This is a genomic window from Alphaproteobacteria bacterium, assembly GCA_019635875.1.
Taxonomy (GTDB): domain Bacteria; phylum Pseudomonadota; class Alphaproteobacteria; order Reyranellales; family Reyranellaceae; genus JAFAZJ01.
This window is the reverse complement of the sequence record JAHBYP010000002.1, coordinates 1,008,105-1,058,753: the sequence shown is the minus strand read 5'-3', so window position 1 is coordinate 1,058,753 and position 50,649 is coordinate 1,008,105. Positions and strand designations below refer to the sequence as shown.

Annotated in this window: 43 protein-coding genes (1 of these 43 cut by a window edge); 15 read left to right on the top strand and 28 right to left on the bottom strand. The window is 68.9% G+C overall.

What is annotated here, in order from left to right:
* Positions 1-124 precede the first annotated feature (124 nt).
* Together KF889_11325 and ribA are read right to left on the bottom strand one after the other, a co-directional pair.
* Complete coding sequence (locus tag KF889_11325) at positions 125-1,462, bottom strand: amidase (protein MBX3500028.1); 1,338 nt, start codon at positions 1,460-1,462, stop codon at positions 125-127.
* Positions 1,463-1,564: 102 nt separating this feature from the next.
* The gene (gene ribA, locus KF889_11320; protein ID MBX3500027.1) at positions 1,565-2,737 is read right to left on the bottom strand and encodes a GTP cyclohydrolase II; all 1,173 of its coding nucleotides are present in this window, start codon (positions 2,735-2,737) and stop codon (positions 1,565-1,567) included.
* Between the two features lie 112 nt (positions 2,738-2,849).
* Between ribA and KF889_11315 the strand changes: the two genes are divergently transcribed.
* From KF889_11315 to KF889_11305, 3 genes are all read left to right on the top strand, one after another.
* Positions 2,850-3,722 carry an alpha/beta hydrolase gene (locus KF889_11315; protein ID MBX3500026.1) on the top strand — a complete coding sequence of 291 codons (873 nt, stop codon included), beginning with the start codon at positions 2,850-2,852 and terminating at the stop codon, positions 3,720-3,722.
* Positions 3,723-3,860: 138 nt separating this feature from the next.
* Complete coding sequence (locus KF889_11310) at positions 3,861-4,550, top strand: response regulator transcription factor (protein ID MBX3500025.1); 690 nt, start codon at positions 3,861-3,863, stop codon at positions 4,548-4,550.
* Between the two features lie 87 nt (positions 4,551-4,637).
* Positions 4,638-4,949 carry a DUF1272 domain-containing protein gene (locus tag KF889_11305; protein MBX3500024.1) on the top strand — a complete coding sequence of 104 codons (312 nt, stop codon included), beginning with the start codon at positions 4,638-4,640 and terminating at the stop codon, positions 4,947-4,949.
* On the opposite strand, the gene KF889_11300 is transcribed toward KF889_11305, so the two are convergent.
* The 5 genes from KF889_11300 to KF889_11280 all read right to left on the bottom strand — a co-directional run bounded on the left by KF889_11300 (position 4,921) and on the right by KF889_11280 (position 9,222).
* Positions 4,921-5,106 (bottom strand): hypothetical protein, encoded by a 186-nt coding sequence (locus KF889_11300; protein ID MBX3500023.1) that lies wholly within the window; start codon positions 5,104-5,106, stop codon positions 4,921-4,923. The genes KF889_11305 and KF889_11300 overlap by 29 nt on opposite strands.
* Before the next feature lie 64 nt (positions 5,107-5,170).
* On the bottom strand, positions 5,171-6,541 hold the full coding sequence (locus tag KF889_11295; GenBank protein MBX3500022.1) for an MATE family efflux transporter: 1,371 nt from the start codon (positions 6,539-6,541) through the stop codon (positions 5,171-5,173).
* A 95-nt stretch (positions 6,542-6,636) separates the two neighbouring features.
* Positions 6,637-7,506 (bottom strand): methyltransferase domain-containing protein, encoded by an 870-nt coding sequence (locus KF889_11290; protein ID MBX3500021.1) that lies wholly within the window; start codon positions 7,504-7,506, stop codon positions 6,637-6,639.
* 9 nt (positions 7,507-7,515) lie between these two features.
* A complete protein-coding gene (locus KF889_11285) occupies positions 7,516-8,016 on the bottom strand; it encodes a hypothetical protein (protein ID MBX3500020.1) in 501 nt (166 codons plus the stop codon).
* Between the two features lie 195 nt (positions 8,017-8,211).
* Complete coding sequence (locus KF889_11280; protein ID MBX3500019.1) at positions 8,212-9,222, bottom strand: CPBP family intramembrane metalloprotease; 1,011 nt, start codon at positions 9,220-9,222, stop codon at positions 8,212-8,214.
* Positions 9,223-9,350: 128 nt separating this feature from the next.
* On the opposite strand from KF889_11280, the gene KF889_11275 reads away from it, so the two are divergent.
* The gene (locus tag KF889_11275; GenBank protein ID MBX3500018.1) at positions 9,351-10,562 is read left to right on the top strand and encodes a YcaQ family DNA glycosylase; all 1,212 of its coding nucleotides are present in this window, start codon (positions 9,351-9,353) and stop codon (positions 10,560-10,562) included.
* 69 nt (positions 10,563-10,631) lie between these two features.
* On the opposite strand, the gene acs is transcribed toward KF889_11275, so the two are convergent.
* The 3 genes from acs to KF889_11260 all read right to left on the bottom strand — a co-directional run bounded on the left by acs (position 10,632) and on the right by KF889_11260 (position 13,948).
* Complete coding sequence (gene acs, locus KF889_11270) at positions 10,632-12,569, bottom strand: acetate--CoA ligase (protein ID MBX3500017.1); 1,938 nt, start codon at positions 12,567-12,569, stop codon at positions 10,632-10,634.
* Positions 12,570-12,668: 99 nt separating this feature from the next.
* Complete coding sequence (locus tag KF889_11265) at positions 12,669-13,511, bottom strand: NAD(P)-dependent oxidoreductase (GenBank protein ID MBX3500016.1); 843 nt, start codon at positions 13,509-13,511, stop codon at positions 12,669-12,671.
* A complete protein-coding gene (locus tag KF889_11260; protein MBX3500015.1) occupies positions 13,508-13,948 on the bottom strand; it encodes a nuclear transport factor 2 family protein in 441 nt (146 codons plus the stop codon). Before KF889_11260 ends, KF889_11265 begins: the two co-directional genes overlap by 4 nt.
* 81 nt (positions 13,949-14,029) lie before the next feature.
* On the opposite strand from KF889_11260, the gene KF889_11255 reads away from it, so the two are divergent.
* Positions 14,030-15,445, top strand: coding sequence for a PLP-dependent aminotransferase family protein (locus KF889_11255; protein MBX3500014.1), 1,416 nt, complete (start codon positions 14,030-14,032; stop codon positions 15,443-15,445).
* 31 nt (positions 15,446-15,476) lie between these two features.
* Here KF889_11255 and KF889_11250 read toward each other — a convergent pair whose 3' ends face one another.
* The 3 genes from KF889_11250 to KF889_11240 form a co-directional block, all read right to left on the bottom strand.
* Complete coding sequence (locus KF889_11250) at positions 15,477-16,184, bottom strand: response regulator (GenBank protein MBX3500013.1); 708 nt, start codon at positions 16,182-16,184, stop codon at positions 15,477-15,479.
* A 163-nt stretch (positions 16,185-16,347) separates the two neighbouring features.
* Positions 16,348-16,605: a hypothetical protein gene (locus KF889_11245; protein ID MBX3500012.1), complete on the bottom strand. Its 258-nt coding sequence runs from the start codon at positions 16,603-16,605 to the stop codon at positions 16,348-16,350.
* A gap of 62 nt (positions 16,606-16,667) precedes the next feature.
* Positions 16,668-17,033, bottom strand: a complete 366-nt coding sequence (locus KF889_11240; GenBank protein MBX3500011.1) for a hypothetical protein — start codon at positions 17,031-17,033, stop codon at positions 16,668-16,670.
* 201 nt (positions 17,034-17,234) lie between these two features.
* Between KF889_11240 and KF889_11235 the strand changes: the two genes are divergently transcribed.
* Positions 17,235-20,651: a PAS-domain containing protein gene (locus KF889_11235; GenBank protein MBX3500010.1), complete on the top strand. Its 3,417-nt coding sequence runs from the start codon at positions 17,235-17,237 to the stop codon at positions 20,649-20,651.
* 70 nt (positions 20,652-20,721) lie between these two features.
* Positions 20,722-22,830, top strand: coding sequence for a mechanosensitive ion channel family protein (locus tag KF889_11230; protein ID MBX3500009.1), 2,109 nt, complete (start codon positions 20,722-20,724; stop codon positions 22,828-22,830).
* Positions 22,831-22,861: 31 nt separating this feature from the next.
* Here the strand turns inward: KF889_11230 and KF889_11225 are convergent, their stop codons facing one another.
* Both KF889_11225 and KF889_11220 read right to left on the bottom strand, forming a co-directional pair.
* Entirely contained in the window at positions 22,862-23,743 is an 882-nt protein-coding gene (locus KF889_11225; protein MBX3500008.1) for a TauD/TfdA family dioxygenase, read from the bottom strand.
* Between the two features lie 19 nt (positions 23,744-23,762).
* Complete coding sequence (locus tag KF889_11220; protein ID MBX3500007.1) at positions 23,763-25,139, bottom strand: hydrolase; 1,377 nt, start codon at positions 25,137-25,139, stop codon at positions 23,763-23,765.
* A 69-nt stretch (positions 25,140-25,208) separates the two neighbouring features.
* On the opposite strand from KF889_11220, the gene KF889_11215 reads away from it, so the two are divergent.
* Together KF889_11215 and KF889_11210 are read left to right on the top strand one after the other, a co-directional pair.
* Positions 25,209-25,688 (top strand): methylated-DNA--[protein]-cysteine S-methyltransferase, encoded by a 480-nt coding sequence (locus KF889_11215; GenBank protein MBX3500006.1) that lies wholly within the window; start codon positions 25,209-25,211, stop codon positions 25,686-25,688.
* 17 nt (positions 25,689-25,705) lie between these two features.
* Positions 25,706-26,227, top strand: coding sequence for a damage-inducible protein DinB (locus KF889_11210; protein MBX3500005.1), 522 nt, complete (start codon positions 25,706-25,708; stop codon positions 26,225-26,227).
* 2 nt (positions 26,228-26,229) lie between these two features.
* Here the strand turns inward: KF889_11210 and murA are convergent, their stop codons facing one another.
* Positions 26,230-27,540, bottom strand: coding sequence for a UDP-N-acetylglucosamine 1-carboxyvinyltransferase (gene murA / locus KF889_11205; protein ID MBX3500004.1), 1,311 nt, complete (start codon positions 27,538-27,540; stop codon positions 26,230-26,232).
* A gap of 260 nt (positions 27,541-27,800) precedes the next feature.
* Between murA and KF889_11200 the strand changes: the two genes are divergently transcribed.
* Entirely contained in the window at positions 27,801-29,243 is a 1,443-nt protein-coding gene (locus KF889_11200; GenBank protein ID MBX3500003.1) for a DEAD/DEAH box helicase, read from the top strand.
* Here the strand turns inward: KF889_11200 and KF889_11195 are convergent.
* From KF889_11195 to KF889_11170, 6 genes are all read right to left on the bottom strand, one after another.
* Positions 29,216-30,340: an alpha/beta hydrolase gene (locus KF889_11195; GenBank protein ID MBX3500002.1), complete on the bottom strand. Its 1,125-nt coding sequence runs from the start codon at positions 30,338-30,340 to the stop codon at positions 29,216-29,218. The genes KF889_11200 and KF889_11195 overlap by 28 nt on opposite strands.
* Positions 30,341-30,344: 4 nt before the next feature.
* On the bottom strand, positions 30,345-32,963 hold the full coding sequence (locus KF889_11190) for a hypothetical protein (GenBank protein MBX3500001.1): 2,619 nt from the start codon (positions 32,961-32,963) through the stop codon (positions 30,345-30,347).
* Between the two features lie 125 nt (positions 32,964-33,088).
* On the bottom strand, positions 33,089-33,820 hold the full coding sequence (locus tag KF889_11185) for a protein-L-isoaspartate O-methyltransferase (protein ID MBX3500000.1): 732 nt from the start codon (positions 33,818-33,820) through the stop codon (positions 33,089-33,091).
* A 613-nt stretch (positions 33,821-34,433) separates the two neighbouring features.
* On the bottom strand, positions 34,434-35,228 hold the full coding sequence (locus KF889_11180; protein ID MBX3499999.1) for an SDR family oxidoreductase: 795 nt from the start codon (positions 35,226-35,228) through the stop codon (positions 34,434-34,436).
* Between the two features lie 8 nt (positions 35,229-35,236).
* The gene (locus KF889_11175; GenBank protein MBX3499998.1) at positions 35,237-36,475 is read right to left on the bottom strand and encodes an AMP-binding protein; all 1,239 of its coding nucleotides are present in this window, start codon (positions 36,473-36,475) and stop codon (positions 35,237-35,239) included.
* Positions 36,476-36,517: 42 nt separating this feature from the next.
* Positions 36,518-37,198, bottom strand: a complete 681-nt coding sequence (locus tag KF889_11170) for a zinc metallopeptidase (protein MBX3499997.1) — start codon at positions 37,196-37,198, stop codon at positions 36,518-36,520.
* 260 nt (positions 37,199-37,458) lie between these two features.
* On the opposite strand from KF889_11170, the gene KF889_11165 reads away from it, so the two are divergent.
* Genes KF889_11165 through KF889_11155 form a run of 3 tightly spaced genes read left to right on the top strand, consistent with a single transcriptional unit; the run spans position 37,459 to position 38,317 of the window.
* Positions 37,459-37,824 (top strand): DUF883 family protein, encoded by a 366-nt coding sequence (locus KF889_11165; GenBank protein MBX3499996.1) that lies wholly within the window; start codon positions 37,459-37,461, stop codon positions 37,822-37,824.
* 16 nt (positions 37,825-37,840) lie between these two features.
* Positions 37,841-38,137, top strand: a complete 297-nt coding sequence (locus tag KF889_11160) for a hypothetical protein (protein ID MBX3499995.1) — start codon at positions 37,841-37,843, stop codon at positions 38,135-38,137.
* A gap of 15 nt (positions 38,138-38,152) precedes the next feature.
* Positions 38,153-38,317 (top strand): DUF1328 domain-containing protein, encoded by a 165-nt coding sequence (locus KF889_11155; protein ID MBX3499994.1) that lies wholly within the window; start codon positions 38,153-38,155, stop codon positions 38,315-38,317.
* Between the two features lie 82 nt (positions 38,318-38,399).
* Here KF889_11155 and KF889_11150 read toward each other — a convergent pair whose 3' ends face one another.
* The 6 genes from KF889_11150 to KF889_11125 form a co-directional block, all read right to left on the bottom strand.
* Entirely contained in the window at positions 38,400-39,230 is an 831-nt protein-coding gene (locus KF889_11150) for an ABC transporter ATP-binding protein (GenBank protein MBX3499993.1), read from the bottom strand.
* A gap of 157 nt (positions 39,231-39,387) precedes the next feature.
* Positions 39,388-40,713 (bottom strand): ABC transporter substrate-binding protein, encoded by a 1,326-nt coding sequence (locus KF889_11145; GenBank protein MBX3499992.1) that lies wholly within the window; start codon positions 40,711-40,713, stop codon positions 39,388-39,390.
* 63 nt (positions 40,714-40,776) lie between these two features.
* Entirely contained in the window at positions 40,777-41,886 is a 1,110-nt protein-coding gene (locus tag KF889_11140) for a branched-chain amino acid ABC transporter permease (GenBank protein MBX3499991.1), read from the bottom strand.
* 13 nt (positions 41,887-41,899) lie between these two features.
* On the bottom strand, positions 41,900-42,823 hold the full coding sequence (locus KF889_11135; GenBank protein MBX3499990.1) for a branched-chain amino acid ABC transporter permease: 924 nt from the start codon (positions 42,821-42,823) through the stop codon (positions 41,900-41,902).
* A gap of 147 nt (positions 42,824-42,970) precedes the next feature.
* A complete protein-coding gene (locus KF889_11130) occupies positions 42,971-43,756 on the bottom strand; it encodes an ABC transporter ATP-binding protein (GenBank protein ID MBX3499989.1) in 786 nt (261 codons plus the stop codon).
* A 5-nt stretch (positions 43,757-43,761) separates the two neighbouring features.
* On the bottom strand, positions 43,762-45,711 hold the full coding sequence (locus tag KF889_11125; GenBank protein MBX3499988.1) for an AMP-binding protein: 1,950 nt from the start codon (positions 45,709-45,711) through the stop codon (positions 43,762-43,764).
* Positions 45,712-45,886: 175 nt separating this feature from the next.
* Between KF889_11125 and KF889_11120 the strand changes: the two genes are divergently transcribed.
* Together KF889_11120 and KF889_11115 are read left to right on the top strand one after the other, a co-directional pair.
* Positions 45,887-46,759 (top strand): TauD/TfdA family dioxygenase, encoded by an 873-nt coding sequence (locus KF889_11120; protein MBX3499987.1) that lies wholly within the window; start codon positions 45,887-45,889, stop codon positions 46,757-46,759.
* 96 nt (positions 46,760-46,855) lie between these two features.
* A protein-coding gene (locus KF889_11115) for a DUF3320 domain-containing protein (GenBank protein MBX3499986.1) crosses the window boundary here: on the top strand, positions 46,856-50,649 show its 5' portion. Its footprint extends 979 nt past the window's final position; the window shows 3,794 of its 4,773 coding nt (coding positions 1-3,794); its start codon is at positions 46,856-46,858; its stop codon lies beyond the right edge, outside the window.

The window sequence follows — 50,649 nt, the reverse complement described above, 5'->3', positions numbered from 1 at the left end:
AAACCTCTACGGTTGTCGGCGACGGGGCTTTCGTCCTACGGAGAGAGGCATTATTTCCACCCCTACGCGTGTCGATTCTCGCCGTCCTGCGCCGGTGTTTCCGGGGGCGTGGTCCGGGATTCGGCTAGCGCAGCACCGGCTCGACCGCGCGGCTGATCGCCAGCGTGCGGCGGTCGCTCATGGTCTCGCCCATCACCATGAAGCCGACCGGCAGCTCGCCGGCCTGGTGGCAGGGGATCGAGGTGCCGCAGCGGTCGAGGAAATTGCCGACGGTGCAGTTGCGCAGCACCAGCAGGTTCTTGGTGGTGAAGCCCTCGGGCGTGGCGATCTCGTTGAGCGTCGGCGCGACGATCGGGCAGGTCGGCATCACGACGGCGTCGAAGTCGCGGGTGATCGCCGAGACGCGGCGCTGCAGATCGGCGCGCCTGGCCAGCAGCTCGATGTAGTCGGCCGCGCTCATCTGCGCGCCGCGCTGGATGCGGGGCGCGATCAGCGGGTCGTAGACATCGCCGCGCCGCGCGATCAGGTCGCGATGCCAGGCATAGGCCTCGGACGCGGCGAAGCCGCCCTTGGCGTTGATCGTCGGCAGCTCCTCGAGCATCGGCAGGTCGATCTCGACGATGCGCACGCCCTTGGCCGACAGCGCCTTCAGCGCGCGGTCGAAGGCCTTCGACACCGTGGCGTCCATGTCGTTGAGCACGTAGTGCTTTGGAACAGCGAAGCTCAGTGCATCGAGACGCGCGGGTGGCGGCACGTCGAGCGGCTCATCGGCGAAGACGGCATCGACGATGGCGCAGCACTCGACTGACGCGGCGAGCGGCCCGATCGAGTCGAGCGAGGTCGACAGCGGCACGACGCCGTCGATCGGCACCCGCCGCGCCGTGGGCTTGAAGCCGGTGATGCCGCAGAGCGCCGAGGGGATGCGCACCGAGCCGCCGGTATCGGTGCCGAGCGCCGCCACCGCCATGCCGTCGGCCACCGAGACCGCCGCGCCGGAGGACGAGCCGCCGGGCACGCGCTCGCGGTCGGCGGGATTGCCCGGCGTTCCGTAATGCGGGTTGAAGCCGATGCCGGAGAAGGCGAACTCGCTCATGTTGGTGCTGCCGACGATCACCGCGCCGGCGCGGCGCAGGCGCTGCAGCACCGGCGCATCGGCCCTTGCCGGCGGCGCGCCCTCGAGCGCCTTCGAGCCGGCGAGCGTGGTCTCGCCGGCGACGTCGCAGAGGTTCTTGATCGACATCGGAATGCCGGCAAGCGGCCCCTGCGCCACGCCGGCCTTGCGCAAGCTATCGCTGGCCTCGGCGGCAGCCAGCGCCTGCGCGCGCCAGACCTTGATGAAGGCGCGCGCGCCCTCGCCTTTGGGATCCTCGATGCGCGCCAGCGCCGCTTCGGTCAGCGCGCGGCTGCTCGTGCGGCCAGCCGCGAGGTCGGCCGTGAGCGCGGCGATGGTGGGCAAAGTCATGGCGTGATCTCCCCTCGTCATGCCGAGCGTAGCGAGGAATCTTTCCGAAGCGGAGTCCCGCTCAAGGAAGATTCCTCGCTACGCTCGGAATGACGGGGGTGGTCAGAGCAGATGTCCGCTCTTCTCGGCCTTGGTGCGCAGGTATTTCTCGTTGTGGCCGTTGGCCGGGAAGATGTGCGGCACGCGCTCGGCGACCTCGATGCCGTACTGCTCCAGCTGGCCGATCTTCGCCGGATTGTTGGTCATCAGCCGCACGCGCCTGATGCCCATGCGCGCCAGCATGGTGGCGGCCGGCCGGTAGACGCGCTCGTCGGCGTCGAAGCCGAGCTGCTCGTTGGCGTCGACGGTGTCGAAGCCGGCGTCCTGCAGCTGGTAGGCGCGCAGCTTGTTGACCAGGCCGATGCCGCGGCCTTCCTGCGCGAGATAGAGCAGCACACCCGAGCCGTGGCGCGCGATCTCGGCGATGGCGCCGCGCAGCTGCTCCCCGCAATCGCAGCGCAGGCTGCCCAGCAGGTCGCCGGTGTAGCACTCCGAATGCAGGCGTATCAGCACCGGCTCCATCGCGTCGATCTCGCCGATGACGATGGCGAGATGCTCCTTGCCGCCGTCGCTCGGACGCCAGGCGAGGATGCGCGTGTTCTCGGCGTTCTCCAGCGGCACGCGGGCCTCGGCCACGGCGCGCAGCTCGCGCGCCGAATGCTCCTCGTAGTCGATGACATCGCGCGCGGCGACGTAGATCAGGTCCTGCTCGGCCGCCCAGGCGCGGCGCTTGCCGGCCGGATCGCGCGGCATCGGCCCGATCACCACCGCCGGCAGCAGCCGCGCCAGCTTGGCCAGCTCGATCGCCGCGCGCGCGATCTTGGGCGCGTGGCTGGCCACCGGCCGCGACAGGTGCCGGCGCGCGGCGTGGCCGCCATTGTCCGGCTCGTTGGGCTTGAGGATGATGTCGGGCGGCACGCCACCGGGCAGCTCCAGGGTGATCGGCCCGTTGCCCTCGCCCAGGCCGCCGGCGATATGCGGCGGGATGTCGATGCCCACCGCCTCGGCGCGGCGGCGCGTGGTGACCAGCACCGGTGCCTCGCGGCCCAGCGCCTGCAACCGCTCGAAGGTGGCGCCGCTGATCGCCTCGGCGGCGGCGACCAGCGCGACATGACCCTGGGTGTCTCGCAGCACGACGATGCCGCCGCGCCGCAGCTCGGCCATCGCGCGCTCCACCGCGGCGATCGCGGCGGCGACGGTGGACGCATCGGGCGTGGCAAGCGGTGCTACGGACATGCGTGATATGTAGGCGATGGAGGCGCGCAAGTCACGCGGCCGGCAGGACGCATCGCTCGCCCAGCGAGATCGCCGGCCGAGCCGAATGGGCCTTCGGTATCAAGGGGTTATCATGACCGCGATTTACCGTTCCTTCGACCGCGCCGGGCTCGACGCCGCCTACAACAACCGCAACCACACGCCGGACTTCCAGCGCTACGTCGATCGCTGGCAGGCCGACAGCGTGGCGGCCCGACGGTCGGTGCCCTGCCGGCTCGACGTCGCCTATGGCGCCTCGCCGCGCCAGCGCCTCGATGTGTTCCGCCCCGCCGGGCCGGCGCCGGCCGGCGGGTGGCCGGCGCTGCTCTATTTCCACGGCGGCTACTGGCAGGGCAATCACAAGGACGCCTACAGCTTTCCCGCGCCGCAGGTGTGCGAGGCCGGCGCGCTCTACATCGCGGCGACCTACGATCTGTGTCCCTTCGTCACCATGAGCGAGCTGGTCGAGCAGGTGCGCCAGGTGGTGATCTGGCTGCATGGCAATGCCGCATCGATCGGGCTGGATCCGCGCCGCATCACCGTCAGCGGCCATTCCGCCGGCGGGCACATCGCCGCCACCCTGGCGCACACCGACTGGACCGCCTACGGACTGCCCGCCGCGGCGATCGCCGGCGCCCTGCCGCTGTCGGGCCTCTACGATCTCGAGCCGATCCGGCTGTGCTACCTCAACGACGCCTGCCGCATGGACGCCGAGGAGGCGCGCCGGCTGAGCCCGATCCACCATATCGCGCGGCTCGCGCCGCCGACGGTGCTGGTGGTGGGCGCCGCCGAGCTGCCCGAGCTGGTGCGCCAGACCCGCGACTACGCCCGGGCGCTTGCCGATGCCGGGGTGGCGCCGGTCGCGGTGATCGAGACGCCCGGCGACAACCATTTCTCGGTGCTCGACCGCCTGTTCGAGCCGCACGGACCCGCCTGGCCGGCGCTGCACGAGTTGATGCTGCCCTGACCGATCCGTGAAACAACGTGAGGCGTATCGGGACGATACACGGCGCACCATGGCCGTGCCGTGTCACAGGATGGTATAAGCATGTCGTTCCATCGCCTTGCATCCGTCTCGCCCCTTGAACCCGTACTCGATGGTGCCATGACCAAAGGCAAGAAGATCCTGCTGGTCGACGACGATGCGGCGCTGCGCGCCGTGCTGGCGGAGCAGCTCGATCTCTATGACGGCTTCGTCACCACGGCGGCGGCGACAGGCGCCGAGGGTCTGGAGAAGGCCAAGGCGGCGCTTTACGACGCCATCCTGCTCGACGTCGCCCTGCCTGACGCCGACGGCCGCGACATCTGCCGGCTGATGCGCCGCCAGGGCGTGCGCGCGCCGATCATCATGCTCACCGGTGCCGATTCGGATGCCGACGCCATCCTCGGCCTCGATTCGGGCGCCAATGACTACGTCACCAAGCCGTTCCGCATCAACGTGCTGCTGGCGCGCCTGCGCGCCCATCTGCGCCAGCACGAGCGCAGCGAGGACGCGATCCTGCAGATCGGTCCCTACGAGTTCCAGCCCGCCAACAAGATGCTGGTCGAGAACGACGGCAAGAAGAAGGTACGGCTGACCGAGAAGGAAACCTCGATCCTGAAATACCTCTACCGCGCCGGGCCGCGATCGGTCGGCCGCGACCAGCTGCTGGGCGAGGTCTGGGGCTACAACGCCGGCGTCACCACGCACACGCTGGAGACGCACATCTACCGCCTGCGCCAGAAGATCGAGAAGGATCCCGCCCAGGCGCAGATCCTGCTGACCGACAAGGGCGGCTACCGCCTGCAGCCGTAGCACCCTGGCAGAAATCGCCGGGTCTTTGTCATTTCCGCCGGCGCGCAACCGGCCTACGTCGTGCCTGTCCACGCGAGGGAGAGGACGATGGCGCTCGAGCTGCGGCCAAACTGCGAATGCTGCGACAAGGACCTGCCGCCGGCGTCGGAGGAGGCGCGCATCTGCAGCTACGAGTGCACCTTCTGCGCCGCCTGCGTCGACACGGTGCTGCACAACGTGTGCCCGAACTGCGGCGGCGGCTTCGCGCCGCGTCCGATACGGCCGGCCAACGAATGGCGGCCGGGACTTTGCGTGCTCAAGCGCCCGCCCTCGACGACGCGCCGCAATTTGTCCTGGAGTCGCGACGAGATCGCCGCACACTCGCTGCGGATCAGACGGATTCCTCCGGCGGCGCGCTGACGTTGCCGGGCGGATGCGCCTCGTCGGCCACGTGGATCCGGCTTTCCTGCGACAGGACCTTGAGTCGCGCGCTGTCGACATAGACCGTGGTCTTGATCTCCTCGATCACCGAGGGATCAGTGATGACCGACGCTGTACGGGACTGTGACGACGACATGATGGTTCTTCCGGCGGGGACGGGGAACTTCGAACAACGCCCCGGATGCGCCGACGTTCCCGGCTCAGCCGCCCGGCCGCTGCCAGGTCGAGAGGCGCAGGACCGCGAAGGCCAGCAGGCCATAGGCACCCATGGCGCCTGCGACCATCCAGCTCAGCCAGTCGTATCCCCATCCCGCCGCGAGCACGGCCCATGCGCCCAGGCCGATCAGCCCGAGGCGCCCGGTCGCGGCGAGCACCGGGCCCAGCACGCGCCCGGAGCCCTGCGTTGCGAAATAGAGGCAGATGCCGAAGCCGAAGGCGCCCAGGGTGGGGCCGACGCGCGTGAGGTAGGTGGCGGTGGCTGCCTGCACCGCGGCGTCGGCGGTGTAGAGGCCGGACCACAGCGCGGGCGCCAGAGCGAAGATCAGGCCGATGAGGCCGGATGCCGCGCCGGCCATCAGCGAGCCGATCAGCGCGATGCGGCGCGCGCGCCCGATCTGGCCGGCGCCGACATTCATGCCGACCATCGGCACCAGCGCCGCGCCGAAGCCGAAGGCGATCGGGATCTGCAGCATCTCGAGGCGCGCGCCGATTCCATAGCCGGCGACCGCGGCGGCGCCGAAGCCCGCGACCAGGCCCGACATCACCAGCACCGCGAAGGCGTTCTGCAGCGAGAAGAAGATCGCCACGCCACCCACGCGCAGGATGTCGAGGAACAGCGCCGGCCGCGGTCGCACGCCTGTCACCGCCAGGCGCACCCGCGCGCCTGGCGCCAGCAGGATCGCCAGCGTCGCCAGCGATCCCGCGGCGGCGGCGATCAGCAGCGACAGCGCGATGCCGCCGATGCCGATCGGGCGCAGCGGGCCGACGCCGATGGTCAGCACATAGCCGAGCGCGATCTGCAGCATCGAGGAGCCCAGCATGATCGCCGTGGGCAGTTTCATGTTGCCGGTGCCGCGTACCAGGCTGACCAGCGTGTTCTGCATCCACAGCAGCGCGATGCCGGCGAACAGCAGGTCGGAGTAGGTCAGCGCCAGCTCGAGCACGCGGCCCTGCGCACCCAGCGCGCGGTAGATCGCCGGACCCAGCGCCTGCATCAAGCCGGTGAAGAACAACCCGAAGCCGAGCGCGATGATGATGGCGTGCAGCGCCACGGCGCGGGCGCGCTCGAGGTCGCCGGCGCCCAGCGCGCGCGCCACCGCCGAGGACACGCCGCCGCCCATGGCGCCGGTCGACATGGTCTGCATCAGCACGAGGAAGGGAAAGACCATCGCGTTGGCCGCCAGCGCGTCGCGCCCCAGCGTGCCGACGAACACCGTCTCGGTGACGACGACGGCGGCCTGCACCAGCACGATCAGCGCATTCGGCGCCGCCAGCCGCAGGATGGTGGGCACGATCGGCGCGTCGAGGATGGCGCGCTCGCGCGACAGCGCGGCGGACGTCCGTCCGGCCATCGAAGCCACTTCAGTCACGCGCCGCTCCCGAATGTGTGCATATGCACCTAGCGGCGGCGGATCGGGGCGTCACGCGAGAAAAGCTGAGCGGCGGATTATGTGGCGGGGTTGCGCGCGCTGATCAGCCAGCAGGCGGCGGGCAATGCAACGCCCTGCGGCGTCAGATGCTTCGCCAAGGCAGCGCGCACCGCGTCGGTCGCCCGGGCGCGGACGTCGTCGGATGCTTCGCGCAACAGGCGTGACAGCGGACCGACCTCGACGGCCGCGGCGACCGCCTCGTCGAGCCCGCCGGTCGACAGCGCGATGGTGTCGTCGAGTGGATCGATGGCGATATCGGCGAAGCCGGCCTGGCCCAGCAGGCTGCGCGGCCGCTCCGGATCGCCGAAGGAGAACGGGCCGGGCTCGTCCGTCTCCGGCCGTGGCATCTGAGGCAATATCGGCCCGGCGGCGGCGAAGGGCACGAAGGCCCAGCTGTTCTCCTTGAATGGCCGCCAGACGAGGAACACCGCGCGACCGCCGGGCTTCAATGCACCGCGCATGTTGCGGAAGGCCAAAGCCGGATCGCCGAAGAACATCACGCCGAAACGCGAGAAAAGCAGATCGGCGGCGCCGCGCTCGAAGGCATAGGTTGATGCGTCGCCGGCGACGAAGCGCACATTGCTGGTCCCTGCAGACAATGCCCGACGCCACGCCTCGTCGATGAGCAGGGGCGAGACGTCGCAACCCAGGACCCGGCCGCCGGGCGCCGCCGCGCGCGCCAGCGCCTGTGTCGTCGGTCCCGTGCCGCAGCCGATGTCGATGATCCGCTCGCCGGCGCGCACCGCGGCAGCCGCTATCGCCCGTTCGCCCAGCCCCGCGACCGCCGCCTCGGTACGCGCCGCGCCCTTCAGCCAGCTCTCGCCGCCAGCACCGCTCCAGTAGGCGACCTGCGCACTGTGCCACTCGCCGGTGCGGTCGTCGGCCATCGTTGTTTCCTACTCCCTGACGGTCGGTGACGCGGGCGCGACCTTGGGCGGCACCGGCGTCGGCGTGGCCCGCGTCGGCTTGCGCTGCGCGGCGACCTGATCAGGCCGGAACGCGATATCCAACGCTTCCTTCGGGCCGCTGCAGGGGTTCTTGCCGTCCTGCATGCGCCAGATCTGCTCGTTGCCGCGACGATAGAAGCGTGACTCGCCGGTGATCCGGCAGACGGCGCCCTTGTTCAACTTGGCGGCGTGGAACTCGATCTCGCCGTTGACCACGAAGGTCCCCGACGTGATCGCCGTGATCGTGCCCTTGATGGCGACGTAGTCGTCCTTGGTGTCCGCCGTCTGGCCCTGGTGGCGGCCGCTGATCTTCCACAGGCCGCCTTCGTCGACGATCTTGAGCGTGCCGCGCTTGTTGCCCTTGACCTTGGCAAGGCGCCGCCAGATCAGGGGATGATCGCCAATCACCAGCGCCGCCTCCTCGTCCCACAGGATCTCGGTTTTCGCCACAGGCGCCGGCGACACAGCGGGCGGGACCGCGGCCGAAGGTGCCGGAGCGGGCGTCGTTGCCGCGGGCGGCGGCGGGGTCTGGGCGAGGGCGGCGGTCGCCGACAGAACGGCGGCGACAAGCAAAGGCACGAGGGAACGCATCGAGGCGAACCGTTTCTTGACAGAGGGTCCGCGCACTATAGCAGAGCGCCGTTCCTAGGCGGTGGCCTCTTTCGCCACAGGCTCGCCCAGCCCGCGCCAGACGAACAGCGCCGCCACGCCCAGCGCCAGTACGATCGTCGTCGCCAGGCCGCCTTCCGGGCCCCAGTCGCCGCCGGTCCACAGCTTCATGCCCTTGGATTCCCAGGCCATGATCGAGCCGCCATCCGGCGGCTCGCCGCTGATGGCGAGACCCCAGACATTGGCGATCGACCAGTTCCACACCGTGTGCCAGAGGCAGGCGGCCCAGATCGAGCCGGTGCGCAGCGACAGCAGCGCCACGAACAGCGCGAACAGCACCAGGTTGGCAGCAGCCAGCGCGTCGAAGCCGTGGTTTCGCGAATGCGCCAGCGCAAACAGCAGCGTGCTGACGCCGATGCCCGCGGCGATCCCGGCGCGATAGGCCATCACGTTCATCAGGAAGCCGCGGTAGAGCGCCTCCTCGCTCGACGCCTGCACCGTGAAGGCCACCAGCATGAAGAGGATGCCGGCCAGCGCCACGCTGCCGGTGGTGCCCGGCGCCGCGACGCGCGGCTGCAGCTGGCCGCCGATCATCAACCCCACCATGACCAGCGAACTCATCAGCAGCGCCAGCAGGATCCCGAACAGCACCGTCGGCCCCGAGCGGCTCAGCCCCAGGCCGATGGTGTGGAACGGCCGCCACTCGACCAGGCGGACCCAGAGATAGAGCAGGAGCCAGGCGATGGAAAAACCGACCAGCATGAAGAACGGCAGCATCCAGGTCGCGTAGCTGCGCTCGGAGATGCCTTGGAGCCACACGCCGATCGGCTTGGACGCGATCGGCGCCAGGAACTGCACCAGGCCGCCCCACAGCGTGGCGGCCGGCATGTCCTGCGGCGGCTTGTAGCCGAACGGATCGGTGAATTGCGCGACACCGCCGAAGATCAGGATCGCGACGAACGGAGCGATGTACCATGGCGTGACGCGACGGGCGCGGCCAGCCATCTGCACGAGGCTGTTCGCGCGCGACAGGTCGGTCCTGAGCATTCTCCCCCCAACGAATTCTTCGTGCCCCGCGACCGCCATGGTGCCTCGACCAGTACCGATCCGGCAAGTGAACGGTCGCCCAGCATGACGATTGACAGCGCGACCGGGATCGTGGGAGCGCCCTAGCCATGGCACGCAGACGCGAAACCCTCTCGGCCGCGACCGCTCGACGCATCGCCCTGGCCGCACAGGGTTTTGCCGAGGCTCGGCCGGACGGCCCGGTCGGGATGCGCCAGATCCGCCGCATGATTGATCGCCTGGGCCTGCTGCAGATCGATTCAGTCAATGTGTTGGTACGTGCACACTACCTGCCGCTGTTTTCCCGGCTGGGGCCATACGACACGGCGATGCTCGACCGGCTGGCCTGGGGAGGCCGCAAGCGCTCGCTGTTCGAGTACTGGGGCCACGAGGCCTCGTTGATTCCGCTCGACACGCAACCGTCACTGCGCTGGCGCATGGCGCGCGCCGCGTTGGGCACCGCCGGCTTCAAGGGCTGGGTGGTGCGCTACGGCCAGGAGCGGCGCGCCTTCATCGATGCGGTGCGCCGGCAGATCGAGGATCGCGGCCCGCTCTCCGCCGCCGACCTGAGCGAAGGCGGCAAGAGCGCCGGCAAATGGTGGGGCTGGAGCGAGGGCAAGCAGGCACTCGAATGGCTGTTCATCGCCGGCCAGGTGACGACATCCGGCCGGCGTGGCGCCTTCGAGCGGGTCTATGACCTCACTGAACGCGTGATTCCGGCGGAGGTCCTCGCCCTGCCGACGCCCGATGACGGCGACGCACAGCGCACGCTTCTGCGCACCGCGGCGCGGGCCCTGGGCGTCGCCACCGAATACGACCTGCGTGACTACTTCCGCCTGCGGCCCGAGGACACGAAGGCGCGCCTCGCCGAGCTGGTCGAGGCCGGAGACCTGCTGCCGGTGAAGGTCGAGGGCTGGTCGCACGCCGCCTATCTCGACCCGCGGGCGCATTTCGCGCGCAGGATCGAGGCGCGCGCCCTGCTCGTGCCCTTCGACCCGTTGGTGTGGGAACGCGATCGTGCCGAGCGCCTGTTCGGCTTCCGCTACCGCATCGAGATCTATACGCCGGTCGACAAGCGTCAGTTCGGTTACTACGTGCTGCCCTTCCTGCTCGGCGACCGCCTGGTCGCGCGCGTCGACCTCAAGGCCGACCGCGCCAACAGCCGCCTGCTGGTGCATGCCGCGCATCTCGAGGACGGCGCCAGGCCGGCCGAGATCGCCGGGCCCCTGCGCGCCGAGCTGCGTCTGATGGCCGATTGGCTGCAGCTCGAGGCCGTCGCCATCACGCCGGCGGGTTCGCTGGGCCGCGCATTGGCAAAGTAGTCTTTGGGAGCGCCGGCGTCCCGCCGGCCTCACGAGAAGAGCCGGCGGGACGCCGGCGCTCCCAAAGGCCTACCGACGGTTCATGCGGTTGCCGACGAGGTCGTCGACCACCGCCGGGTCGGCGAGCGTCGAGGTGTCGCCGAGATTGCCGAACTCGTCCTCGGCGATCTTGCGCAGGATGCGGCGCATGATCTTGCCCGAGCGCGTCTTGGGCAGGCCGGGCGCCCACTGGATCAGGTCGGGCTGGGCGATCGGACCGATCTCCTTGCGCACCCAGCCGACCAGCTCCTTGCGCAGCTCCTCGGTCGGCTCGATGCCGACCTTGAGCGTGACATAGGCGTAGATGCCCTGGCCCTTGATGTCGTGCGGATAGCCGACGACGGCGGCTTCGGCGACCTTCTGATGGGCCACCAGCGCGCTCTCGACCTCGGCCGTGCCCATGCGATGGCCCGAGACGTTGAGCACGTCGTCGACGCGACCGGTGATCCAGTAGTAGCCGTCGGCGTCGCGCCGGCAGCCGTCGCCGGTGAAGTAGCTGCCCTTGTAGGTCGAGAAGTAGGTCTCGACGAAGCGCTTGTGGTCGCCGTAGACCGTGCGCATCTGCCCGGGCCAGGAATCGGTGAGGACCAGGTTGCCCTCGGCCGCGCCGTTCAGCACCTTGCCCTCGGCGTCGACCACGGCGGGCTTGATGCCGAAGAACGGCCTGGTCGCCGAGCCGGGCTTCAGGTCGATGGCGCCGGGCAACGGCGTGATCAGGATGCCGCCGGTCTCGGTCTGCCACCAGGTATCGACGATCGGACAGCGCGAATCGCCCACTACGCGGTGGTACCACAGCCACGCCTCGGGATTGATCGGCTCGCCGACCGAGCCCAGCAGGCGCAGCGAGGCGCGCGAGGTCTTCTTCACCGGCGCCTCGCCCTCGCGCATCAGCGCGCGGATCGCGGTCGGCGCGGTGTAGAAGATGTTGACCTTGTGCTTGTCGACGACCTGCCAGAAGCGGCTGGAATCGGGATAGTTCGGCACGCCTTCGAACATCAGCGTGGTGGCCCCGTTGGCGAGCGGGCCGTAGACGATGTAGCTGTGGCCGGTGACCCAGCCGACATCGGCGGTGCACCAGAAGACGTCGCCGTCGTGGTAGTCGAAGACGTACTGGTGCGTCATCGAGGCGTAGACGAGATAGCCGCCGCTGGTGTGCAACACGCCCTTCGGCTTGCCCGTCGAGCCCGAGGTGTAGAGGATGAACAGCGGGTCCTCGGCGTTCATCGGCTCGGGCGGGCAGTCGGCCGACACCTTGGCGCATTCCTCGTGGTACCAGACATCGCGGCCGGCGCTCATGGCGACGGCACCGCCGGTGCGCCTGACCACGATCATGGTCTTGACGCCGGGGCACGATTTCAGCGCCTCGTCGGCATTGGCCTTCAGCGGCACCTTGCGGCCGCCGCGCAATCCCTCGTCGGCGGTGATGACGACGTTGGAATCGCAATCCTGGATGCGGTTGACCAGCGAGTCGGGCGAGAAGCCGCCGAATACCACCGAGTGGATGGCGCCGATGCGCGCGCAGGCCAGCATGGCGTAGGCCGCCTCGGGGATCATCGGCAGGTAGATCGTGACCCGATCGCCCTTCTTCACGCCGCGCGCTTTCAGCACGTTGGCCAGACGACAGACCTGCTCGTGCATCTCGCCGTAGGTGATGTGCTTGCTGTCGGCCGGATCATCGCCTTCCCAGATGATCGCGGTCTGGCCGGCGCGCTTGGCCAGGTGACGGTCGATGCAGTTGGCCGAGACGTTGAGCACGCCGTCGTAGTACCAGCGGATGTGCACGTTGCCCTTGTAGTCGACGTCCTTCACCTCGGTGTAGGGCTTGATCCAGTCGACGCGCCTGCCGTGCTCGCCCCAGAACTTCACCGGATCGTCGACCGAGGCCTGGTACAGGGTCTGGTACTTCGTCGCGTCGACATAGGCCTTCGCCGCCCAGTCCTTTGGCACGGGCAAAAGCTGATCCGACATGATCCCCTCCCTTGGGCGTTCTCGCACGTACGAGGGCGCACGTTACACGGCCAAGGTATGCGTTCAAGCGTGTCCGGCGCCGCACGACTTTGGTAGGGGTCAGGCGGCGAGCCCGGCGCGGTAGTCGGCGTAGAACGGCCGCCAGCCCAGAGCGGCTTGCGCCGCGGCATTGCTGCAGCGGAACGACGGCAGGCGAACCGGCGCGCCCGTCGGCGGCGGCGGGGCGTCGGTCAGGCTGGCGATGCGCGTGTAGAGATCGCGCCAGCGCACCGGATGGTCGTCGATCACCAGCAGAGCGCCCGTCGCATTGCGCGCATCGACCGCCAGGGCCGTGGCTTCGGCCATGTCGGCGACGTGGATCAGCGATGCGAAATCCGACCCGTCGCCGGGGATCGCCAGCGTGCCTGCGCGCGCCGCCGCGAGCCACTGCGCCTCGCGGCCCGTGCCGGGACCATAGAACAAGCCGCCACGCAGGATGAGATGGCTGAGCCCGCTGTCGCGCACCATGGCCTCCATCTCGATCGCCGAGGCCGTCGCCGGGCCGGGGTGCATCGGCGCGGCCTCGTCGAGCAGGGTCTCGCCGCCCCCGGCATGCACCATGGCGATGCCCTGCTGGATCAGCCGTGGCCGGCCGGCATCGCGACAGGCGGCGACCAGAGTCGCCGTGCCCTCGCGCCGGATGCGGTCGTTCCGGGTGAAATCCGCCGGCTGGTCCGGTCGCGGCACCGCTGTCGCGAGGTTCACCACGGCATGGCAACCCTCGAGCGCGCGGCGCAGTGCCAAGTCATCGAAGATGTCGGCGACATGCGTCTCGGCGCCCGGCGGCGTCGAGCCTGGCCGTCGCACGAGGGCGCGCACGCGATGGCCACGCATCAACAGGCGCGGTACCAGATGCCGGCCGTAGACGCCGCCGGCACCGACGACCGCGACCGCCAGGCTCATGCCGTCTGCCCCGCGTATTGCGGCCGCGTCGCGGCACCGAGCCCGGCGAGCAGGCGATCGAGGCTGTAGTAGAATCGTTCGCCATGCATCAGCCCGTCGCGGTAGCTCACGACCACGACGAAGGGCAGCTCGAAGACATGGCCGGTGGCCGGGACGCCGAGGAAAGTGCCGATGTGGCGGCAGCGGAAGCCGGTCTCGGCGATCATCGACCCATCGTTGAGGAAGGCGCGCCGGCCGCGCGGGAGCACCTCGGTATCCAGCCCGCTCCACCAGTCGCGGTAGTGCGCCGTGGCGCCCGCATGGCCGCGCCAGACCCGGCCCATGGCGAAATCCTCGAACACGCAATCGGCGTGCAGGGTGGCGAGCGTGGCCTCCATGTCGTGCGCGTTCTCGGCCGCAACATGACGCTGGGTGAGATCGATCAGGGCCTGGTCCACCGACGTGCTCCATCCTCGAAGTCGACGCCTTCCGTGTAGCCGGTTATGGTTCATCCTGTTCGACCACTTTGTGGAAGATCATTGGACCACTCCAGCACCAAGTTCGCTCGCCTCTACGGCTCCCTGCGCGCCGCCATCGCCAGCGGCGGCCTGTCGGCCGGTGTCCGTCTGCCGGCCTCCCGCGAGCTGGCGCTTCGCGAGGAGGTCTCGCGCGGGACCGTGGTCGCGGTCTTCGAGCAACTGCGCGCCGACGGCTTCATCGAGAGTCGCCACGGTGCCGGCACCTACGTGCGCAGCGCGCTCGAGGCAACACCGCCCCCGGCGCGCTCGCGCGGCAAGCCCCCGCCGCTGCGGCCGGCGTTGTCCGTGCCGTTCCCGCAGGCCGAGCGAACCGCGCCTCGACCGTTTCGCGCCAACCTGCCTGACGTCTCGCTGTTTCCCCGTCGCACCTGGGCGCGACTGGCGGGCGGCTTGTGGCGCAGCGCCGACGACATGTTGCTGGGCGATGCCGAGCCGCTCGGCTATCGGCCGCTGCGCGCCGCCCTGGCGGCCTATCTCGCGACCACGCGAGGCGTGCGCTGCGATGCCGATCACGTCGCCATCGTGCCGGGCGCGCAGGCCGGCTTCGACCTGATTGCGCGCGCCACGCTGGAACGCGGCGACACCGTCTGGGTCGAGGACCCCGGCTATCCCGGCAGCCGCGCCGGCTGGCTCGCCGCCGGTGCCGCGATCGTGCCGATGGCCGTGGACGGCGATGGCATCGCGCTGCCCGCTGCCGACGCCCCGCCTCCGCGCCTGATCAGCGTGACGCCGGCGCACCAGAGCCCGCTGGGCATGACGCTGTCGCTGCCGCGCCGCCGCGCGCTGATCGAGCGTGCGCGGCACGCCGGCGCCTGGATCGTCGAGGACGACTACGACGGCGAGTTCCGCTACGGCGCGCGGCCGATCGCAGCGCTGCAGGGCCTCGATACCGACGGCCGGGTGATACATGTCGGCTCGTTCAGCAAGACGCTGCTGCCGGCGCTGCGGCTGGGCTACGTCGTGCTGCCACCCCGCCTGCTCGAGCCCGTGCGCGCGCTGCTGTCGCTCAGCCTGCGTTTCGCGCCCAGCCTCGAGCAGGCGACCCTGGCGCGTTTCATCGAGGGTGGCCACTTCAACCGCCACGTCCGTCGCCTGCGCGAGATCTACGCCACGCGCCACGCGCTGTTGCGCACGGAGAGCCACCGCCTGCTGGGAAAACGCCTGGTTGTCGACGACGCGGCGGCCGGCCTCGACATCGTGGGCTGGCTGCCGGGCCGATCCTCCGATGTCGCCGTCGCGCGGCGGCTGGCCGCGGCCGACATCGAATGCGCGGCGCTGTCGCGCTACAGGATACGGCCGGGCGGCGATCCGGGGCTGGTGCTGGGCGTCGCCGCTTTCGACGAGCGCGCCATCCGACGCGCCGTCGCGGGCATGGCCAGGGTCCTTGGGAGCGCCGGCGTCTCGCCGGCATCATGAGCAGGGCCGGCGAGACGCCGGCGCTCCCAGATCAATCCTTCACCGGCACGAACATGTAGCCGACGCCGCGCACGGTGCGGATGGCGTCGGGGTGCGCCGGGTCCTTCTCGATCTTGCGGCGGATGCGGGTGATGCGCAGGTCGATGGCGCGGTCGAAGGCCTCCATCTCGCGATGCGCGGCGCTTTCCAGCAGCCAGTCGCGCGCCAGCGGCCGGTTGGGATTCTCGGCGAAGAGCCGCAGCAGATCGTATTCACTCGACGCCAGCGTCTCCTCGCTGCCGTCGGGATCGATCAGCACGCGGCGCTCCAGGTCGAGGATGCGCCGCCCCATGCGCACGCGCCGCCCCGACAACGGCACGGCCGCGCCGCTGGCGCGGCGCAGCACGCTCTTCACGCGTGCCAGCAGCTCGCGCGGATCGAACGGCTTGGGGATGTAGTCATCGGCGCCGGTCTCCAGGCCGACGATGCGGTCGACCGTGTCGCTGGCGGCGGTGACCATGATGATGCAGATGCGGCCGTTCTTCTCGCGCAGCCAGCGCGCCAGGACGAAACCGTCCTCGCCCGGCAGGCCGACATCGAGCAGCGCCAGCACCGGCGGGTCGCGCTCGATCAGCCTGCGAAAGGCGGCCCCGCCGTCGGCGCCGCTGACGCGAAAGCCGTTGCGGCCAAGATAGTCGACGAGCAGCTGCCGCTGCGCCGCCTCGTCCTCAACCACCACGATATGCTGGCGTGTGTCCATGTCCGTCGATGCCAGTCTAGCACGACGCGACGCAAGTCAGGAATCGACGGCCCACGCCTGCCGCAGGCCGGTAAACCCCACCACGAAGACGATCCAGGTATCAAGCAGCGGACGGCCGCGAGATCGAAGACATCCGGGCGATGCGACCTCGAGCACTCGGCGATCAGCCCGCGCTAGGGCTGGCACGCCAGCCGAGGACGCAGACCTCGACGACGAGGATCGCCGCCAGGATCGGCAGCACCATCAGATAGGCGGTGTCGATCGAGGATTGGGCGAACACCCTCCAGTCCAACGCCGCTCCGTCGACGAGGCGCTTGAGCGCAGCGCTGCCGACATGCGCGGCGTAGGCCGCGACCGCCACGGCGGCGGCGATACCGGCATAGCCCCGCCATACGGGGCGGGGCGGGGCGGTCGATGTCATGGCGCTCTCCCCGTACGCGGCCCGCAGAGGCGGCGCGCCGCATCGCGGGCCGCCCACATGTGTCACTCCGGCAGCTCGATCGCCACCAACCGCAGGGGCGCGGGCACGGCGAGGTCGATCTCGCCCAGTTGTACGTTGTTGAGCTGGACAGTCTGCAAGACTGGACCGTTGAGCCGCATGCCATTCAGCTGCAGCCCGTTCCACCGGTAGCCGTTCCACCGGAGGCCATTCCACTGGAAGCCGTTCCACTGGTGACCGTTCCACTGGTGGCCGTTCCACCGGAAGCCGTTCCACTGGAAGCCGTTCAGCTCGATGCCGTTGAAGCGAAAGCCGTTGGCCTTCATGCCGTTCTCGACGGTCGAGGAACGGGCCGGGGCGATGGCGACGGATGCCAGCAGCGCGGCGGACAGAGTGATCGCCTTGAACATGATGGTTCTCCTTGGTCCGGGGCTTCGTCCCCGCGGTGCCGGCAGAGCGCCGCCCGCGATGGCACCAAGCTGCCGGCCTGCCGTATCGTCGGCATGTCACGGACAGGGTTTGCGGTTTCGTGCGTATCGCCGCGATACAGACGATACAGAGATGCCTCGCCACGATACGGTCGCGATACGCGTCCCGGGGAGAATGCGTCCATGAGTACGACCACTCTCGAGCGGGCGGACCCGGGGCAGCTGCGCCGCGAGATGGTGCGCCGGCTGATCGAGGTGCCGTTGACGGTCCGCGTCTGGTCGCTGACGTTGTGGCCCCTGCTCTACGCGGTCTACTGGGGATCGGCGCCGCTCTGGATGGTCGCGGCGCCGGCCGTTCTCCACGCCGCGTGCAATCTCGCCTTCTTCGTGCTCGGCCAGGCGTGGCGTCGCGATCCCGCGCGCCTGTCGATCCAACGTTGGCGCCTGCTGCTGGTCGTCGTCGCGCTGTTCAACGGCATCGCCTATGGTCTGGGCGGCGGCTTGCTGGTCACCCTGCCCTTTCCGGAAGAGCGGCTGGCGATCTGCCTTATCATCTGTATCACGGCGATTGCCGCACCATCGCGGCCACTCGACGGCGCCGTGTTCAACGCCTATGCCGGCGCCACCCTGGTCTGCCTCTCGGCCGGCTTGATCTCGATCGGCGAGCGCGGCCTGATCGTGCTCGCGGCGGCGGCGACCATTCTCTACTGGGGTCTGCTCGCCGCAATGGCACGCGGCGAGCAGCGCCGAGCGCGGCTGCAGTTCGCCACCGAGCTGCACAACGCCGAGCTTACAGAACGTCACGAGGCCGCGCTGGCCGAGACGCGCCGCGCCCTCGACGAGGCCCAGGCCAGCCGGCAGACGCTCGAGACGATCGTCGATGCGATGAGCGACGGCGTGGCGCTGGTCGATGCCAATGACCGCTTCGTGCTGGTCAACGACGCGATCCTGCGGTTCCACAACGTCGATCGCAGCACGTTCGATGCCAAGCCTTCCCTGCGCGAAGTCTTCGAGTTTCAGGCCGAGCGCGGCGATTGGGGACCGATCGATGCCACGGAGCGCGAGGCGGAAATCGAGCGGCGGTTGACCGGCTTCCGCGACGGCACCGACTGGCAGCTGATTCAGCGGGAAGGTCGCTCGATCCAGATCGCGGTGAAGGTTCTGCCCGACGGACGGCGCGTCAGCATGCAGCGCGACGTCACCGAGCTGCAGAATGCGCGCGAGGCGGCCGAGACCGCGGGCCAGGCGATGCAGACCGTTCTCGACGAGATGCCCGACGCCACCCTGCTCTACGAGGCGGACGGACGCTGGGCTTTCGTCAACGAACCGCTGGTCAAGCTGCACGGCATCAGCCGCGAGATGCTGCAGAAGTTGCCCGACGCCTGGGCGATCCTCGACTTCCAGATCGCGCGCGGCGATTTCGGGCCGCTGGACGACAAGCAGAAGGCCGAGATCGTCGCCGTCAGGCGCAGGATGTTCGAGACCGGCAGCGACGGCTGGATCCTGGTGCGTCGCGGCGACAAGCGCCTGCAGTTCTCGCTCAAGGTGCTGCGCGACGGTCGTCGCCTCGTCATGCATCGCGACGTCACCGAGCTGGAAGAGGCACGCGAGAGCGCCGAGGCGGCGCGCGACGAGGCCAACGAGGCGCGCCAGCGCCTGTTGCTGGCGATGGAGGCTATGGTCGACGGCATCGCCTTCCTCGATGCCGACGAGCGGCTGCTGCAGTGCAACGAGGCCTATCGCGGCTTCATGGGTCATCAGCCCGGGATCATCACGCCGGGCACCTCGTTGGTCGATGGCGCGGCGCACGCCGCCAAGGCCGGCGCCGCGCCACCCGGCCGCGCCGACACCTGGGTCGCCGAGCAGGTCGCCACGCTTCGTCGCGGCGAGCCGGCGCTGATTTCCTATGCCCCGCAGCGCTGGGCGCGCGTGCTGATGCGCGGCGCCGACGACGACCGCAAGGTCGTGCTGGTCACCGACGTCTCCCAGGAACGGCGCCGGCAACGCGAGCTGGAGAAGGCGCTGGGCTCGGCGGAGAAGTCGCGCGCCGAGGCGGAGGCGGCCAACCAGGCCAAGTCGACCTTCCTCGCCACCATGAGCCACGAGATCCGCACGCCGATGAACGGCGTGCTGGGCATGATGGACGTGCTGGAGGCGCAGGGCCTGGGCGAGGCGCAGCGCGGCACCGTCGCGACCATGCGCGAGTCGGCCACGGCGCTGCTGCGCATCATCGACGAGCTGCTCGACTTCTCGAAGATCGAGGCCGGCGCGCTCGACCTCGAGGAAGTGCCGTTCTCGCTGTCGGGCATCGTCGACGGCACCGTGGCGACCTTCCGCCCGCAGGCCTCGCGCAAGGGTCTGTCGCTGGTCGCCGCGGTGGCGCCGGGCTCAGCCGACTCTCTGCTCGGCGATCCGACGCGCGTGCGGCAGATCCTGTTCAACCTGCTGGGCAATGCGCTGAAGTTCACCGAGCGCGGCGGCGCCATGGTCAAGGCACGCACCGAGCCGCTGGGCGACGGCCGCACGCGCGTGTCGCTGAGCATCGAGGATACCGGCGTCGGCATGAGCCCGGCGCAGATGGCGCGTCTGTTCCAGCCGTTCGCCCAGGCCGACAGCTCGACGACACGACGCTATGGTGGCACCGGCCTGGGCCTGTCGATCGTGCGCCGTCTGGCGCAGGCGATGGGCGGCGACGTCGCGGCCGACAGCCGGCCCGGCATGGGCTCGACTTTCACCGTCACCCTGGAGCTGAGAGCCGCGCCCGCCGACTCGCTGCACTCTGCACCGTCGGCGGGCGACGCATCGGCCGGGCCGGCACCCTCGCCCACCGGCCTCGCCAGCGCGCGGGTGCTGGTGGTCGACGACCACCCGGTCAATCGCGACGTCCTGCAGGGCCAGTTGCGCGCGCTGGGCGTCGAGGCCGACACGGCGGTCGATGGACGCGAAGGCCTCGCCGCCTGGCGGCGGGGCGACTACGCCATCGTCTTCGCCGACGTCCACATGCCCGACATGGACGGCTTCGAGATGACCGCCCGCATGCGCATTGCGGAGGCCGAGGGAAGCCGGCAGCGCACGCCGATCGTCGCCGTCACGGCCAATGCGATGCGCGGCGAGGACGAGCGCTGTCGCGCCGCCGGCATGGACGCCTATCTCGCCAAGCCCGTGGCGCTCGATAGCCTGCGCGTCACACTGCAGCGCTGGCTGCCGGCGAACAAGACGCCACGCAGCCTGCCTGTCGCGACGGCAACGACGGAAGCCGGTTCCCCTATCCTCGATCGTTCGATCTTGTCGGCCTGGATGGGCGACGACCACGTGGCGATCCGCGCCCTGTTCGACAGCTTCCTGACGACTGCCCGCGAGGTGCACGAGGAGATCGAACGGGCGATGGCATGCGGCGATCTCGCGAGCATCGCGGCCGCCGCCCACAAGCTGAAGGGCGCCGCCCTGGCGGTCGGGGCGCGGCGCATCGCCGATGTGGCCTTGCGGCTGGAGAGCGCCGGCAAGGCGGCCGACCGGGCCAGCTGCCGGGACGCGCTCGGGCCGCTGGCGGCCGAGACCCGGCTGGTCGCAGCGGAGATCGAAAGCGCGCCGGCCGCCTGAGCGTCCTTGAGTCGGTCGGCGGCAGGGAGAAGAATCGGCCGTCCGTTGCGGACCAAGTACAGGGGGACTCATGGTGCCGATTCTGGCGCGCGCTGTTGCCGTGCTCGCGTTGCTGATGGCATTCGGCACGCCGGTGGCCGCGCAGAGCGGCAAGGCGCCCGACGCTTCCTCGCCGAAGGTCCGCCTGCTGCTCGATCTGCTGGCCGATCCCGAGATCCGCACCTGGCTGGAGAAGCGCGCCGCCGAAAAGCCCAAGCCCGAGCCGGCGGTGTCCGACGCCAGCCTGTCAAGCGTCATCACCGGACAGATGACGCGGGTGCGCAACCAGGTGCAGGCGATGAGCGCCGCCGCGCCGCGCCTGCCCGACGAGCTCGGCCGCGCCTTCGAGATTCTGCGGCTGGAGTTCGAGGAGCGCGGCGAGGTCGAACTGGTGCTGCTGATCGCCGCCTTCGCCGCGCTCGGCTACGGCGTGGCCTACCTGTTTTGGCGGCGTACCGAGCGCATCCGGCAGTGGATCGCCCATCTGCCGCTGCACACGGTGCGCGAGCGCCTGCTGGTGGTGCTGGCCCGGCTAGCCTTCGGCCTTGTCTGGCTTGCCGCCTTCGCGGCCGGCAGCGTCGGTGCCTTCCTCGCCTTCAACTGGCCGCCGCTCCTGCGCGAGATCGTGCTGGCCTATCTCATGGCCTTTCTGGTCGCCCGCCTGGCCTTCGTCGCCGGCAACTTCCTGCTGTCGCCGGGCTTTCCGCGGTTTCGCATCGTGCCGATGGACGAGGACGGCGCACGCTTCTGGCATCGCCGGCTGGTGATCTTCGTCGCCTGGTTCGCCTTCACCGCCGTGAGCCTGACCCTGCTCAAGACGCTGGGCCTTTCGTCCGAGGCGCGGCGCCTGATCGGCGCGACCACGGCGCTGGGCCTGGTGGGGATCGCGCTGGAGGCGATCTGGCGGCGTCGCGTCGCCGATCACGGCCAGCACGTTCGTCGGCTGGCGGCCAACTGGGGCCTCTCCGCCTTCGTTGTCGCGATGTGGCTGCTGCGCGTCGGCGACGTCATGCCGATGTTCTGGAGCCTGCTGGTCCTGGTCGGCGCGCCGCTGCTGATCCGCGTGACCGGCCGTTCCGTGAGCCACCTGCTGCGCCCGCCTGGCACCGAGACCATGGCCGGCGAGGTCCCGGGTGTCGGTACGGTGGTCCTGGAGCGCGGCCTGCGGGCGCTGATCGTGGTCGGTGCCGTGTTCCTGCTGGCACGCGCCTGGGGCGTCGAGATCGGTGAGCTCACATCGGGCGATTCGGTGTGGACGCGCCTGACGCGCGGCGTCGCCAGCGCCGTGGTGATCGGCCTGGTTGCCGATCTCGTCTGGCAGATCCTGCGCGCCGTGATCGACCGCAGGCTGGCCGAGGCGCGAGGCGACGGACCAGTCGACGAGGAGGAGGCGCGCCGCCGCGCGCGGTTGAACACGCTGCTGCCGATCTTCCGCAACATCCTCGCCATCGTGGTCGTCGCCGTGGCGATCATGATGGCGCTGTCGGCGCTGGGCGTGGAGATCGGGCCGCTGATCGCCGGTGCCGGTGTCGTCGGCGTGGCGCTGGGCTTCGGCGCGCAGACCCTGGTGCGCGACATCATAAGCGGCATGTTCTTCCTGCTCGACGACGCATTCCGCATCGGCGAGTACATCCAGGCCGGCGCCTACAAGGGGAGGGTCGAATCCTTCAGCCTGCGCTCGATCAAGCTGCGCCACCACAGGGGCTCGCTCTACACCGTGCCGTTCGGCGTGCTCGGCGCGGTGCAGAACAGCAGTCGCGACTGGGTGATCGACAAACTGACGATCGGCATCACCTACGACAGCAATATCGACGAAGCAAAGAAGATCATCAAGCGCGTCGGCAAGGAGCTGGCCGAGATCCCCGACTTCAAGCCCCATATCCTGCAGCCGCTCAAGATGCAGGGCGTCGAGAAGTTCAGCGATTCGGCGATCGAGATCCGGCTGAAGTTGATGACCAAGCCGGGCGAGCAGTTCGCCATCCGCCGCCGGGGCTACGCCATGATCAAGAAGGCGTTCGACGAAGCCGGCATCAAGTTCGCCCGGCCGATGGCGCTGCTCGCCGAAGGCGCCGGCACGGATCCGGCCGCCGTGGTCGCCGCACGCCAGGTCATGGCGAAGCCAGAGCCGGCGGCGGGCTAGTTCTTCGGGACGCCGGGGGTCCCAGGAAGCCTCACCTCACCGCTTCGCCCGCGAACTGCGTGCGGTGCATGAGGCGTCGCGTCGTGGGATCGAACGCGTCGCGCCGGTGCAGGGTGCAACGATTGTCCCACATCACCAGATCGCCGACGCGCCATTGCTGGTACCAGGTGAAGCGCGCATCGGACGCGGCTTCCCAAAGCGTGTCGAGCAGCGACTCGCTGTCCGCCAGATCGAGGCCGTCGATATAGGCATTGCGACGGCGGCCGAGATAGAGCGCCCTGCGCCCGGTGACGGGGTGGGTGCGCACCAGCGGATGCAGCGCGCCCGGCGTCTGGCGCGGATCGGTGACCTCGGTGAAGCCGCGGCGCAGCTCGCCGACGCTGTTGAGGCTGGAATCGTGGCGCAGCTTCAGCCCGTCGAGCCGCCGCCTGATGTCCTCGGGCAGCGATTCGTAGGCGAGATACTGGTTGGAAAAGCCGGTGTCGCCGCCGGAGGGCGGCACCTCGATGGCGTAGAGCGCGCTCGCCATCGGCGGGCGATCGACATAGGACATGTCGGTGTGCCACAGCGATTCATAAGCGCCCAGGCCGCCGATCGGCCTGCCGTCCTGCACGATGTTGGAGATCACCGAGATGTAGCTCGGCTCCACGCGATGCCCGTCCTTGGCGGCGGGCAACGGCGCGTGATCGAGCGTGCCGAACTGGGCGCTGAACGATTTCAGCTGCTCGTCGTCGAGCGTCTGGCCGCGGAAGCGCAATACCAGGTGATCTGACCAGGCCTGGCGGATGGTCGCGAGTGTCGCCGCGTCGAGCGGCCTTGCGATGTCGATGCCTTCGATGTCGGCGCCGAGCGCCGCGCCTGTCGGCACCACGCGGATCGAGCTGGCAACGCCATGACCATCATGCTGGTCCATGTCCGCCTCCCGGGCCTGATCAGTTGTGGAACTCCGCGATCACCAGATGGCCTTCCTTCACCGGCCAATTGCGCGCGGCGATCTCCTCGTTGTTGAACACCGCCTTGATCGTACGCTCCGGCGACGCCTCGAAGGTCAGCCGGCCGATCGACGTGCCTGGCACGCCCTCGTTGATGCCGGGCGGCACCTTCCCGTCGAGCGTGAACTTGTCGCGGCCGTGGCCGAAATAGCCGCGCGGCCGGCTCATATAGACCACCGCGCCGGCCTTCTCGTCGTCGCGCCCGAACCGGCCGGGCCGCAGATGCACGATGTCGGAGGAGCGGGTGAAGGGCGAACGGTAGATGTGTGTGATCGGGCTGCCTGATACGGTGATCATGAACTCGAGGTACGCCTCGGGGTTGGTCCTGAACGGCCCCCACATCCCGTCAGCGCCGGTGATCCTGCGATGCGCCGCCAGCCGGATATGGCGCGCGCCGGTCTTGGGATCGATCTCCCAGATTTCCACCGTGGCACCGCCCACCGGCAGGTTCGTGTAGACGCCGTCGGCGATGCCGGTGACCTTGCCGTCGAGCACGACCTCGCGCTCGGCGGCGATGAAGGTACTGGTCGGCGCCCGGCCGACGATGAACTCGAACATCCGGGCGAAGGCCAGCTTGTGGAACGCCACTTCGCGATGGTCGAGGCCGGGCAGCACGACGTTGCTGGCACCCTTCAGTTCCGGCGCATCGTAACCGATGCCGGTCGGCTTGCCCGGTTGACCGATGAATTGGCCATCGGGCTGGGCATACTTGTCGAACTTGTCGCTGCGCAGCGTCATGAAGGCCGGGCCCGGCACGACCTCGCTCTCGCCGGCGTTGAGCTGCTTGAGAAACGGCGCGGCGCCGTTGAACTCGCTGCCGACCAGCATCGTATCGGAGACGATCACGCCATGGTTGGTGCCGCCGCACAGCACGACATGCGAGACGAATTCGGCGCCCCCGCCGTTCTTGACGTAATTGCGGATGGTGTTGCAGCCGCGCGAGGATCCGACCAGCGCCACCTTGCGCCGGCGGGTCTGGGCCATGACCTGGCGCACGAATGCCGCCAGTTCGTCACGCTGCTCGGTGGTCGAGGAGCGGAACGGCTGCGGCTTCGAGTCATCGCTGCGCGCCGACGGATAGCTGAAGTCGATCGCCGCGAGCATGTTGCGCGGGTAGCCGTTGGACTCGAAGCGCCAGATTGTGGTGTTCCACAACGCCGCGGTATCGCCGTTGCCGTGCACGAAGATGATCGGCGGAATGCGGCTGACCGGCAGGCGTGGCACCTGGCGGGTGCCCTGCTGCCGCTGGGCGAGCGCCGCCGGCGACAGCAGAAGCGACGCGCCGCCCAGCAGGGCGGCACGGCGAGGGATCAACAGCGGACGCGAGGTCGAAGCCATGATGTCGCCATGTTGGCAAATTGCGGCCGCCGGGGCTAGCGTGGCCCCATGACAGCCTATCTCGATACCCCGATCGGCCGGCTGTCGGTCGAGGGCGACGGCACCGCGATCACCAAGGTCAAGTGGATCGCGCCCGACTTCGGCGACCCGCTGATCCGCGATGGCGATCCGATCGTCGAGGAGGCACGGCGCCAGCTGCAGGCGTATTTCGACCGCAAGCTAAAGGTCTTCGACCTGCCGCTGCTGCCCAAGGGCTCGGTCGCGGACAAAGAGATATGGCAGATAATGTGCAAAATCCCTTATGGCGCGACCATGACCTATGGCGAGATGACCGTGGCGGTCGGCCGCGACCCCCGCCAGGGCGACGCCCGGGACATCGGAAAGGCCTGCGGCGCCAATCCCATACCGGTGATCATCCCCTGCCACCGGGTGATGGCCGCCGGCGGCCGGATGGGCGGCTACAGCGGGCGCGGCGGCACCGAGACCAAGCGCCGCCTGCTGGCTTTCGAAGGCGCGTTGCTGCTGTGATCGAGCACCTGCGCGCCATGGCCCGCAACAACGCGTGGTCGAACCACCGGCTGCTGAGCGCCTGCGGCCAACTCGCACCGGAGGAGTACGCGGCCGAGCGCACCAGCTTCTTCCCCTCGATCCGCGCCACGCTCAACCACATCCTGATGGTCGACGGCTACTACATCGATTCGCTCGAGGACATGCGGGAGGCGGCCGTCGAGCGCGCCCATGCCTTCGTGCCGCACGAGGATTTCGCCGCCCTCGACACCGCGCAGCGTGCCAGCGACCGGCGCCTGCTGGCGTTCTGCGACGGCCTGACCGAGGCGAGGCTGGCGGTTCCCGTGGCGATGAAGCGACCGGGCCGCGAGGCGCCGGTCGAACGCGTCGCCGACGTGCTGGCCCATCTTTTCGTCCATCAGATCCACCATCGCGGCCAGGCGCACGCCATGCTGTCGGGCACCCCCGTCAAACCGCCACAGCTCGACGAGTTCTTCCTGCGCGACGAGCTCGCGCTGCGCCGCGACGAGTTGCGCGCGTTGGGTCTGCCGGAACGATAGACTCAGGCGCGGCTTACATCGGCGCCGCAGGCGGCCAGCCGGGCGGCCATGCCGTCATAGCCGCGGTCGAGGTGGTCGAGGCCGTCGAGCACGGTCTCGCCCCGCGCGCCCAGGGCGGCGATTGCCAGTGCCGCCGCGGCCCGGACATCCGTGCCGGTGACCGCGGCAGCGCCGAGCATCGGCACGCCGCGCACCAGCGCGGTGCGCCCGCGCACGACGATGTTGGCGCCCATGCGGCGCAATTCGTCGACATGACGGAAGCGCTGCTCGAAGATCGCCTCGGTGATCGCGCTGGCGCTCTGCGCCGTGGCCATCAGCGCCATGAACGGCGCCTGCAGGTCGGTGGCGAAGCCGGGATAGGGCTGCGTCGTGACGTCGACGCCTACGGTGCCGCCCGCCGCGCGGCGCGCCACCACGCCACCATCGACCGTCTCCAGCTCGACGCCGGCCGCCTGCAGCGCCGGCCCGGCCGCGCCCAGCAGGTCGAGGCGCGCGTTGCGCAGGTTCAGCGTACCGCCGGTGATCGCCGCCGCGCAGGCGAGCGTGCCGGTCTCGATGCGATCGGGCATCACCGTATGCACCGCGCCGGCGAGCGGCCGGCCGCCATCGATTGTCAGCACATGCGTATCGAGGCCGCCGATGCGTGCGCCCATGGCGATCAGGCAGGACGCAAGGTCGGTGATCTCCGGCTCGCGCGCGGCGTTGCGGATGATTGTGCGGCCGCTCGCCAGCACCGCGGCCAGCAGCAGGTTCTCGGTCGCGCCCACCGAGGGCAGCGGCAGGCCGATCTCGGCACCCTTCAGACCGTGCGGCGCACGGGCGTGGATCAGGCCACCCTCGAGCTCGACCGTGGCGCCCATGGCGCGCAGGCCGGCGATGTGGAAGTCGATGCCACGCAGGCCGATGGCATCGCCACCGGGCAGCGGCAGGCTGGCCTCACCGCAGCGCGCCAGCATCGCGCCCAGCAGCAGCACCGAGGCGCGCATGCGCGCCACCAGCTCGCGATCGATCCTGGCAGCGTGCACGCGGTCGGCACAGATGGTGAGCGACAGTCCCGCCGTGCCATTGGACCAGCCGAGGTTCGCGCCCAGCCGCTGCAGCAGCGCCGAGAGCACCGCGACATCGAGATTGGCCGGCAGGTTGTGCAGCGTCACGAGGTGCGGTGTCAGCAGCGCCGAGACCATCAGGGGCAGCGCCGCATTCTTGGCGCCACTGATCGAATAGGTGCCGACCAGCGGCCGGCCGCCTCGGATCAGCAAGGTGCGGCCGGCGTCGGGCTTCCACCACGGCGCGGAGATGTGGAGTGCGTTCATCGTGGACATGATACTTCAGCCCGCGACGGCGAGTCGCTTGACCCGACACGCGCCTCGTGAGAGAAGCACGCCGCTGCCTCAGCAGCCTTGAGCATTCAGCCGCGTGAGCGCCGAGCAGAGTCGGCCGTCCAGCTGGATACAAACTATCAAGAAGCCAGCCGCCTGACACGCAAGGCGTCTATCGAAAGTTCCACCGGAACGAGCCGCGTCGTCCTTTTCGGTCGCGCGGGCCGGTGATTGCGTTTGAGAAAGTACACTTAGTGACGAATTTCACCGACCTTGGTCTTGCCGAGCCGCTGCTGCGCGCCCTGGCCGCCGAGGGTTACACCACGCCCACGCCGATCCAGGCGCAGGCCATTCCGCACGTCGCCGCCGGCCGCGACCTGCTGGGCATCGCCCAGACCGGCACCGGCAAGACCGCGGCCTTTGCGCTGCCGATCCTGCATCGCCTCGCCGGCGCTCCCAAGCGCGCGCCGCGCGGCGGTTGCCGCGCCCTGATCCTGAGCCCGACGCGCGAGCTCGCCAGCCAGATCGCCGACAGCTTTCGCGCCTATGGCCGGTTCCTCAACATGTCGGTCGCCGTGATCTTCGGCGGTGTCGGCTACGGCGGTCAGGTGCGCGCCCTGCAGGGCGGCGTCGACATCCTGGTCGCCACGCCGGGCCGGCTGATCGATCACCTCGAGCAGCGCACGGCGCGGCTCGACCTGGTCGAGATCTTCGTGCTCGACGAGGCCGATCAGATGCTCGACCTCGGCTTCATCAAGCCGATCCGCCATCTGGTGCGCTGCCTGCCATCGAAGCGGCAGAACCTGTTCTTCTCGGCCACCATGCCGAAGGAGATCGGGCTGCTCGCCGACGACCTGCTGACGGATCCGGCGCGCGTCGCCGTCACGCCCGTCGCCACGACCGTCGAGAAGGTCGAGCAGCGCGTGATCCTGCTCGAGACCGCGCAGAAGCGCGAGATGCTGGTGGAGCTGCTCGGCGATCCGACCATGCAGCGCGTGCTGGTCTTCACCCGCACCAAGCACGGCGCCGACAAGGTCGTGCGCTACCTCGCCGGTGCCGGCATCGAGTCGGCGGCGATCCACGGCAACAAGAGCCAGGGCCAGCGCGAGCGCGCCCTCGGCGCGTTCCGCGATGGCACCTGCCGGGCGCTGATCGCCACCGACATCGCCGCCCGCGGCATCGACGTCGAGGGTGTCACGCATGTCGTGAATTTCGACCTGCCGAACATTCCCGAGAGCTACGTGCACCGCATCGGCCGTACGGCGCGCGCCGGCGCCACCGGCATCGCGATCTCGTTCTGCGACCACGAGGAGCGTGCCTATCTGCGCGACATCGAGCGCACGATCCGCATGACCATCGCGCGCACCGACCGCAGCGGCGCGCCGGTCGCCGCGCCCGAGCCCGGCACGCGGGAGCAATCCCCCCGCCCGGCGCAGAGCAAGCGTCCGCAGCACCAGCAGCGGCGTCATGGCGGCGGCCAGGGCAAGCATGGCCACCCGCCGCAGCATGGCCACAAGCACGGAAGGCCGCAGCGGCAGGAGCGCGCCGACGCGCCGCGCGGCGAGCACGCCCAGGCCGAGCGGTCGCATCAGCGCAACGGCAGCCAGCCGCCGCGTCGCGAGGGCGGTCACGCGCTGAGCGGCATGAACTTCATGCGCCGCGACGATCGTCAGCGCTTCGCCGGTCGTCCGCGCTGACGCTTTGAAACCGGCTTGGTCGGCGGCTTCGCCGGCCTGGCCGGCGGCGGCTCGGGCTTCATGCGATAGCCCGGGGTCGCCGCCAGGATCGTCTTGACCGGGTCGCGCGGCGGGCCCTCGAGCACGAAGCGCGCATGCCGGTCGATGCTGCCCGATGCGACGAACGCCGCGGTGCCGCGCGAGAGGCTCGCGGGCAAGGACGAGGTGCTGGCGATCCGGCGCCTCGCCAGCAGGTTGCGCAGCTTCGTCTGATTCGCTGCCGTCGATTCCGTGTACAGGCTGGCGAGGAAGGAGCGCGGCCGCGCGCGGGCGAACCAGGCTGCGAACTTGTCCTCCTCGTCGTACAGCGCGTCGAGCAGCACGAGACTGTGGATGCGATGCGCCGCGCCGCCGCGCGTCAGCACGTAGGCGGCCGGCTTGTAGCCGCCGCTGAACGCCACCAGCATCACCGGCGCCTTGTTGAACACGCCCGACAGCGGCCGAAGGCTCGTGCCCGACGGCGTCATCAGCTGGGCGAGCCTCGCCGCCGTCTCGTCGATGAACCTGGCGAAGGCACCGGGACGCAAGAATTTGCCCGGACTCGAATCGGCGGCGTCATAGGCGAATTGCGGCGCGACCAGCACCGCGTTGGCCCCCGACTCGGCGAGCTGGCGCAGCAGACCGGTGTCGGCCGTCACCGTGCGCTCAATGATCGAGCCGTGACCGTGGAAGAAGAACACCATCAGCGCCGGCCGCCGCGGATCGAAGCCCGCCGGCACGTGCAGCAGCACGCGATTGTCGCCGAAGGTCGTGTCCTCCCAAAGCACCTCGCCGGATGGTGTACGACGCCCGCGGCGCTTGCGGCCGTCAGCCACATCGTAGAACGGCCGCCGCCCGTCCTCCGCCGGCCCGCTGTAGGGAAAAGGCCCGTACTTGAAGGCCTGAAGGCGCGTCACCGGCGTCCTGACGACCGCCAGGGGGTCGGCGGGCCGCAGCCGGATCGGCCGCTGATTGGGCGGCCGCTGCTTGGATGGCCGCGCGAACGCGCCGGCGGCGAGGCCGCCGGCGAGCAGGCCGGCCACGGCCGCCATCAGCGCGCGTCGCGTGCGCGCCGCCACGGCATCACGCGACTGCCGGCCGCCCGGGCAGCGGCAGCAGGACACGGAAGAAGGCCGGCAGCGCCACGACATAGGCGACGGCGCCGACCAGCACGACGGCCGGCAGGCCGAACGAGGTCGAGATGATCGGCACCAGTGCGGCGCCCAGCACCGAGAAGCTGCCGTTGATGCCCCAGGCCCACAGGAACATGTGGTCCTTGCCCAGCCGGCCCAGCGTGGTCATCGCGACCGGCATCGGGAAGCCCATCAGGAAGGCGGGCGGGAAGATCAGCGCCAGGCAGGCGACGATGCGCAGCACGTAGGGCCAGGTGCCGATGGTGTCGAGCACGGAATCGAGCAGGAAGGCGTAGGCAACGAGGATCGCGCCGATGGCGAGGAACACCCTGGGCATCACCGTACGCGCGCGCGCAAGATAGCGTTCCGACACGAAGCTGCCGAGGCCGGAGAATACCAGCATGCCGGTGATCAGCACCGAGGCCGAGACCGTCGGGTTGCTCAACGCCAGGATGAAATGGCTGATCATGCCGACCTCGACGATGATGTAGCCCAGCCCCAGGCACAGGAAATAGATCATGGTGCTGAACTTGCCGGGGTAGTGGCTGAAGATCGTGCGCCAGCCGAACACCACGGGGAACAGTACCAGCGACAGCGCCGCGATCGCGGCGATGCCGAGCGTCGCCCACAGCAGCAAGTAGCCCCACTCGTCCTGCACCGTCTCGAGCCGGTCGGTGAACGCCCAGAGATCCTTCACCTTGATGTAGGCGGCGAAGTACGGCTGGTGGTTGGTCAGCACGCGCGTGTCGAAGACGTAGGCGTCGGCGATCTTGTCCCAGCCGCCATGAATCAGGTGGTGCCAGGCGATACGGCCCATGATGGTCGCCGGCATGACGGGCACCGCCGGATTGGTGGTCGGCGCGGCAGCCGGCGCCGGCTCCTTGCCGTCGGCCGGATCCTGCGAGCCGTCACCGAAGAACTGCGCGCGATAGCCCCTCAAGGTCTCGGCGCGCGGGCCGTCGTCGTAGGCGATGCCGGGATAGTAGATCTCGTCGAACGACATCAGGCGCGAATGCTTGCGCAGCGCCTCGATCTCCTCGGGCGTGAAGTCGCCGCGCTTGTAGAGCACCGTCGCGGTCGACAGATAGGTCGAGGTCGCGAAGAAGCGACCCTTCACCTCGCCGCCATCTATGTCGCGCGCTGCCGCCACCATGGTGGCATAGAGCTTCAGCACCGACTTGGGCGGCTCTTCCTTGTTCCAGAGCGTCACCGACAGGAGTCCGCCAGGCTTGAGCACGCGCATGTAGTTGCGCATGGCCTCGCGCGTGTAGCCGAATTTCTCGACGATCGGAAAGCCGCCGGGCGAGGACAGGCCGGCGGAGTCCGCGAGGCTGAGATCGACGATGTCGAAGCGCGCGGTGGTGCCGGCGGCGTACAGGCGGCCGTCGTAGTCGATCACCTCGACGCCTTTCTCGCGCAGGATGTCGCTAGTGAAGGAGCGCAGCGGCGTGTCGCCGAGGAAAGCGCGCAGCAGCATCGGGTTGCCCTCGGCCACCGTCACGCGCCTGGCGCCGGAGCGCAGCGCCACCTTGGTCGAGATGCCGCCGCCGAACTGCACGACGAAGACATCGGGATCCTTCTTCAGCACATACGGGTAGTACATCGACAGGAAGCGGAAATAACCGATCTCGTCGGACGGCAGATCCTTCATCACGCCGGTCGGTCCCTCGCTGTCGAGGTAGAGGCCGAGATAGGCATTGCTCGGCATCTTCGGCAGGTTGAAGCCGGCGTTGTCGCTGAGCCCCGGCGCGAAGTGCAGGTAGGAGGACGAATAGACCTCCATGAACCCGAACGGCGACGTCGTCTTGTAGACGCGCTGCGCGTCGGGGAAGTTGCGCGCGTAGGACACGCCCTTGTACTCGGAGACGAACAGCTTGGGCGTGCCCAGCATGCCGGGCAGCAGGAAATGCGCGCCGACGGCAAGGATTGCCGCAACAACCGTCTGGGCGATTCCGCGCCTGTCGCCGACGGCGACGAACCACAGGACGGTACCCACAAGCCACAACGCCAGCGGCGCGACCACCAGGTCCTCGGGCGTGAAGACGTACATCGCCAGCAGGAACATCAGCCCGCAGCCGCCGGAGCCCGCGAGGTCGGCGAAGTAGACGCGATTGAAGGTCTTCTGCGCCCTGAGGAACACGACGCCGAGATAGAAGGCGCCGCACAGGAAGGGCAGGAAATAGAGGATGAAATTGGCGAACAGCCGCCACTTCTGCATCGGGTCGGAGACCAGGAAGATGGCGTTGAACGGCACCAGCTGGGCGACCAGGCTGGAGGCCACCATCATCGGGCCGAACAGCAGAAGCGCGATCTTCACCGTGCCGCGCCAGTGGCGCTCGAACCAGGTCTTGCCGACGCACATGATGGCGCTGGTGAGCCCGAAGCCGAACATCGCCAGGCTGACCACCAGCGAGCCGAAATGCGCCCAGCTGCCGACCGAGAACAGCCGCATGATGCCGATCTGCAGGGCGATGATGGCGCCGGCGACGAGGCCGACCGAGAGGTAGAAGCTGAGCGTGGGCCGGTTGTCGAAATCGACCTCGGCGTACGAACGGGCGGCGCTGGCCATCGTCGGAAAACCCAGTGTCTTGGTTGGCCGGCCTGGGAGCCGGCTCGAGGGGAAAGCTGGCTAGAACGCGAAAGCCCCCGCGACCGTCGGGAACGGCGCGGGGGCTCGCGACATCGATCCAGGCGTCAGCGGTTGTGCGAGCCCTTGATCTGTCCGTCGACCAGCTTGGTGAACGGCACGAAGGGGACGATCTTGCCGCCGTAGATGTCCTCGCGGGTCATGGTCATGGTGCCGTCGGCGGCCTGCTGCTTGATCATCTTGATCACGCGCTGCGCGCCCGGCGGGCCGACCGGGATGACGATGATGCCGCCCGGCTTGAGCTGGTTGAGCAGCGGCGGCGGCACGTGGTCGATGCCGGCGGTGACGATGATCTTGTCGAACGGCGCATGCTCCTGCCAGCCGTAGTAGCCGTCGGCCTGCTTGACCTTGATGTTCTTGAACTCGGCGTAGCCGTTGGCGATCGCACGGTCGTAGACGCCCTGGGTCCGGACCGCCAGCGGCGCGATGATCTCGATCGAGAACACCTTGTCCGTGAGGTACGACAGGATGGCCGCCTGGGTTCCCGAGCCGGTGCCGATCTCCAGCACCTTCTCGCCCGGCTTGACGTCCAGCACATCGGTCATGCGGCTCTGCAGGTGCGGACCGGACATGGTCACGCCGTAGCCCATGTCGAGAAAGGCGTGCTCGTAGCCGCGCTCGCGCACCGGCGGATTGCCGGCGGCGAAGACCTCGCGCGGCGTCATCAGGAAGGTGCGCTTCATCTTCTCGGTCTTGATGTCGCCGACGCGCACGACCTGCACGTACCGGTCCCAACGCTGGCCGAGCCATTTCTCGCTCTCGCCGCGATTGGCCTTCATCCACTCGATGTAGCTGGCGCGGTTGAGATTGTCCGGGTGAGGCAATTGCGCGGGCGTGATGGTCTTGAACTGCTGGGCCATGGCGGCGCCAGCCGTGGTGACTGCAACCAGCGCCACCGCGATCATCTTGAGGGAGCGCCACATGGGCCGAGGCTCCTGCCTGGGAAAAGGGGTTAACCGACGGGTCGACATCACGAAAGCCTCGCGCGTCACGGTTCGCCAGCGGGACAGGATGTACGGCAGACGCGGCCGGTCCGCCAGCGGATTTGCTGTCGCACAGCCATGACCGGAAGGCCGGGCACAGGCGCCCCGACCACCATCGGCAGCCGCCAGGACAGACACGTGAAAGCGCCCTCCCGCAAGCGCGCGGCGCGTCGTTGTCATGCCCGATCCTCCCCCAAATCGAACGCCGCCCATCGACGGCGTTGCTGATAGCCTTGCCGGGGATCGCCCGCGGCCCGGCACTGTGCTTGGTCCACCATCTTCAGCAGAAATGGGGCGGATCGGTGGTGGCCGACAACAAATCGGGTGCAGGGCGATCATTTCCACCCCGCACGATTGTCGGATTGCCATGGTTTCACATGGTCGCCTCCGCCGCCCGACCGCCACCCGCCTACATGATCTGGTTGACCACGCCGCCATCGACCCGCATGGCCGAGCCGGAGGTTCCGGATGCGGCCTGGCTGCAAAGATAGACCCCGAGCGCCGCCACCTCGTCGGCCGACGTGAAGCGGCGCAGCAGCGAGGTCGGCCGGAAATTGGCGAAGAAGTCGGTCTCGACCTGCGCCACGGTGACGCCCGCCGCCCTGGCCCGTTCGGCGCGCAGGCGATCGGTGGTCTCGGTGTGGGTCGGGCCCGGCAGCAGGGCGTTGACGGTGACCCCGGTCCCGGCCAGCTCGATCGCCAGGCCGCGCATGACGCTGAGCTGCGCCGTCTTGGTCATGCCGTAGTGGATCATCTCCTTCGGGATGTTCAGCGCCGATTCGCTGGAGACGAACACCACCCGGCCCCAGCCGCGCCGCGCCATATCCGGGGCGTAGCGGCGGGCGAAGCGCACACCGCTCATGACGTTGACCTCGAAGATGCGGCGCCATTCGTCGTCGGTGATCTCGAAGACCGGCCGGCGGCCAAAGATGCCGAGGTTGTTGACCAGGATGTCGAGGTCGGGCACGGCGGCGAACACCGCCTGCGCGCCTGCCGCGGTGGCCGCGTCGGCCACCACGCCGCTGACCCGCGCCTGCGGCACCGCGGCGCGCAGCCGGGCCAGGGCGCCCTCCACGGTGGCGGACGTGCGGCCGACGATCACGACCTCGGCGCCTTCCACCGCCAGGCCCTTGGCGATGGCGTAGCCGATGCCGCCGGTCGAGCCGGTGACCAGCGCGCGCCGGCCGGAGATGCCGAGATCCATGGGCCGCCTCAGTCGTACTTGCGCACGTCGGCGATCACCTTGCCGTCGTTGGCCAGGCTGCCCGGTGCCACGAAGCTCACGCCGCCGCGCACCTTGCACAGGTTCTGGATGCTGGCCTCGATTGCCTTCGCCAGGTCGGCCGAGCCGCCGCCGGCGATCTCGGCCTGCAGGGTCATGACGTCCTGCTTGTCGACCCAGTCGACCACCAGGCGCACCTTGGCGAGCTCGGGATGGCGCTTCTGCACGGCGATCACCTGCTCGGGATCGACGAACATGCCCTTGACCTTGGTGCGCTGGTCGGCACGGCCCATCCAACCCCTGATGCGGGTGTTGGTGCGGCCGCAGGGGCTGATGCCCGGCAGAACGGCGGAAAGATCGCCGGTGCCGAAGCGCACCAGTGGATAGGCCTTGTTGAAGGTCGTTACCACGACTTCGCCGACCTCCCCCTCGGGCACGGGATCGCCGGTGCCGGGACGCACGATCTCGACGATCACCCCCTCGTCGAGGATCATGCCCTCGATCGCCTCGCTCTCGTAGGCGATGCTGCCGAGATCGGCGGTGCCGTAGCCCTGCAGCGCGAAGATGCCGCGCTCGTTGAACTCCTTGCGCAAGGCCGGCGGGAAGGCCTCGGCGCCGACCACCGCCTTCTTGATCGACGAGACATCGCGGCCCAGTTCCCTGGCCTTCTCCAGCAGGATGCGCAGGAACGAGGGCGTGCCGACGTATGCCGTAGGCTTGACCAGCTCGATGGCATCAAGCTGCAGCTCGGTGTTGCCGATTCCGGCCGGAATCACGGCGCAGCCGATGGCGCGGATCGAGGACTCCATCATCATGCCGGCCGGCGTCAGATGGTACGAGTAGGTGTTGTGCACGATGTCCTCTGCGCGGAAGCCGGCGGCGTACATGCCGCGCGCGCCGCGGAAGAAGTCCTTCTCGTCGGTATCGACCTCGAAGATCGGTCCGGGCGACATGAAGATGTGGCGGATCTGGCTCATCGGCACGCCCAGCAGTCCGCCCATCGGCGGCTTGGCCTTCTGCAGCGCGCCCAGGGTCGATTTGCGCAGCACCGGCAGCCTGGCCAGCGCGGCGCGGCTGGCGACGCCCGACGGATCGATGTCCTTGAGGCTCTCGGCAAAGTACGGCGAGTTGGCCCTGGCATGTGCGATCTGCGCCGGCAGGACGGCCATCTGCGCCTTCTCGCGCTCGGCCGGATCGCGGGTTTCCAGGGTGTCGTAGTATTTCGACATGGGCCTCTCCTGCGGATGCCGCGATAGTAGCGTCTTCGCCGTTCAGCGCAGCACGCGAATCCAGCGCGTGATGTCGATCAGGCTGATCAGCGCGCCGGCGACGTAGGTCCAGGCGGCGGCCTTGAGCACCGAGGCCGCGGCCGGCACGTCGGCTACCGGCAGGTAGCCCTCGTCGCGGATCATCGGCAGGGCGCGGCGGAAGCTGGCGTCGAGCTCGACCGGCAGGGTGACCAGGTGCATCACCACGCGGCTGCCCAGCAGGGCCAGGCCGATGCCCAGCTCGAAGAACACGACCGCGGGGGCGCGCGTGATCAGGCCGAGCACCGGCGTCAGCAGCAGGATCACGCTGCCTGCCCGCTCGACCACCAGACCGACGCGCGCCAGCCGGCTGCGCCAGTGGAAGATCGGCATGTCCTCGGCGTGCTGCAGCGCATGGCCGACCTCGTGCGTGGCCACCGCCACCGCGGTCACCGAGCGCCCGTCATGCACGCCCGGCGTCAGCCGCACGGCGCGCGCCGCGCCGTCGTAGTGATCGCCCTGCGGCGTGACCTCGACCTTCACGTCGCCGAGCCCGGCACGATCGAGCAGGTGGCGCGCCAGCTCGCCGCCGGTGCCGGGGAAGTCGGCGCGCTCGTCGCCGTGCCGGCGCAGGGTGTAGCGGATCCACCATTGCGGCGCCACGATCAGCGCCACCAGCAGCAGACCGAGAACGACGAAGATCATGCGGCGCCCACAATCGGATCCGGCATGGACGGCTCCCGTGGCGCCGCGACGCCGCGCGGGCCGTGCGTGGTCGACCAGTCGATGAGAGAGACGGCGGGATCGTCGGCCATGGCGCCATTTTTCGCACGTCCCGGCAAGAAACCGCCACATCCGCGGCACGCGGGAACGTCGGCGGAGCGGTCGCGTTATCCGCCCATGAAAGGTCGGCCATGCGACGCCGGCGCCGGCCGTTCGTCACAAGCGCAAACCGGAGACGACTCATGGCCCGCAACGCAGCGACGTCGATGAGCGACTTCTCGCGTGAGGTCGCCGCGATGAAGAAGCAGATCGCCCACCTCGCCGCCTCGATCGAGGACACGGCCAAGGAGGGGGGTGCCACGGCCTCGTCGGTCGCCGACAATGGCCGACGCCTGTTGTCGCAGGCCTCGGCGCTGGTCGACGACCTGGCGCATCGTGCGCGCGACACCGTGAGCGAGACCGCGCATGTTGCCTACGACCGCGCCAAGACCGCCGCCCACGACACCGAGGAGATGCTCGAGGAGACGATCCGCCAGCGGCCGCTGACCTCGGTCGCGGTGGCGCTGGGCGTCGGCGCGCTGCTGGCCTTGATGCTGCGTCGGCGCTGAGCCGCGCGCCGCATCGATGTCGCTCGTCACAACGGCGCTGTCCTCGGCGTTCACCCTGGCGGGGCTGCCGCGAACGCTGGCGCTGTACGGCGTCGCGGTCGCCGCCGTGGTCGCGCGGCGCATCGCGTTGCGGCTGGCCCGCTACGTCGCGATCGCGTTGGTCGTCGCCGTCGGCATGGCATTCCTGACGGCAGCGATCTTCCTCGCGCTGCTGAACGCCCTGGGCGCGGTCTACGCCGCGCTGATCGTCGGCAGCGCCTACCTCGTGACCGGACTCGTCGCTTTGATCGTCATGCGGTCGGCACGCCCCTGAGAGACGGAGAGCTCCATGCTGAGATGGGCCATCGCCTTCCTGATCATCGCGCTGATCGCCGCCGTCTTCGGCTTCGGCGGCATCGCCGCCGCCGCGACCGACATCGCGCGTATCCTGTTCCTGGTCTTCCTGGTGCTGTTCGTCATCAGCCTGGTGTTCGGCCTGATGAGACGAAACTGACCCGCCGTCATTCCGAGCGACAGCGAGGAATCTTTGGGCAACAGCAAAGATCCCTCGCTGTCGCTCGGGATGACAGGGCGCGCTAGAGCCAGCGCTTGCGCCGGCGGTAGTGCTTGATGTCGCGGAAGCTCTTGCGGCCCTCGCCCGACATGCCGAGATAGAATTCCTTGACGTCCTCGTTCTCGCGCAACGAGGCCGCGTTGCCATCGAGCACCACCCGGCCGTTCTCCAGGATGTAGCCGTAATGCGCGTAGCGCAGCGCGATATTGGTGTTCTGCTCGGCCAGCAGCAGCGAGACGCCCTGCTCCTCGTTGAGCCGGCGCACGATCTCGAAGATCTCCTCGACCAGCTGCGGCGCTAGGCCCATCGACGGCTCGTCGAGCAGGACGGTATTGGGCCGGCTCATCAGGGCGCGGCCGATGGCGCACATCTGCTGCTCGCCACCCGAGGTGTAGCCGGCCTGGCTGGCGCGGCGCATCTTCAGGCGCGGAAAGTAGTGGTAGACCTTCTCGAGGTCCTCGGCGATCTGCTTCTTCTTGCCGCCGTGGATGAAGGCGCCGGTCAGCAGGTTCTCCTCGATGGTGAGGTGGCCGAAGCAATGGCGGCCCTCCATCACCTGGATCACGCCGCGACGCACCAGTTCGTTGGACGAGAGCTGGTCGACGCGCTCGCCGCGGTAGGTGACCGAACCCTTGGTGACGTCGCCGCGCTCGGTACGCAGCAGGCAGGAGATCGTCTTGAGCGTCGTCGACTTGCCGGCGCCGTTGGCGCCCAGCAGCGCGACGATGCCCTTCTCGGGCAGCGACAGCGACACGCCCTTCAGCACCAGGATGACATGGTTGTAGATCACCTCGACGTTGTTGACGGCGAGGATGGGGGTGGTGGTCGCGGGTGTTGTGGCGACGGACGTCACGGAGAACTCTCTCGAGGAACTACCTTCCCCCGGAGGGGGAAGGTGGCGCGCGCAGCGCGACGGATGGGAGATGTTTCAACGACATCGATATCCGGCTTCGACATCCCCCATCCGCCCTTCGGGCACCTTCCCCCTCCGGGGGAAGGTATTGGATGGATCAGCTCTCCTTGGAGCAGTCGCGCGGCGTGATCTTCTTCTCGGCGGCGTACTTGGCCGAGGTGTCCTTGACCATCGGCGCCAGCAGCGCGTCGTCGCCGGTGTACCAGTCGGAGATCACCTTCCACCCCTTTCCGTCCCACTGGTGCACGCGGCTCAGACGCGAGCCCTCGTGGTCGGCGCAGGAGACCTTGATCGGTCCGATCATGCCGTCGAAGCCCAGCGCCTTGATGCGGTCGGCGGTCAGGTTGAGGTTCTCCAGACCCCAGCGCACCTGCTCGCCGGTCATCGGCTTGTTGCCGAACTTGGCCATCGCCGTGCGGATCGCCTCGACGCCGAGCATGGCGTTGACCAGGCCGCGGTTGTAGAGGACGTGGCTGATCTCGTCCGGCTTGGCCTGCGACTTGCCGGCCGATACGACGTGCTTCTCGATGTCGGCGTGCACGGCGTACTTGCCGGCGCCGTGCTGCAGCATCAGCGCCTTGTAGCCGGCGGCCTTGTCGCCCGCCGGGATCACGTCGGGCTCGGCGCCCGACCACCACACGCCGATCATCTTGTCGCGCGGGTAGTTGACGTTGCCGGCCTCGGTCACCGAGGTCGAGTTCATCACGCCCCAGCCCCACAGCAGCACGTAGTCGGGCCGCTCCTGGCGGATGCGCAGCCACTGCGACTTCTGCTCGTTGCCGGGATGCGGCACGGCGATCGGCAGGAAGGTGTAGCCGTGCTTGGCGGCCATCACCTCGAGCGCGGCGATCGGCTCCTTGCCGTAGGGCGAATCGTGATAGACCAGCGCAATCTTCTTGCCCTTCAGCTTGTCGAGCCCGCCGAGCTCCTTGGCGATGTGCTGGATGGCGACGTTGGCCGCCGTCCAGTAGGTACCCAAAAGCGGGAAGTTCCAGGCGAACACCGCGCCGTTGCGCGACTCGGAGCGGCCATAGCCCATGGTGACGATCGGCACCTTGTCGCCCGGTGCCTTCTCGGTGAGCGCGAAGGTGATGCCGGTGCTGAGCGGCAGGAAGTAGGCGGCGCCGGTCGGCCCCTTGCCCTTCAAGCGCTCGTAGCATTCCACGCCGCGGTCGGTGGCGTAGCCCGTCTCGCATTCCTCGAAGACGATCTTGACGCCGTTGATGCCGCCGTCGCGCGTGTTGATCATGTTGTAGTAGTCGGCGATGCCGTTGGCGAACGGCACGCCGTTGGGCGCGTAGGCGCCGGTGCGGTACACCAGGCTCGGGATGAACTGCTCGCCCTGCGCCATCGCCGGCCCGGCCAGTGATGCCGCGGCGGCCAGCGCGCCCGCCGTGAGCACCGCCTTCCTGATCATGCCCATCATGTTCCTCCTTGTTGGTATCGCGGGACCTCGGCGGCCCGCGGTTGACGACACTTTACTGACTCAATGCGGAAACGGCCACAGGCGCAGCTTCTCCTTGGCGATCGACCACAGCCGGGCCAGCCCGTGCGGCTCGTACTGCAAAACGATCACGATCAGCGCGCCGAAGATCATGAAGGCGATGTGCTCGACGGTCCCGGTATTGATCGTCCAGCCGACCAGGGCGCCCAGCGGCGGCAGCACCTGGTTGAGCACGAAGGGCAGGATGAAGATGAACGCGGCACCGAAAAAGCCGCCCATGATCGAGCCCAGCCCGCCGATGATGATCATGAACAACAGCGAGAAGCTGCGATTGATGTCGAAGGCCAGCGGCTCCCAGGAACCGAGGTTCAGGAACGCGTAGAGGCCGCCGGCGATGCCGAGGAAGAACGAGGAGACCGCAAAGGCGCTGAGCTTGGCATACATCGGCCGGATGCCGATGATCTCGGCGGCGATGTCCATGTCGCGGATCGCCATCCATTGCCTGCCGAGATGGCCGCGCACCAGGTTCTTGGCGATCACCGCCAGGACGACGACGAAGACCAGCGTGGTGAGGTACTTGGCGTGCGGGCTCGACAGGTCGAAGCCGAACAGCTCGAGCGGCGGGGCGTTGACCGAGCCCGAGGGCGTGTAGTTGGTGAACCACTTCACGCGCGCGAATGCCCAGTCGAAGAAGAACTGGGCGGCGAGCGTCGCGCAGGCGAGGTAGAAACCCTTGATGCGCAGGCTGGGCACGCCGAAGACGATGCCGACCGCCGCCGAGACGAAGCCGCCCAGCACGATCGCCACATAGGGGCTGAGGAAGTCGAGCCGGATCGAGAAATTGTAGGCGGCGTAGGCGCCGATCGCCATGAAGGCGCCGGAGCCGAGCGAGACCTGTCCGCAATAGCCGGTGAGGATGTTCAGGCCGATCGCGGCGATGGCGAGGATCAGGGTTGGTATCAGGATCGCCTTGTACAGATACTCCCAACCCAGCGTGTGCAGGATGTAGCTCGGGTCGACATAGGTGACCAGGCCGACGGCGAAGGCCACCACGACCAGAGTGGTGATCACCCAGCGATCCTGGGCGATCGGGAACACGGCCTGGTCGGCCGCGTAGCTGACCTTGTACTGACCGGCCTCGCGGTAGATCACGCTGCCACTCCCGCTAGACGCGTTCGATGATGCGTTCGCCGAACAGGCCCTGCGGCCGGAACAGCAGGAACACCAGGGCGAGCACGAAGGCGAACCAGATCTCGATGCCGCCGCCCAGCGCCGGGCCGATATAGACCTCGGCAAGCTTCTCGCCGGCGCCGATGACGAGGCCGCCGATGATCGCGCCGGGCACCGAGGTGAAGCCGCCGAGGATCAGCACCGGCAGCGCCTTCAGCGCCAGCAGCGAGAGCGAGAACTGCACGCCGAGCTTGGTGCCCCACACTGCGCCCGCGACCAGCGCCACCAGGCCGGCGACCAGCCAGACGATCAGCCAGATGTGGTTGAGCGGAATGCCCACCGACTGCGCCGCGGCGTGGTCGTCGGCCACCGCGCGCAGCGCACGGCCCACCCGGGTGCGCTGGAAGAACAGCGCCAGGCCGGCGACCAGCAGGCCGGCGACGATGCCGGCAAAGATGTCGAGCTCGTTGACCAGGATGCCGCCATCGAAGACCGATTCGAGGATGAAGATCGATTCCTTCGGCACGCCGAGATTGAGGGGATAGACGTCGGAGCCGAACACGGTCTGCGCCAACCCGTCGATGAAGAAGGTCACGCCGAGCGTCGCCATGAACAGGATGATGCCCTCCTGGTTCACCAGTTTGCGCAGCACCAGCCGCTCGACGCCCCAGGCGACCAGCGCCATCACCGCGGCGGCGAAGACGAAGGCGCAGACCACCGCCAGCCACAGCGGCAGGCCCTGCTTCTGGAAGACCTCGAGCGAGCGCACCAGTGCCAGCGCCGCGGTCAGCACCATGGCGCCCTGGGCGAAGTTGAAGACGCCCGAGGCCTTGAAGATCAGCACGAAGCCCAGCGCGACGAGCGAATAGAGTACGCCCACCAGCAGGCCGCCGATCAGCACCTCGAGGAAGAATGCCATCGTCAGCCTCCCAGCCGTCGTCCTGAGCGCAGCGAAGGACCTTGCGGTGGTGCGAACGGACACTGCGTCGTGCAAGGCGCAACACCGCGAGATCCTTCGCTGCGCTCAGGATGACAGAGGACGTGAGATGACATCGCTTCCGTCCTCCTAGTGCGCCGTGCCGAGATAGGCGGCGATGACGTCGGGGTTGGCCTTGACCTCGTCGGGCGTGCCGTCGCCGATCTTGCGGCCATAGTCGAGCACGACGACACGGTCGGAGATGTCCATCACCACGCCCATGTCGTGCTCGATCAGGCAGATGGTGGTGCCGAACTCCTCGTTGACCTCGAGCACGAAGCGGCACATGTCCTGCTTCTCCTCGATGTTCATGCCGGCCATCGGCTCGTCGAGCAGCAGCAGCTCGGGCTCGGCGGCCAGCGCACGGCCGAGCTCGACGCGCTTCTGCAGGCCGTAGGGCAGCTGGCCGACCGGGACCTTGCGCACGTGCTGGATCTCGAGGAAGTCGATCACCCGCTCGACGTACTCGCGGTGCGCGATCTCCTCGCGCTGCGCCGGGCCCCAGTGCAGCGCCTGGGCGAGGATGCCGCTGCGCATCTTCAGGTTCCGCCCGGTCATGATGTTGTCGAGCGTCGACATGCCCTTGAACAGCGCGATGTTCTGGAAGGTCCGCGCGATACCCTGCTCGGCCGCCTCGTGCGGACGCATCTGCTTTCGGCGCACGCCTTTGTAGGTGATGCTGCCCTGCTGCGGGTGATAGAAGCCGTTGATGCAGTTCAGCATCGAGGACTTGCCGGCACCGTTGGGGCCGATGATGGCGCGCACTTCGCCTTTGCGGATGTCGAAGCTGATGTCGGAGAGCGCGCGCACGCCGCCGAAGCTCAACGAGATGTTGTCGACCGAGAGCAGGGTTTCGCTGAACTGACGCGTGCGCATGAAGCTCAGCCCGCCTTGCGGAGTGGTGTGGCGGCGGGCACGTCGAGGATCGCCACGTCGCCCTCGACTACGCCCTTGCGGCCGTCCTCGAAGGTCACCTCGGTGCGGATATGGGTGGCCTGCGAGCCGTCGTAGAGCGCCTTGACCAGCTGGCCGTAGCGCTCGGCGATGAAGCCGCGGCGCACCTTGCGCGTGCGGGTGAGCTCGCCGTCGTCGGCGTCGAGCAACTTGGGCAGCACCAGGAAGCGCCTGATCTGCGCGCCGGCCATCTTCGGATCGGCGGCGAGGTCGCGGTTGACCTGCGCCACCTGCCCGGCGATCAGCCCGTGCACCTTGGGATGGCTGGCGAGCTCCTGGTAGCTGGCATAGGCGATGTCCTGCTTCTCGGCCCAGTTGCCGACCGCCACCAGGTCGATGTTGATGAAGGCCGAGACGAAGGCGCGGTTGTCGCCGAAGGCGACCGCCTCGTTGATGTGCGGGAAGAACTTCAGCTTGTTCTCGATGAACTTGGGCGCGAACAGCGTGCCGTCCGCCAGCTTCCCGACATCCTTGGCGCGATCGATGATGCGCAGGTGACCGGCCTCGTCGAGGTAGCCGGCATCGCCGGAATGCACCCAGCCGTCGGCCGTCTTGGTCTCTGCCGTCGCCGCCGGGTTCTTGAAGTACTCGAGGAACACGCCGGGGCTGCGGAACAGGATCTCGCCGGCATCGTTGACCTTGATCTCGACCTGCGGTGCCGGCTTGCCGACGGTCTCCAGCCGCACGTCGCCGTTGGGGTGCATGGTCACGAAGACGCTGGCCTCGGTCTGGCCGTAGAGCTGCTTCATGTTGATGCCGAGCGAGCGGTAGAAGTTGAAGATGTCGGGCCCCACCGCCTCGCCCGCCGTGTAGGCCACGCGCACGCGCGACAGGCCCAGCGTGTTCTTCAGTGGCCCGATCACCAGCAGCTCGCCCAGGCGATAGAGGATCCGCTCGCCGATGCCCACCGGCTTGCCGTCGAGCAGCGCGCCGCCGACGCGCCGCGACAGATCCATGACATAGCGGAAGATCGCGCGTTTGGCCCGCCCGGCATCCTCCATGCGGATCATCACGGTGGTGATCAGGTTCTCGAGGATGCGCGGCGGCGCGAAATAATAGGTCGGGCCGATCTCGCGCAGGTCGGTCATCACGGTGGCCGCCGATTCGGGGCAATTCACTGTCAGCCCGACCGCGAGGCCCTGGGCATAGCTGAAGATGTGGTCGCCGACCCAGGCCATCGGCAGGTAGCTCAGGAGCTCGTCGCCTTCGACCAGGCCGTCGAACTCGGCCGCGTTCTGCGCCGTGATACGCAGGTTGTCGTAGGTCAGCACCACGCCCTTGGGCCGCCCGGTGGTGCCCGAGGTGTAGAGCATGATCGACGGATCGGAGCCCTTGCCCTGGGCGATCTCCGCGTCGAGGAAGCCCGGCTTCTCCAGCTGCAGCGCGCGGCCTTTGGCCTGGGTGTCGGCGTAGGAGACCAGGTCGGTGTACTCGCGCAGGCCGCGCGGGTCGTCGTAGATGATGGTCTTCAGCGCCGGCACGGTGGCGCGGATCTCCAGCAGCTTGTCGATCTGCTCCTGGTCCTCGCCCAGTGCGAAATGGGCTTCCGCATTGTCGACGACATAGGCCATCTCGGCGGCCACCGAGTCCTGGTAGACCGGCACCGGGATGCCGCCCAGCATCTGTGCCGCGCAGATCGCCCAGTAGAGCCGCGGGCGATTGTCGCCGACGATCACCAGCTTGTCGCCGCGCCCGAAGCCCAGCGCCGCCAGGCCGGCGGCGAAGTCGCGCGCCTGGGCGTTGCTGTCCGCCCAGCTGTGGCTCTGCCAGATGCCGTATTCCTTCTCGCGATAGGCGGGAAGCCCGCCGCGCTCGCGGGCGTTGCGGGCCAGCAATTTGGGAAACGTGTCGTCGCTGCCGGCGGCGGCCTGCGGCATCCCTCAACCCCTCCCAGCCCGCAGCCGGCCTCTTGGGCGACCGTTGCCACGGGACGGGGCTAGGTAGCGACAAGGCCATAGCCGGTCAAGACGCGCGAGCCGCGACGGGTTGGCAGGCGGACGGCCGGGGCCTAGGCTGCTCGCCACGGAGGAGTTTCCCATGCAAAGCACGCAGATGCGCGGCAATGCCGGCCCCCGCTACAAGCACGTCACGGACGACGAGCGGCCTTACGAAAGCATCACCGTCGACAAGCTGACGCCGATCATCGGCGCGGAGATCGCCGGCGTCGACCTCAGCCGGCCGCTATCCAACCAGACGATCGACGAGCTGCACCGCGCGCTGGCCGAGAACTGCGTGATCTTCTTCCGCGACCAGACCATCACGCCCGATCAGCACCTCGCCTTCGGCCGCCTGTGGGGCGACCTGCACGTGCATCCGGCCGCGCCGCACGAGCCGGGCAAGCCCGAGCTGATGATCATCCACGCCGACAAGGACAGCCCGCGCGCCAACGGCGAGGGCTGGCACACCGATGTCTCGTGCGACGTCGAGCCGCCGATGGGCAGCATCCTCTACATCAGGACCTGCCCGCCCAAGGGCGGTGACACGCTGTTCGCCAGCATGTACGCCGCCTACGAGGCGCTCTCGGACCGCATGAAGAGGTACCTGGAGGGCATGACCGCGATCCACGACGGCGAGCAGGTCTATCGCGGTCTCTACAGGAACTACGGCGTCGCCGACAAGGAGAGCTACCCGCGCGCCGAGCACCCGGTGATCCGCACCCATCCCGTCACCGGCAGGAAGGCGCTGTACGTCAACCGCGGCTTCACCCGCGGTCTGGTCGGCGTGCCGCGCGACGAGGGCGACGGCATCCTGCGCTATCTCTACGAGCACATGGAGAATCCGCTGTTCCAGTGCCGCTTCCGCTGGCGCGCCAACTCCATCGCCTTCTGGGACAATCGCTGCGTCCAGCACCGCGCGATGTGGGACTACTGGCCGCACACGCGCAGCGGCAACCGGGTCACGGTGAAGGGCGAGCGGCCGGTATAGGCAGTCCCCGGGCTCTTGCGCCAACCGCGCTTGACGGGCTGTCATCGGAAGAGCGGTCGCACCACGGCCGTCGGTCATCGTTTCGGGGGAGAGGGAATGGAGTCCAGCATCGCAGCCCGTCTCGACGCGGCGAGGCGCGATCTGCTCGACCTGTCGACCCGAAATCGCCTGCTTTCGATTCCCGCCGACCCCAGGGCCCGGCTGGTGCGCATGCGCGACGAGCGCAGCGCCGACATCTATCGGCTGCTGGTCAAGGAGAAGCGTGACCTGGTCTTCGTCGCCGACCCCCTCGCGCCGGCCAAAGCCAGCGCGGCGCGCCCGGACGCTGCCGAACCTGCCGACGGCGACGCCTCGGACGCCACCGAGACCCAGCCGGCGCCCCGCGCCGAGCCGGACGAGAGCGCCTTCACCGACGAGAACCTGCAGACGACCCTCGATGCCAAGGCGCTCGAGAAGCGGCTTCTGGACCTGCGCGACGAGGCGCTGACCCTGCTCGAGGAGCAGGGCGTCAACATCCTCTATCTGGCGCTCGGCCAGCTCAAGTGGCGCGAAGCGGCGGGTGCGATGGAGGATCGCTTCGCGCCGCTGCTGCTCGTGCCGGTGACGCTGCAGCGCCGCTCGGCCCGTTCGCGGTTCACCGCCCGGTGGGACGAGACCGACCCGGGCATCAACCTCTCGCTCGTGGCGAAGCTGAAATCCGAGTTTGCGCTCGACCTGCCGGACGCCGACGAGGCCGAGGATCTGGATGTCGCCGCCTGGTTCCGGCGGGTCGCCGAGGCCGTCTCGGGCATGCCGGGCTGGGAGGTGCGGCCCGACGCGATCGTGCTGGGCGTGTTCTCCTTCGCGAAGTTCCTCATGTACCGCGATCTCGATCCGGCGAACTGGCCCGACGATCGACGCATCGACCGGCACGAGAAGGTGGCGTCCCTGCTGCTCGGCCGGCCGCTCACCACCGAGGCGTCGGTCGACCTGCCGAGCGACGACACGCCGATCGACGACGTCATCGCCCCGGCCACGACGTTCCACGTCGTCGACGCCGACAGCAGCCAGACCGTCGCCATCGAAGCGGCGCGCCGGGGCGTCGACCTCGTCATCCAGGGCCCGCCGGGAACCGGCAAGAGCCAGACGATCATCAACATCCTCACCGCGCTGGTCGCCGACGGACGCAGCGTCCTCTTCGTCGCCGAGAAGCGGGCGGCGCTGGAGGTCGTGAAACGCCGCATGGATCAGGCGGGTCTGGGCGCGCTGTGCCTGGAGCTGCACAGCAACAAGGCGAGCAAGCGGGCGATCATCGACGAGCTGCGCGCGACCCTGGAGCTGGGCGCGCCGAAGAACACCCAGGACGACGACCTGATCCGCGGCCTGTCCGGCCTGCGCACCACGCTGAACGCGCATGCGCGCGCCGCCAACGAACCGGTCGGGGCGAGCGGCTGGTCGGCGCACGAGATCTATGGCCGCCTGCTTCGCCCGCAGGCGCCGCTTGCCGCCAGTCCGCGGCCGCGGCTGCCCGGCTGCGAGGCCTGGACCCAGGCCGACGCCGGCGAACGCCGCGAGGCGCTGGCATCGCTCTGCCGGCTCATCGCGGGTATCGGCCTGCCGAGCCGGCATCCCTGGCGGGAGACGCGGTGCGAGCCGCTGCTGCCGATGGACTACGAGCGCATCGGCGATCTCGCCCGCGCCGCCGCCGATCGACTCGCGGCCGTCGGGTCGCAGGCCGGCGCGATCGCTGCCTCGATGCAGCAGCCGCCGCCGACGACGCTGGGCGATGTAAGCGGACTTCTCGCCATGGCGCGCCACGCCCTCGCGGCGCCGGATCTCGATGCCGAGGCGATGCATTCGCCCGCCTGGTCGCGCGATCTCGGTCGCATTCGCGACCTCGTCGAAACCGGGACGCGCCATGCCGAAGCCCAGGCCGGCCTGGCGGATCGCGTGGTCGAGGCCGCCTGGAGCGTGGACCTTTCGGCCGCGCGCGTGAGCATCGCCTCGCATGGCGCATCGTGGCTGCGCTTCCTGAACGGCGGCTATCGGCAGTCGATGCGTCTCGTCAGGTCCGTCCTGAAGGTCGATGCGCCATCCTCCCTCGGCGATCGTCTTCGGCTCATCGACGACATCTCCTCGGCGCGGCGCGATCTGAACACCCTGCGCGATTCGGACGCCCTCGGGCGTGAGGCGCTGGCCGCCCGATGGCGGCGCGAGCACACCGACTGGAGCGTGGCGCGCGCCTGGCTCGGCTGGGTGGAAGCGGGGCGCTCGCTGTCGCTGCCCGACGAGCTTCGCATGATCGCCGCCAGGCTGGTCGGCAAGAGCCAACTGGGGACCGATACGGAAAGGCTGGCGTCCGATCTTGCCGACCTCCTGGAACGGCTGCGCGCGCTCATGGGGGAGGTCGGCTTCGATGCGCCGGCCGGGCTGGGATCGGAGGACCCCGATCGCTGGTCGATCGAGGATCTGGGCGCCCGGCTGGCCGGATGGGGCGACAGGCCGAAGCGCATCAACGAATGGGTTGGCTATCGCAGGGAGGCCGGCCGCGCCAACGATCTGAGCCTCGAGGAATTCGTCGCCGCCCTGTGGGATGGACGACTCGAATCGACGCACGCGCTCGATGCGTTCGAGAGCACCTACTGCGAAGCGCTTTGCCGGCAGGCATGGGTGGCCCGCCCCGAGCTCGCGTCGTTCGATGGCGACCGGCACCACGACGTCGTCGCCCGGTTCGCGATGGCCGATCGGTCGCGCATCGCGCTCGCGCGGCGGCAGGTGGCCGCCGCCCACCACGCCCGGGTGCCGAGGACCGAGACCGCGTTTGGCGGCCTGAGGCACGTGCGCTACGAGATCGCCAAGAAGCGTGGTCACATGCCCTTGCGCAAGCTCACCGCGCTGGCCGGCTCGGCGCTGCAGGCGATCAAGCCGGTCTTCATGATGAGCCCGCTGTCGATCGCCCAGTTCCTCGAGCCGGGACGGATCGACTTCGACGTCGTCATCTTTGATGAGGCCAGCCAGGTCACTCCGGTGGATTCGCTGGGCGCCCTGGCGCGGGCCAGGCAGTTCGTAGTCGTCGGCGATTCGCGCCAGCTGCCGCCGACCCGCTTCTTCCAGAGGGTCGGCCAGAACGACGTCGACGACTTCGACGACGAGACCGCCCCCCTGGCCAACATCGAGAGCATCCTCGAGCTGTGCAAGGCGAGCGGCGTCGCCGAGCGCATGCTGCGCTGGCACTACCGCAGCCGGCATCATTCGCTGATCGCGGTGTCGAACCGGGAGTTCTACGACAGCCGACTCTTCATCGTGCCCAGCCCCTGGACATCGGAGTCCGGCCTCGGGCTGGCGTTCCACCATCTTCCGGAAGCCGTGTACGACCGCGGCGGCACGCGTTCGAACGCCATCGAGGCGAAGGTCGTGGCACAGGCCGTGATCCAGCACGCCAGGAACAACCCCGGCCTCACGCTCGGGGTCGCCGCCTTTTCCCAGCCGCAGCGCCAGGCAATCGTCGACCAGCTCGAACTGGCCCGCAAGGCCAACACCGACGTGGAGACGTTCTTCAACGACCATCCGCACGAGCCGTTCTTCGTCAAGAACCTGGAGAACGTGCAGGGTGACGAGCGCGACGTGATCTTCCTCTCCGTCGGCTATGGCCGCGACGCCAGCGGCTATTTCGCGGGCTCGATCCCGACGCTGAACACCGACGGCGGCGATCGACGTCTCAACGTGCTGATCTCGCGGGCGCGGCGCCGATGCGAGGTCTTCTCGTCGGTGACCGACGAGGATTTCGATCCGGAGCGCATCCGGACCGCCGGCATGGCGGCGCTGCGCGTGTTCCTGCGCTTCGCGCGCACCGGCGACTTCGGCGTCGCCAGCGTCGGCGAGCGGCCGCCCGACTCGCCTTTCGAGGAGGC

Bases quoted from the DNA above. Each gene is read 5' to 3' on its own strand.
- KF889_11325 (MBX3500028.1), bottom strand. From the start codon at position 1,462: ATGACTTTGCCCACCATCGCCGCGCTCACGGCCGACCTCGCGGCTGGC.
- ribA (MBX3500027.1), bottom strand. From the start codon at position 2,737: ATGTCCGTAGCACCGCTTGCCACGCCCGATGCGTCCACCGTCGCCGCC.
- KF889_11315 (MBX3500026.1), top strand. From the start codon at position 2,850: ATGACCGCGATTTACCGTTCCTTCGACCGCGCCGGGCTCGACGCCGCC.
- KF889_11310 (MBX3500025.1), top strand. From the start codon at position 3,861: ATGACCAAAGGCAAGAAGATCCTGCTGGTCGACGACGATGCGGCGCTG.
- KF889_11305 (MBX3500024.1), top strand. From the start codon at position 4,638: ATGGCGCTCGAGCTGCGGCCAAACTGCGAATGCTGCGACAAGGACCTG.
- KF889_11300 (MBX3500023.1), bottom strand. From the start codon at position 5,106: ATGTCGTCGTCACAGTCCCGTACAGCGTCGGTCATCACTGATCCCTCG.
- KF889_11295 (MBX3500022.1), bottom strand. From the start codon at position 6,541: ATGGCCGGACGGACGTCCGCCGCGCTGTCGCGCGAGCGCGCCATCCTC.
- KF889_11290 (MBX3500021.1), bottom strand. From the start codon at position 7,506: ATGGCCGACGACCGCACCGGCGAGTGGCACAGTGCGCAGGTCGCCTAC.
- KF889_11280 (MBX3500019.1), bottom strand. From the start codon at position 9,222: ATGCTCAGGACCGACCTGTCGCGCGCGAACAGCCTCGTGCAGATGGCT.
- KF889_11275 (MBX3500018.1), top strand. From the start codon at position 9,351: ATGGCACGCAGACGCGAAACCCTCTCGGCCGCGACCGCTCGACGCATC.
- acs (MBX3500017.1), bottom strand. From the start codon at position 12,569: ATGTCGGATCAGCTTTTGCCCGTGCCAAAGGACTGGGCGGCGAAGGCC.
- KF889_11265 (MBX3500016.1), bottom strand. From the start codon at position 13,511: ATGAGCCTGGCGGTCGCGGTCGTCGGTGCCGGCGGCGTCTACGGCCGG.
- KF889_11250 (MBX3500013.1), bottom strand. From the start codon at position 16,184: ATGGACACACGCCAGCATATCGTGGTGGTTGAGGACGAGGCGGCGCAG.
- KF889_11245 (MBX3500012.1), bottom strand. From the start codon at position 16,605: ATGACATCGACCGCCCCGCCCCGCCCCGTATGGCGGGGCTATGCCGGT.
- KF889_11240 (MBX3500011.1), bottom strand. From the start codon at position 17,033: ATGTTCAAGGCGATCACTCTGTCCGCCGCGCTGCTGGCATCCGTCGCC.
- KF889_11235 (MBX3500010.1), top strand. From the start codon at position 17,235: ATGAGTACGACCACTCTCGAGCGGGCGGACCCGGGGCAGCTGCGCCGC.
- KF889_11230 (MBX3500009.1), top strand. From the start codon at position 20,722: ATGGTGCCGATTCTGGCGCGCGCTGTTGCCGTGCTCGCGTTGCTGATG.
- KF889_11225 (MBX3500008.1), bottom strand. From the start codon at position 23,743: ATGGACCAGCATGATGGTCATGGCGTTGCCAGCTCGATCCGCGTGGTG.
- KF889_11215 (MBX3500006.1), top strand. From the start codon at position 25,209: ATGACAGCCTATCTCGATACCCCGATCGGCCGGCTGTCGGTCGAGGGC.
- KF889_11210 (MBX3500005.1), top strand. From the start codon at position 25,706: ATGGCCCGCAACAACGCGTGGTCGAACCACCGGCTGCTGAGCGCCTGC.
- murA (MBX3500004.1), bottom strand. From the start codon at position 27,540: ATGAACGCACTCCACATCTCCGCGCCGTGGTGGAAGCCCGACGCCGGC.
- KF889_11190 (MBX3500001.1), bottom strand. From the start codon at position 32,963: ATGGCCAGCGCCGCCCGTTCGTACGCCGAGGTCGATTTCGACAACCGG.
- KF889_11185 (MBX3500000.1), bottom strand. From the start codon at position 33,820: ATGAAGGCCAATCGCGGCGAGAGCGAGAAATGGCTCGGCCAGCGTTGG.
- KF889_11180 (MBX3499999.1), bottom strand. From the start codon at position 35,228: ATGGATCTCGGCATCTCCGGCCGGCGCGCGCTGGTCACCGGCTCGACC.
- KF889_11175 (MBX3499998.1), bottom strand. From the start codon at position 36,475: ATGTCGAAATACTACGACACCCTGGAAACCCGCGATCCGGCCGAGCGC.
- KF889_11170 (MBX3499997.1), bottom strand. From the start codon at position 37,198: ATGATCTTCGTCGTTCTCGGTCTGCTGCTGGTGGCGCTGATCGTGGCG.
- KF889_11165 (MBX3499996.1), top strand. From the start codon at position 37,459: ATGGCCCGCAACGCAGCGACGTCGATGAGCGACTTCTCGCGTGAGGTC.
- KF889_11160 (MBX3499995.1), top strand. From the start codon at position 37,841: ATGTCGCTCGTCACAACGGCGCTGTCCTCGGCGTTCACCCTGGCGGGG.
- KF889_11155 (MBX3499994.1), top strand. From the start codon at position 38,153: ATGCTGAGATGGGCCATCGCCTTCCTGATCATCGCGCTGATCGCCGCC.
- KF889_11145 (MBX3499992.1), bottom strand. From the start codon at position 40,713: ATGGGCATGATCAGGAAGGCGGTGCTCACGGCGGGCGCGCTGGCCGCC.
- KF889_11135 (MBX3499990.1), bottom strand. From the start codon at position 42,823: ATGGCATTCTTCCTCGAGGTGCTGATCGGCGGCCTGCTGGTGGGCGTA.
- KF889_11130 (MBX3499989.1), bottom strand. From the start codon at position 43,756: ATGCGCACGCGTCAGTTCAGCGAAACCCTGCTCTCGGTCGACAACATC.
- KF889_11125 (MBX3499988.1), bottom strand. From the start codon at position 45,711: ATGCCGCAGGCCGCCGCCGGCAGCGACGACACGTTTCCCAAATTGCTG.
- KF889_11120 (MBX3499987.1), top strand. From the start codon at position 45,887: ATGCGCGGCAATGCCGGCCCCCGCTACAAGCACGTCACGGACGACGAG.